The sequence below is a fragment of the Kitasatospora sp. NPDC049285 genome (assembly GCF_040678815.1).
Taxonomy (GTDB): domain Bacteria; phylum Actinomycetota; class Actinomycetes; order Streptomycetales; family Streptomycetaceae; genus Kitasatospora.
This window is the reverse complement of the sequence record NZ_JBFAQR010000037.1, coordinates 1-57671: the sequence shown is the minus strand read 5'-3', so window position 1 is coordinate 57671 and position 57671 is coordinate 1. Positions and strand designations below refer to the sequence as shown.

At 73.3% G+C, this 57671-nt stretch carries 44 protein-coding genes and 1 rRNA gene (1 of these 45 running past the window's edge); 14 read left to right on the top strand and 31 right to left on the bottom strand.

What is annotated here, in order from left to right; all coding sequences use genetic code 11:
* The 4 genes from AB0K51_RS22600 to AB0K51_RS22585 all read right to left on the bottom strand — a co-directional run.
* Positions 1–151: the start of an IucA/IucC family siderophore biosynthesis protein gene (locus AB0K51_RS22600; protein WP_363458389.1), read on the bottom strand. 1544 nt of this gene lie to the left of the window's left edge; only the first 151 of its 1695 coding nucleotides appear in the window; the start codon lies at positions 149–151; the stop codon falls past the left edge of the window.
* Between the two features lie 61 nt (positions 152–212).
* Positions 213–1616, bottom strand: a complete 1404-nt coding sequence (locus tag AB0K51_RS22595; protein WP_363458367.1) for a SidA/IucD/PvdA family monooxygenase — start codon at positions 1614–1616, stop codon at positions 213–215.
* A 6-nt stretch (positions 1617–1622) separates the two neighbouring features.
* Positions 1623–2276 (bottom strand): GNAT family N-acetyltransferase, encoded by a 654-nt coding sequence (locus tag AB0K51_RS22590; protein WP_363458387.1) that lies wholly within the window; start codon positions 2274–2276, stop codon positions 1623–1625.
* Complete coding sequence (locus tag AB0K51_RS22585; RefSeq protein WP_363458365.1) at positions 2168–3928, bottom strand: IucA/IucC family protein; 1761 nt, start codon at positions 3926–3928, stop codon at positions 2168–2170. The genes AB0K51_RS22590 and AB0K51_RS22585 overlap by 109 nt, the downstream gene beginning before the upstream one ends.
* A gap of 256 nt (positions 3929–4184) precedes the next feature.
* Between AB0K51_RS22585 and AB0K51_RS22580 the strand changes: the two genes are divergently transcribed.
* Both AB0K51_RS22580 and AB0K51_RS22575 read left to right on the top strand, forming a co-directional pair.
* Positions 4185–5279 carry a hypothetical protein gene (locus AB0K51_RS22580; RefSeq protein WP_363458363.1) on the top strand — a complete coding sequence of 365 codons (1095 nt, stop codon included), beginning with the start codon at positions 4185–4187 and terminating at the stop codon, positions 5277–5279.
* A gap of 55 nt (positions 5280–5334) precedes the next feature.
* Positions 5335–6495: a hypothetical protein gene (locus AB0K51_RS22575; RefSeq protein WP_363458361.1), complete on the top strand. Its 1161-nt coding sequence runs from the start codon at positions 5335–5337 to the stop codon at positions 6493–6495.
* Between the two features lie 66 nt (positions 6496–6561).
* Here AB0K51_RS22575 and hflX read toward each other — a convergent pair whose 3' ends face one another.
* The 5 genes from hflX to miaA form a co-directional block, all read right to left on the bottom strand.
* On the bottom strand, positions 6562–8064 hold the full coding sequence (hflX, locus tag AB0K51_RS22570; RefSeq protein ID WP_363458359.1) for a GTPase HflX: 1503 nt from the start codon (positions 8062–8064) through the stop codon (positions 6562–6564).
* A gap of 7 nt (positions 8065–8071) precedes the next feature.
* Positions 8072–10336: an HD domain-containing protein gene (locus tag AB0K51_RS22565; RefSeq protein WP_363458357.1), complete on the bottom strand. Its 2265-nt coding sequence runs from the start codon at positions 10334–10336 to the stop codon at positions 8072–8074.
* Between the two features lie 188 nt (positions 10337–10524).
* Positions 10525–11412 carry a diaminopimelate epimerase gene (gene dapF / locus AB0K51_RS22560; RefSeq protein WP_363458355.1) on the bottom strand — a complete coding sequence of 296 codons (888 nt, stop codon included), beginning with the start codon at positions 11410–11412 and terminating at the stop codon, positions 10525–10527.
* A gap of 62 nt (positions 11413–11474) precedes the next feature.
* The gene (locus tag AB0K51_RS22555) at positions 11475–11912 is read right to left on the bottom strand and encodes a hypothetical protein (RefSeq protein WP_363458353.1); all 438 of its coding nucleotides are present in this window, start codon (positions 11910–11912) and stop codon (positions 11475–11477) included.
* Positions 11913–12253: 341 nt separating this feature from the next.
* The gene (gene miaA, locus AB0K51_RS22550; RefSeq protein ID WP_363458352.1) at positions 12254–13210 is read right to left on the bottom strand and encodes a tRNA (adenosine(37)-N6)-dimethylallyltransferase MiaA; all 957 of its coding nucleotides are present in this window, start codon (positions 13208–13210) and stop codon (positions 12254–12256) included.
* Between the two features lie 119 nt (positions 13211–13329).
* Between miaA and AB0K51_RS22545 the strand changes: the two genes are divergently transcribed.
* The gene (locus AB0K51_RS22545; protein WP_363458350.1) at positions 13330–13554 is read left to right on the top strand and encodes an antitoxin; all 225 of its coding nucleotides are present in this window, start codon (positions 13330–13332) and stop codon (positions 13552–13554) included.
* A gap of 19 nt (positions 13555–13573) precedes the next feature.
* Here the strand turns inward: AB0K51_RS22545 and AB0K51_RS22540 are convergent, their stop codons facing one another.
* Both AB0K51_RS22540 and miaB read right to left on the bottom strand, forming a co-directional pair.
* Positions 13574–14269, bottom strand: coding sequence for a hypothetical protein (locus AB0K51_RS22540; RefSeq protein WP_363458348.1), 696 nt, complete (start codon positions 14267–14269; stop codon positions 13574–13576).
* 211 nt (positions 14270–14480) lie between these two features.
* On the bottom strand, positions 14481–15968 hold the full coding sequence (gene miaB, locus AB0K51_RS22535; protein WP_363458385.1) for a tRNA (N6-isopentenyl adenosine(37)-C2)-methylthiotransferase MiaB: 1488 nt from the start codon (positions 15966–15968) through the stop codon (positions 14481–14483).
* Positions 15969–16040: 72 nt separating this feature from the next.
* On the opposite strand from miaB, the gene AB0K51_RS22530 reads away from it, so the two are divergent.
* The gene (locus AB0K51_RS22530) at positions 16041–17066 is read left to right on the top strand and encodes a TAXI family TRAP transporter solute-binding subunit (protein ID WP_363458346.1); all 1026 of its coding nucleotides are present in this window, start codon (positions 16041–16043) and stop codon (positions 17064–17066) included.
* Positions 17067–17084: 18 nt separating this feature from the next.
* Here the strand turns inward: AB0K51_RS22530 and AB0K51_RS22525 are convergent, their stop codons facing one another.
* Both AB0K51_RS22525 and AB0K51_RS22520 read right to left on the bottom strand, forming a co-directional pair.
* Complete coding sequence (locus AB0K51_RS22525; protein ID WP_363458344.1) at positions 17085–18515, bottom strand: HAMP domain-containing sensor histidine kinase; 1431 nt, start codon at positions 18513–18515, stop codon at positions 17085–17087.
* Positions 18516–18521: 6 nt separating this feature from the next.
* Positions 18522–19241, bottom strand: coding sequence for a response regulator transcription factor (locus tag AB0K51_RS22520; RefSeq protein WP_363458342.1), 720 nt, complete (start codon positions 19239–19241; stop codon positions 18522–18524).
* Positions 19242–19637: 396 nt separating this feature from the next.
* On the opposite strand from AB0K51_RS22520, the gene AB0K51_RS22515 reads away from it, so the two are divergent.
* The 5 genes from AB0K51_RS22515 to AB0K51_RS22495 all read left to right on the top strand — a co-directional run bounded on the left by AB0K51_RS22515 (position 19638) and on the right by AB0K51_RS22495 (position 24694).
* Positions 19638–20366, top strand: a complete 729-nt coding sequence (locus AB0K51_RS22515; RefSeq protein WP_363458384.1) for an amino acid ABC transporter ATP-binding protein — start codon at positions 19638–19640, stop codon at positions 20364–20366.
* A gap of 95 nt (positions 20367–20461) precedes the next feature.
* The gene (locus AB0K51_RS22510; protein ID WP_363458340.1) at positions 20462–21364 is read left to right on the top strand and encodes a glutamate ABC transporter substrate-binding protein; all 903 of its coding nucleotides are present in this window, start codon (positions 20462–20464) and stop codon (positions 21362–21364) included.
* Positions 21365–21417: 53 nt separating this feature from the next.
* Entirely contained in the window at positions 21418–22068 is a 651-nt protein-coding gene (locus AB0K51_RS22505) for an amino acid ABC transporter permease (RefSeq protein WP_363458338.1), read from the top strand.
* On the top strand, positions 22065–22898 hold the full coding sequence (locus AB0K51_RS22500) for an amino acid ABC transporter permease (RefSeq protein ID WP_363458336.1): 834 nt from the start codon (positions 22065–22067) through the stop codon (positions 22896–22898). The genes AB0K51_RS22505 and AB0K51_RS22500 overlap by 4 nt, the downstream gene beginning before the upstream one ends.
* 89 nt (positions 22899–22987) lie before the next feature.
* Positions 22988–24694: an FAD-dependent monooxygenase gene (locus tag AB0K51_RS22495; RefSeq protein WP_363458334.1), complete on the top strand. Its 1707-nt coding sequence runs from the start codon at positions 22988–22990 to the stop codon at positions 24692–24694.
* A 73-nt stretch (positions 24695–24767) separates the two neighbouring features.
* Here AB0K51_RS22495 and rny read toward each other — a convergent pair whose 3' ends face one another.
* The 4 genes from rny to AB0K51_RS22475 all read right to left on the bottom strand — a co-directional run bounded on the left by rny (position 24768) and on the right by AB0K51_RS22475 (position 29487).
* Positions 24768–26168 carry a ribonuclease Y gene (gene rny, locus AB0K51_RS22490; protein ID WP_363458332.1) on the bottom strand — a complete coding sequence of 467 codons (1401 nt, stop codon included), beginning with the start codon at positions 26166–26168 and terminating at the stop codon, positions 24768–24770.
* Positions 26169–26305: 137 nt separating this feature from the next.
* Entirely contained in the window at positions 26306–27121 is an 816-nt protein-coding gene (locus tag AB0K51_RS22485) for a regulatory protein RecX (RefSeq protein ID WP_363458330.1), read from the bottom strand.
* A gap of 124 nt (positions 27122–27245) precedes the next feature.
* Positions 27246–28349: a recombinase RecA gene (gene recA / locus AB0K51_RS22480; protein WP_363458328.1), complete on the bottom strand. Its 1104-nt coding sequence runs from the start codon at positions 28347–28349 to the stop codon at positions 27246–27248.
* A gap of 154 nt (positions 28350–28503) precedes the next feature.
* Complete coding sequence (locus tag AB0K51_RS22475) at positions 28504–29487, bottom strand: hypothetical protein (protein WP_363458326.1); 984 nt, start codon at positions 29485–29487, stop codon at positions 28504–28506.
* A gap of 127 nt (positions 29488–29614) precedes the next feature.
* On the opposite strand from AB0K51_RS22475, the gene AB0K51_RS22470 reads away from it, so the two are divergent.
* Positions 29615–30958 carry a cytochrome P450 gene (locus tag AB0K51_RS22470; RefSeq protein ID WP_363458324.1) on the top strand — a complete coding sequence of 448 codons (1344 nt, stop codon included), beginning with the start codon at positions 29615–29617 and terminating at the stop codon, positions 30956–30958.
* A gap of 13 nt (positions 30959–30971) precedes the next feature.
* Here the strand turns inward: AB0K51_RS22470 and AB0K51_RS22465 are convergent, their stop codons facing one another.
* From AB0K51_RS22465 to AB0K51_RS22455, 3 genes are all read right to left on the bottom strand, one after another.
* Positions 30972–32177 carry an AI-2E family transporter gene (locus tag AB0K51_RS22465; protein ID WP_363458382.1) on the bottom strand — a complete coding sequence of 402 codons (1206 nt, stop codon included), beginning with the start codon at positions 32175–32177 and terminating at the stop codon, positions 30972–30974.
* A gap of 133 nt (positions 32178–32310) precedes the next feature.
* Complete coding sequence (locus AB0K51_RS22460; RefSeq protein ID WP_363458322.1) at positions 32311–32505, bottom strand: DUF3046 domain-containing protein; 195 nt, start codon at positions 32503–32505, stop codon at positions 32311–32313.
* Positions 32506–32560: 55 nt separating this feature from the next.
* Positions 32561–34108: a S8 family serine peptidase gene (locus AB0K51_RS22455; protein ID WP_363458320.1), complete on the bottom strand. Its 1548-nt coding sequence runs from the start codon at positions 34106–34108 to the stop codon at positions 32561–32563.
* Between the two features lie 151 nt (positions 34109–34259).
* Here AB0K51_RS22455 and AB0K51_RS22450 point away from each other — a divergent pair, with 151 nt between their 5' ends.
* Positions 34260–38912 (top strand): ATP-dependent helicase, encoded by a 4653-nt coding sequence (locus AB0K51_RS22450; RefSeq protein WP_363458317.1) that lies wholly within the window; start codon positions 34260–34262, stop codon positions 38910–38912.
* An 18-nt stretch (positions 38913–38930) separates the two neighbouring features.
* Here the strand turns inward: AB0K51_RS22450 and AB0K51_RS22445 are convergent, their stop codons facing one another.
* From AB0K51_RS22445 to AB0K51_RS22405, 9 genes are all read right to left on the bottom strand, one after another.
* Positions 38931–39137, bottom strand: a complete 207-nt coding sequence (locus AB0K51_RS22445; protein WP_363458314.1) for a hypothetical protein — start codon at positions 39135–39137, stop codon at positions 38931–38933.
* A gap of 55 nt (positions 39138–39192) precedes the next feature.
* The gene (locus AB0K51_RS22440; protein WP_030457965.1) at positions 39193–39561 is read right to left on the bottom strand and encodes a helix-turn-helix transcriptional regulator; all 369 of its coding nucleotides are present in this window, start codon (positions 39559–39561) and stop codon (positions 39193–39195) included.
* 280 nt (positions 39562–39841) lie between these two features.
* On the bottom strand, positions 39842–40336 hold the full coding sequence (locus AB0K51_RS22435; protein ID WP_363458309.1) for a nicotinamide-nucleotide amidohydrolase family protein: 495 nt from the start codon (positions 40334–40336) through the stop codon (positions 39842–39844).
* Positions 40329–40961 carry a CDP-diacylglycerol--glycerol-3-phosphate 3-phosphatidyltransferase gene (pgsA, locus tag AB0K51_RS22430; RefSeq protein WP_363458306.1) on the bottom strand — a complete coding sequence of 211 codons (633 nt, stop codon included), beginning with the start codon at positions 40959–40961 and terminating at the stop codon, positions 40329–40331. Before pgsA ends, AB0K51_RS22435 begins: the two co-directional genes overlap by 8 nt.
* Positions 40958–42412 (bottom strand): 30S ribosomal protein S12 methylthiotransferase RimO, encoded by a 1455-nt coding sequence (gene rimO, locus AB0K51_RS22425; RefSeq protein WP_363458303.1) that lies wholly within the window; start codon positions 42410–42412, stop codon positions 40958–40960. The genes pgsA and rimO overlap by 4 nt, the downstream gene beginning before the upstream one ends.
* 73 nt (positions 42413–42485) lie before the next feature.
* Positions 42486–43343: a helix-turn-helix domain-containing protein gene (locus tag AB0K51_RS22420; protein WP_363458300.1), complete on the bottom strand. Its 858-nt coding sequence runs from the start codon at positions 43341–43343 to the stop codon at positions 42486–42488.
* Positions 43344–43503: 160 nt separating this feature from the next.
* On the bottom strand, positions 43504–46161 hold the full coding sequence (locus tag AB0K51_RS22415) for a DNA translocase FtsK (RefSeq protein ID WP_363458297.1): 2658 nt from the start codon (positions 46159–46161) through the stop codon (positions 43504–43506).
* 122 nt (positions 46162–46283) lie between these two features.
* Positions 46284–46919 (bottom strand): response regulator, encoded by a 636-nt coding sequence (locus tag AB0K51_RS22410; RefSeq protein WP_363458380.1) that lies wholly within the window; start codon positions 46917–46919, stop codon positions 46284–46286.
* Positions 46920–47120: 201 nt separating this feature from the next.
* Entirely contained in the window at positions 47121–51596 is a 4476-nt protein-coding gene (locus AB0K51_RS22405; RefSeq protein WP_363458378.1) for a HAMP domain-containing protein, read from the bottom strand.
* 489 nt (positions 51597–52085) lie between these two features.
* On the opposite strand from AB0K51_RS22405, the gene AB0K51_RS22400 reads away from it, so the two are divergent.
* The 3 genes from AB0K51_RS22400 (at position 52086) to AB0K51_RS22390 (ending at position 56590) form a co-directional block, all read left to right on the top strand.
* A complete protein-coding gene (locus AB0K51_RS22400) occupies positions 52086–54638 on the top strand; it encodes a SpoIIE family protein phosphatase (RefSeq protein WP_363458294.1) in 2553 nt (850 codons plus the stop codon).
* A gap of 260 nt (positions 54639–54898) precedes the next feature.
* The gene (locus tag AB0K51_RS22395) at positions 54899–55453 is read left to right on the top strand and encodes a GPR1/FUN34/YaaH family transporter (protein ID WP_363458291.1); all 555 of its coding nucleotides are present in this window, start codon (positions 54899–54901) and stop codon (positions 55451–55453) included.
* A gap of 324 nt (positions 55454–55777) precedes the next feature.
* Positions 55778–56590, top strand: coding sequence for a winged helix-turn-helix domain-containing protein (locus AB0K51_RS22390; RefSeq protein ID WP_363458288.1), 813 nt, complete (start codon positions 55778–55780; stop codon positions 56588–56590).
* A gap of 22 nt (positions 56591–56612) precedes the next feature.
* Here the strand turns inward: AB0K51_RS22390 and AB0K51_RS22385 are convergent, their stop codons facing one another.
* Together AB0K51_RS22385 and rrf are read right to left on the bottom strand one after the other, a co-directional pair.
* On the bottom strand, positions 56613–57500 hold the full coding sequence (locus tag AB0K51_RS22385; RefSeq protein ID WP_363458285.1) for a phosphatase PAP2 family protein: 888 nt from the start codon (positions 57498–57500) through the stop codon (positions 56613–56615).
* Positions 57501–57580: 80 nt separating this feature from the next.
* Positions 57581–57671 (bottom strand): 5S ribosomal RNA (gene rrf / locus AB0K51_RS22380); the annotation flags it as partial.

Sequence of the window (57671 nt, the reverse complement as noted above, 5' to 3'; positions counted from 1 at the left end):
ACGCCGGGTCGACCCGCCAGCTTCCGTAGGCGCCCCGGCGGGCGGTGAACCGGTAGGCGGCGGCGGGCAGTTCGATGAGGTACCGGTCGCCGTCGGGTCGCGGGGCGAGCAGTTCCTCGTAGGCGAACTCGGCGAACAGCTTGGCGAGCATCGCCCGGCCGGCGGCCTGCCAGTGCTCGGGGGTGAGCTGTGGCGGCAGGTGGAGTTCGGTCTCAACGGGCGGCTGCGGCACGCTCGTTCCCTTCCTGGGGGCGCGGGAGCACGACGGTGGCGGGAGGTGCGGAGGTCGGGGCGGTGGGCGGGAGGAAGGTGGTCCAGGCGGTGCGCGGGGGCAGCGGGTGGAGGGTCTTGCCGGCGATGGCGTTGAGGATCACGGCGGCCCGGTGGGCGCCGAGTCCGAGGTCCGGGGTGCCGACACCGTGAGTGTGCAGCTCGGCGTTCTGGACGTACAGACCGCCGGTGAGTTCGGGTGCGACGGCGACCCGGTGGTCCAGGTCGACGCGGTAGCGGCCCTGCCCGTCCCACTCGATCAGGTCGGCGATCGGGTCGAGCGCGGGCGGCCGGACCGCGCGGTAGCCGGTGGCGAGCACCACGGCGTCGGTGCGGACCAGGTGGCGCAGCCCGGAGTCGCCGTGCCGGCAGTGCAGTTCGAGTCCGCCGCAGGGTCCCTGGGCGGCCTCGGTGACGGCGGTGCCGGGGAGGATCTCCACCGGGTCGGCGTCGATCGGGCGGCCCACGGTGCGCTCGTACAGGTGGTCGTGGATCTCGCCGAGGGTCTCCGCGCTGGCGGCCTTGTGCAGCTGCCACTGGGCGGGGACCAGCGCGTCGCGGACCGGCTCGGGCAGGCCGTGGAAGTAGCGGGTGTAGTCGGGGGTGAACTGCTCCAGGCCGAGCTTGGAGTACTCCATCGGGGCGAGCGCCCGGCTGCGGGTGAGCCAGCGCAGCCGGGTGCCGTCGCCGGCCCGGCGGCGCAGCAGGTCGAGGAAGACCTCGGCACCGGACTGGCCGGAGCCGACGACGGTGATGTCCCGGGCCGCCGCGTCGAGCCGGTGGCGCTCCGTCAGGTAGTCGGCGGAGTGCAGCACGGCGGGGTGGTGGCGCAGCGCGGCGAACGCCTCGGGGCGGGCGGGTTCGGTGCCGGTGCCGAGCACCAGGTTGCGGGCGCGGTGCAGCCGGCCGGCGGCGTGCACCAGGTAGAGCCGCTGCTCGGCGTCCCAGTGGACGGCGGTGACGGGGCTGTCGAAGCGGCAGTTGGGGAGCCGGTCCGCGGCCCAGCGGCAGTAGTGCTCGTACTCGCGGCGGGGCAGGTGGAAGCGCTCGCTGAAGTAGAACGGGAACAGCCGCTGCTGCTCGCGCAGGTAGTTGAGGAAGGACCAGGGGTTGGTCGGGTCGACCAGCGAGACCAGGTCGGCGAGGAACGGGACCTGCATCCGGGCGCCGTCGACGAGCATGCCGGGGTGCCAGCGGAACTCGGGCCGGGCGTCGAGGAAGAGCGCGCTGACCGCGTCGGACCGGTCGGCGAGCGCCGCCAGCGAGAGGTTGAACGGGCCGATGCCGACGCCGATCAGGTCGTACGGCTCGGACTGGCGGCCGGTCGTGTCGTCGTGGGGTGTCATGTCGTCCTAGGATTCGACGCGCTGACGGACCATCAGGGCAGCGCGTTTGTCGGGCAGGTCGAGCTCGGCGGCGCGGGTGAACCCGGCGGCGGCGAACGCCCGGACGGACGGCGTGTTGCGGACGTCCGGTTCGGCGAGCACCCGGGTGCAGGCCCGGTGGCGCTCCAGCAGCCGGGTGGCGATCGCGTCGAGCAGCAGGGCGCCGAGTCCGCGGCCGCGGGCGGCCGGGGGGCCGAGCAGCAGGTGCAGGCCGGTGTCGTACGGGCGGGCCGGGTAGTGCGCGGCGAGCGGGTCGAGGTCGGCGCGGTACAGCTCGAAGTAGCCGGTGGGCGCGCCGTCGAGCAGTGCGATCCGGGGCTGGCTGCGGCCGTCGCCGGCGAGCTGCGGGGCGAGGTGCGCGGCGGTGGTGGCGGGCGGGCCGGCCAGCTCCCACCAGGCGGCCACCGCCGGGTCGTTCATCCAGCCGGTGAGCAGGTCGAGGTCGTCGGGGAGCCGGACCGGCCGGAGCACGAGTTCTCCGGCCGGGGTGGGCATCGGGCCGAGGTCGGGTGTCACGCCCGGGCCACCGGGTTGTCGATCTCCACGTACACCGACTGGGTCTCCACCGGGCCGACCAGTTCGTCCAGGCCGTGCAGCCGGGTCAGCAGGTTGGCCTTGCAGCGCAGGGTCGGCGCGTCCAGCAGGTGGGCGGGCAGCGTCGAGCCGGTGGCCCGGGCGGCCTCGCCGGACAGGAAGCGGCGCAGCGCGGCGAGCAGCACCTGTTCGTCGGCGAGCCGCTGGGAGCCGAAGGCGCCGATCAGGCCGAGCACGTGGTTGATGCCGAGGTAGTAGGCGAAGCGTTCGTCGGCGACCGCGTCGGGGACGAAGGTGTCGCTGCGGGCGCCGAGTTCGGGCAGCCGGGCGTGCAGCCGGTCGGTGTGCGAGGCGCGGAAGTAGTAGCCCTGGTTGTCGCGGTAGCGGCCGCCGGTCGGCCAGCCCTCGGCGTCCAGCAGCACCAGGCTGTTCTGCTGGTGGGCTTCGAGGGCGATGCCGGCCTGGCCGTCCAGCCAGAGGATCGGCAGCACCACGGCGTCCAGGTACCGCAGGAACCACTCGGTGGCGACGGTCGGCCCCGGCCGTCCGGTGCGGGCCGCCAACTCTCCCAGGATGTTCGCGAGTTGCGAGGTGAGCCGGCCGATCGGCTGTTCGGCGACCAGCCCGGCGACGCACAGCGCCCGGTCGGCGGGCGTGAACGGCTGCTGCCGCAGCACGGTGTCCAGGCCGTTCGGGTCGCCGAGGGCCGGGTGGTCGACGCCGATCCAGGCCGGGTCGCGGACGATGTCGAAGCCCGGGTGGGCGGCGTGCCAGCGCTTGGCGAGCCCGGCGGTCAGCAGCCGGTGCACCTCGGCGCCGCGGTGCAGCTCCTTGCGCAGGTTCTCCCGGCGGGAGTTGGTGATCCGCAGGCCCAGCGACAGCTTGAGCATCCACGGGGTGCCGGGCCGGCAGACGGTGCGCACCGAGCTGGTCGGGTGCCAGGGCTCGCCGTGCTGGCCGAGGTCGCGCAGCAGGCCCGCGTCGAGCAGCTCGGCGACGGCCGGGCGCAGCGCCAACTCCCGGGCCTGCCACGGGTGCAGCGGCAGGACGGCGGTGCCCGCGGGCACCGCGCGGCCGTACAGCTCGGCGGTGAGCTGCTCGGCGGGCGTGCCGGTGGCGGAGTCGGCCGCCAGCAGCGAGCGGTCCACGGCCCACCAGTGCAGCTTGAACGAGCCGTGCAGTTCGGGCGAGTACGCGGCGGACTGGGCCGGGCCGAGGCCGTCGCGGCTCTTCGGGGTGGGGTGCAGCGGGTGGCCGAGCAGCAGCGACTGCTCGGCGCGCAGGAACGGGTCGGCGGGGGCGGTGGAGATCGACCGGCGGTGGGCGAGGATCTCCGCGGTGCGGCCCACCGAGTCGGCCACCCGGGCCGTCAGGTCGGCGAGTTGGCCCGGCTCGGGGCGTCCGGTGGCGCCCGCCACCAGGGCGGCGACGGTGACGGCGTCCACCGGGTGCTCGTCGGCGCCGGTGGAGACGGTGGCCGGGCCGAAGCGGTGCCAGCCGCACGCGGACCAGTGCGCCACCGGCGCGGACAGCTGCGCGGCGCCGCCGAGCACCGGGATGCGCAGCACCCCGCCGTCCGGGCGCGGGGCCGCGGTCTCCCGGGCCCAGCAGCGCAACAGGCTCTCGGTGGCGGCGTGTTCGGCGGCGACGGCCGGATCGGGGTCGAGCAGCGGGTCCGGGACGGGGTGCCCGGCGGCCGGCCGGGCAGCCGGGAGGACTCCGGTGAGGGTGGTGGCCAAATCCGCTCCTTGAGCCGCGCGATTGCCTTCAGGTAAGGGCTACCTATCCCGCGCGTCCCGGCACAAGATCAGCTCACTCGTTCCAGTGACTTTCCGACGATCACTCACCCGTCCGTGTGAGAGCTGCGACCCTGACGCGCCGTCACGGTCACGTTTCGGTGACCGGACGTCAACAGGAGCGCACCGCCCGCGAGGCCGTCGGGGACGGATGGAAGACTGTCCCTCGGGGAGACGGACTGCCACAGGGGGATGGACGATGGCGATCGGGCGTCGGGCCGTGGCCGCACTGACCGCGGCGGCCGTGCTGTGCGGGGTCGCCGCGTGCACCTCGGGCGGCGGCGACGGGGGCGAAGGGCCGCACGGCTTCGCCGAGTTGAAGCACTGGGGCTTCGCCGACTGGGACCGCTGGGCGCAGCGGCACGGCTTCCGCAACCCGGCGGTGCCGGGCCTGTGGAGCGCCGAGCGGATGGACCAGGCGCCGCCGCAGCAGCCCGCCGCCGTCCCCGAGCCGTCGCCCGCCTCGCCCGCGCCGTCCTCGGCCGCGCCGTCGGCTTCCGCCTCGGCCCCGGCCGCGCCGCCCGCCGTGCAGGCCCAGCCGGTGCCGCGGCCCTACACCGGGTACCCGGCCTCCGGGAAGGTGTTCATGACCGCGCCGAACGGCGGCACCGGCCAGTGCTCGGCCACCGTGGTCGCCTACCCGCAGCACCCCGGCAAGTCCGACCTGGTGTGGACCGCCGCGCACTGCGTCCACGAGGGCAAGGGCGGCGACTGGTACAAGAACCTGGTCTTCGTGCCCGCCTACAACTCCTCCGGCGCGGCCAGCGACCACCACAAGGCGGCCCTCGCCGAGATCGCCCCGCTGGGCCAGTGGTGGGCCGACCAGGTGATCACCTCGCCGCTGTGGACCACCGAGGGCACCCGGGGCGGCGACGCCGCCAACCAGTACGACTTCGCCGTGATGAAGGTGCACGGACCCGAGGGCGAGCAGCGCTCGCTGGAGGAGGTGATCGGTACCGCCGTGCCGGTCTGGTTCGACGCCCCGCGCGAGCAACTCGCCATCCAGGCCTGGGGATACCCGGCCACCCCGCCCTTCGACGGCCAGGAGCTGCAGCGCTGCGACTCCGGCCGCCCGGGCTCCCGCAGCTTCGACGCGAACCGCCCGGCGATGCTGGTGATCGGCTGCACGATGACCGGCGGCGCCTCCGGCGGCGGCTGGTTCGCCGACGGCCCGGACGGCCGCCAGCGGCTGGTCAGCAACACCTCGATCGGCACCCAGGCGCACACCGCGCTGAACGGCCCCTACCTGGAGGGCGTCGCCCGCCAGGCACTCGACTACATCTCCCGGAAGTGACCCCGCGTCACCTCCACCCGACAGTCCGACCGCCAGACGAACACGGGGATCGCCCATGACCACCACCACGCACCGCACGCCGCGCCGCGGCCGGGCCGCCGCCGCGGCGGCCCTGGTGACCGTCCTCGCCCTGACCGCCACCGCCTGCCAGAACGACGACCCGAAGCCGGGCGTCGCCGCGAGCGGCACCGCCTCCAAGCCGAGCATCGACCTGAAGGACATCCAGGACGCCCTCGCCAAGGTCGCCAGCTGGACCGCCGACGACTGGGCGGACTGGGCCTCCAAGCACGGCTTCAAGCCCGAGGACGTCGCGGCCCTCAAGGACTTCTGGGACCAGGGCAAGCTGAACTCGGCCAAGGGCGTCAAGCCCAAGGAGGCCAACGTCGCGCAGGCCAAGACGCCGACCCGGGCCGAGGTGGTCTTCCCGAACGCGATCCCCGCCAAGGCCCAGCCGCACCCCTACAACCCGGACACCGCGGTGGTCGGCAAGATCTTCATGCAGATCGCCGCCGACAGCTACGCCGAGTGCTCCGGCACCGTGGTCGCCGACCCGCAGCACCCCGGCAAGTCCAACCTGGTGTGGACCGCCGCGCACTGCGTCCACGAGGGCAAGGGCGGCGACTACTTCAAGAAGATCAGCTTCGTGCCCGCCTACAACAAGGCCGGCGCGGCCAGCAACGGCAGGAAGGGCACCTTCGAGCAGGTCGCCCCGCTCGGCGTGTGGGCGGCCCGGAACATCTACGTGATGCCGCAGTGGGGCGCCGAGGGCGGCGAGAAGGGCGGCCCGGCCAGCCAGTTCGACTTCGCGGTGATCCGGGTGGTCAACCAGAACGGCGGCAGCAAGTCGCTGGAGGAGACGGTCGGCGGCGCCGTCCCGATCTGGTTCGGCGCCCAGCCCGACCAGATCACCACGCCCTCCGCCTACGGCTACCCCGCCGACGACCCGTTCGACGGCCAGGAGCTCGAGCACTGCGACTCCGCGGCCAAGCCGACCCCGTACGTCTACGACGCCTCCCGGCCGCCGATGCTCTCCATCGGCTGCACCATGACCGGCGGCTCCAGCGGCGGCGGCTGGTTCACCCGGCACGACGGCAAGCTCGCCCTGTTCTCCAACACCTCGGTCGGCAACACCCCCACCAGCATGCTGGCCGGCCCCAACCTGGGCCAGGACGCGAAGCGGATGTTCGACGCGTTCCTGCAGTCCAAGCAGCAGTAGGCGGCAACGCGAAGGGGTGCGGGGAACGGCCTGCGCCGTTCCCCGCACCCCTTCGGTGCGACGTGCCTACGCGGTGACGACCGCGAAGCGCTCCAGCTCGCTCGCCAGCGTCGCCGCCACCTTGGCGTGCAGCAGGGTGCCCTCCGCGGTGTGCTCGGTGGCGAGCAGCTCGCCCTCCGCGTGCACCCGGGAGACCAGGTCGCCGCGGGTGTAGGGCACCACGACCCGGACCTCGACGGCCGGGCGCGGCAGCTCCTGGTCGATCAGCGCCAGCAGCTCCTCGATGCCCTGCCCGGTGCGGGCCGAGACCACGATGGCGTGCGGCTCGCGGCGCAGCAGCCGCTGCAGGACCGTCGGGTCCGCGGCGTCCGCCTTGTTGATCACCACGATCTCCGGCACGCCCTGCGCCTCGACCGACACGATGACCTCGCGGACCGCGGCCAGCTGGGTCTCCGGCTCGGGGTGCGAGCCGTCGACGACGTGCAGGATCAGGTCGGCGTCGCCGACCTCCTCCATGGTGGAGCGGAACGCCTCGACCAGGTGGTGCGGCAGGTGCCGGACGAAGCCGACGGTGTCGGCCAGCGTGTACACCCGGCCGCTCGGGGTCTGCGCCCGGCGGACGGTCGGGTCCAGGGTGGCGAACAGCGCGTTCTCCACCAGGACGCCGGCCCCGGTGAGCCGGTTGAGCAGCGAGGACTTGCCAGCGTTGGTGTACCCGGCGATGGCCACCGAGGGCACCTGGTGGCGCCGCCGCTCCTGCCTCTTGGTGTCGCGGCCCTTCTTCATCTCGGCGATCTCCTTGCGGAGCTTCGCCATCTTCTCGCGGATCCGCCGCCGGTCGGTCTCGATCTTGGTCTCACCGGGACCACGGGTGGCCATGCCGCCGCCCGAGGAGCCGGAGCCACCGCCACCCATCTGCCGGGACAGCGACTGACCCCAACCGCGCAGCCGCGGCAGCATGTACTGCATCTGCGCCAGCGAGACCTGCGCCTTGCCCTCCCGGGACTTGGCGTGCTGGGCGAAGATGTCCAGGATCAGCGCGGTGCGGTCGACCACCTTGACCTTGACCACGTCTTCGAGGTGGATCAGCTGACCGGGCGTCAGCTCACCGTCGCAGACCACGGTGTCGGCACCGGTGGAGGCGACGATGTCGCGCAGCTGCTGGGCCTTGCCGGAGCCGATGTAGGTGGCGGCGTCGGGCTTGTCGCGGCGCTGGATCACGCCGTCCAGGACCTCGGAACCGGCGGTCTCGGCGAGGGCGGCGAGCTCGGCCATCGAGTTCTCCGCCTCCTCCAGCGTGCCGTCCGTCCACACGCCGACGAGCACCACGCGCTCCAGGCGGAGCTGGCGGTACTCGACTTCGGTGACGTCCTGCAGTTCGGTGGAGAGCCCGGCGACACGGCGAAGTGCGGCGCGCTCGGAGCGGTCGTACTGCTCTCCGTCGTAGGTGTTGCCGAGGTCCTCGTCGATCGCCGCGAGGTCCTCGTCCATCAGGGCTTCCGCCTTGAGGTCGGCGAGTCGGCTGGCGGACTCGCTCGATCGGGTGCGGCTGTCGAACGTGGAGGTCATTGCATCCTTAGGTTGATCTGATCGTGCTCTCGGACAACACGGCGGAGTCGCCGTGAATTCCCCACGATGGTCGCACGCCCGCTGTGCCCGAGTCATCCCCATTACCGGCCGCCGCGCCGCCGCGGCCGGGCGGGACGCCGGGTGCCTCCTCCAGCCCGCCGGGCCGGTAGACGTCGTAGACGCCGGAGACCCGCAGCATCGCCCGCATCACCGCGGGCAGCGCCGCGGCGTCCGGCAGCTCGACGGTGTAGGTGTGCCGGACCCGCAGCTGGCGGGGCGGTTCGACGTCGGCGGAGAAGATCGACACGTCCTCGCCGGAGATCGCCGCGGTCAGGTCGGCCAGCAGCCGGGGGCGGTTCAGCGCCTCGGCGTACAGGGTGGCGCGGTAGCCCCAGCGCGGGGCGCCGCCGGGCAGCCAGGCCACCTCCAGCGGGCGGCGGCCGGTGCGCAGCATCCGCTCGCCGGTGGCGCAGTCGGACCTGTGCACGGCGACCGCGCCGCCGCGGATCAGGAAGCCGGTCACCCGGTCGGGCGGCACGGGGGTGCAGCAGCGGGCCAACCGGACGGCGGCGCCCGGCAGTTCGGGCACCTCGGCGGGGGCGGCCGCGGGCGCGGCGGGCAGCGCGGCGGGCAGCGGCGCACCGGTGGTGGGGGCCTGCTCCTCGGCGGGGGCGGGCGGCGGGCGCTGGGCGAGCCGGCGCTCGATCGCGAGCCGGGCGGCGGGGGTGCGGACGAACTCGGGCCACTGCGGGTCGGGGCCGCTCTCCTCACCCGCCGGGGCGGTGATCACGCCGAGCACGTCGCCGTCGCGCAGTTCGGTGGAGAGCGCGGTGAGCCGGCCGTTGACCCGGGCGCCGATACATCGGTGGCCGATCTCCTCGCCGAGCAGGTAGGCGGCGTCCAGGCAGCTCGCCGCGGCGGGCAGGTGCAGGGTGACGCCGTCCTCGGTGACGGCGGTGATCTCCCGGTCGTCGGAGAGGTCGGCGGTCAGCGCCGTCCAGAAGGCGTCCGGGTCGGGGATGTCCTGCTGCCACTCCAGCAGCCGGGCCAGCCAGCCGGGGCGGGCCGGGTCGGTGCGGTCATCGCCGTCCTCCTCGGCGCCCGGCGCGGCCGGCCCGCCGTGCGGGTCGCCGAGCGCGACCACGCCGGTCTCGGCGATCTCGTGCATCCGGCGGGTGCGCACCAGCACCTCGATCACCTCGCCGCCGGGCAGCGCCACGGCGGTGTGCAGCGACTGGTACAGGTTGAACTTGGGCGCCGCCACGAAGTCCTTGAACTCGCCGGGCAGCGGCGTCCAGCAGGTGTGCAGCTCGCCGAGGACGGCGTAGCAGTCGGCGTTCTCGTCGACCACCACCAGCAGCCGGCCGAAGTCGCCGGGGCGCAGGCCGGCCCCGTCGGCGGCGGCGCCGCGCCCCAGCAGCACCCGGTGCAGCGAGACCCGGTGCCGGGGGCGGACGGTGACGGTGGCGGCGATCCCGGCCTCGGCGAGCTGGCGGCCGAGCTCGGCGGCGAACGGGGTGAGCACGGCGTCGCCCTCCGCGGCGCGGGCGACGGCGATCGCCCCGGCCCGCTCGTACTCCTCGGGGTGCAGGGTGGCGAACACGATGTCCTCGAGCTCGGCCTTGACCACCTGGATGCCCAGCCGCTCGGCGAGCGGGATCAGCACGTCCCGGGTCACCTTGGCGATCCGGACCTGGCTGGCCGGCTTCATGTGCCGGATGGTGCGCATGTTGTGCAGCCGGTCGGCGAGCTTGATCACCATCACCCGGACGTCGTCGCCGGTGGCGACCAGCATCTTGCGGAAGGTCTCGGGTTCGGCGGCGGCCCCGAAGTCGACCTTCTCCAGCTTGGTGACGCCGTCGACCAGGTAGGCCACCTCGGGGCCGAAGTCCTCGGCGACCTGAGCCAGCGTCACCTCGGTGTCCTCGACCGTGTCGTGCAGCAGCGAGGCGACCAGTGTGGTGGTGTCCGCGCCGAGCTGGGCGAGGATCATGGTCACCGCGAGCGGGTGGGTGATGAACGGCTCGCCGCTCTTGCGGGTCTGGCCGCGGTGGCTCTCCTCGGCGAGCCGGTAGGCCCGGCCGAGCAGCGCCAGGTCGGCGTTGGGTCGGTGCACCCGGTGGGCCTGGACGATCGGCTCGATCGCGTCCGGGAAGGGGGTCCGCCCGGTGGCCAGCAGGGCCGCCCGGCCCGCCCGGCCCAGCGCGGCGCGGCTGAACCGGCCCGCCTGCTGCTTGGACGGCGAGTCCGCCGACTCGGAGCGGATGGTCATCTGCACCTCCGGCAGCAACACCGGAGCGACGGCCGACCCGGTGGTCCATGCTACCGAGCAGACCACGTTCCGCGAGCCCCCGCTTCCCCTCCGTCACCCGGATCACCCGAACGGGGGGATTAACCCGATCCCGGGCTGGGAAGCGGGGCCTGACGCCGCATCGGGCCCGCGACCGGCGCGGGCTGACGCTACTTCAGCACGCCCTCGGCGACGATCACCGCGGGGCCGGTCATCTCGATCCGGCCGTCCGGGAACTCCTCGATCACCAGCCGCCCGCCGGGCACGTCCACGGTGTAGCTGACGGGCCGTCCGGTGACGGCCGGGTCGTTGCCGTCGCGCCGGGCCGCGGCCACCGCGACCGCGCAGGCGCCGGTGCCGCAGGAGCGGGTCTCGCCGGAGCCGCGCTCGTGCACCCGCATCGCCACGTGCCGCTCGCCGCGGTCGACCACGAACTCCACGTTGACGCCCTGCGGGTAGACCCCGTCGGGCGCGGTGGCCGGCGCCTCGTAGAGGTTCCCGGCGTCGGCGAGGTCGGCGACGAAGGCCACCGCGTGCGGGTTGCCCATGTTGACGTTGAGCGCGGGCCAGCTGTGCGCGCCCACGGTGACGGTGATCCCGTCCGGGCCGGGCAGCCGGGCGCTGCCCATGTCCACGGTGACCTGGCCCGGGGCGCCGTCCGCGGCGTCCTCGGCGATCCGCACCCGGCGCACGCCGGCCCGGGTGGCGACCGCCAGCGGGCCCGGCTTCGCGTGGCCGGCGTGCACCAGGTAGCGGGCGAAGACCCGCACGCCGTTGCCGCACATCTCGGCGATGGAGCCGTCGGCGTTGCGGTAGTCCATGAACCACTCGGCCTCGTCGGCCATCGCCGCCGCGGCCGGGTCGGCCGCCGAGCGGACCACCCGGAGCACGCCGTCGGCGCCGATGCCCGCCCGGCGGTCGCAGAGTGCGGCGACCGTCTCGGCGGGCAGTTCCAGCGCGCCGTCCGGGTCGGGGATGATCACGAAGTCGTTCTGGGTGCCGTGCCCCTTGAGGAAGGCCGTCCCGCTGATCCGCTCGATGCCGCTGCGCTCGCTCACACCATCGATCGTAGCCGTCCGCCGCGCTCGGGCCCGAAGCCGTCCGGGCAGCGGACGGGCCGTCAGCCGCGCAGCTGCACGACCCGCCACAGGGCCAGCGCCAGGGCGGCGCACACCAGCAGGGTGTAGACCACGATCGCCTTCCACCCGGCCCGCTCGGCACTGCCGCGGCGCGGCACCCCCGGCCACTTGTAGCCGGCCCGGCGGGCGGCCATCGCGCCCCAGCCGACCGAGGCGGCGGTGATCAGCAGGCCCAGCATCCCGATCATCGCGGTGGCGCCGTCGCTGCCGAAGGCCAGCGGGAAGGCGAACATCAGCGAGCCGATCATCGCGGTGCCGGCGATCGGCAGGATCTGCCACCAGCGCAGTCGGCGGCGCGGGCGGATGTCCCGCTCGTGCACCACGCCGGCCACGCCGAGGTCGTCGATCGCCGGGAGGGCGACCGCGTACGAGGTGGTGGGAACGGCGAGTTCGGGAAGAGTCTCCGAACCGTCGGACATACCGCCGATCAGCTCATCGGTTTCGGGGCCGGTACCCGTTGACACGCGGCCTCCCCTGACGGCTCGACACGAGCTCACAGGCTCGCGGGCGGTGAGGCCGGCCCGCGTGCCGGGCCTCGGTGCTACCGATGATGGCATGTGCAAGCAGTCGGACAGGGCGTCCCACGGCTTGATCGGGTGATCCGATGCCAGGACGTGATCCCGCCGTGACCGCCGGTTCCTTCTGCACCTGCGCCTGCCGGTGCAGCTGCCCGAGCAGCTGGCCGGATCGGGTCGGTTCGCAGCCGAAACCCGCCGGTCAGCCGGATTGCGCCGCTGGTCGGCGGGCTACCCGGCACCGGTCAGGACGCGCCGTCCCGGTCGATCAGTTCCAGCGAGCGGCCCAGCAACTCCACCGGGTCGGCGCCCTCGGGTCGTTCCAGCCAGTGGATCCGCTCGTCCCGGCGGAACCAGGACTCCTGCCGCCGGGCGAACCGGCGGGTCGCCCGCACCGTCTCCGCGCGCGCCTCGTCCTCGGTGCACTCGCCCGCGAAGTACGCCAGCACCTGCTGGTAGCCGAGCGCCCGACTCGCCGTCAGCCCCTCCCGCAGGCCGGCCTTCTCCAACTCCCGCACCTCGTCCAGCAGCCCGGCCTGCCACATCCGGTCCACCCGCAACTCGATCCGGGCGTCCAGCTCCGGCCGCGGCACCTGGACGCCGATCTGCACCGCCCGGTAGACCTCCCGCTGGACCGGCAGGTTCGCGGTGAACGGCTTCCCGGTGATCTCGATGACCTCCAGCGCCCGGACGATCCGCCGCCCGTTGCTCGGCAGGATCGCCTCCGCCGCCGCCGGGTCCAGCTCCGCCAGCCTGCGGTACAGCGCCCCCGGGCCGACCGCGGCCAGCTCCTCCTCCAGCCGGGCCCGCACCGCGGCGTCCGTACCCGGGAACTCCATCTCGTCGACCGCCGCCCGCACGTACAGCCCCGAGCCGCCGACCAGCACCGGGATCCGCCCGGCCGCCAGCAGCCGGTCCATCTCGGCCCTGGCGAGGCGCTGGTACTCCGCCACCGACGCGGTCTCGGTCACGTCCCAGACGTCCAGCAGGTGGTGCGGGATGCCGCCGCGCTCCTCGACGGTCAGCTTCGCCGTGCCGATGTCCATCCCCCGGTACAGCTGCATCGAGTCGGTGTTCACCACCTCCCCGCCCAGCTCGCGGGCGATCGCCACCGCCAGGTCGGACTTGCCGGCGGCGGTCGAACCGACCACCGAGACGACCCGGCGGGGGGAAGCGGACGAGGAGGAGGGGGAGCTGCTCACCCCTCCAGTCTCGCAAAAGCCACGTGGTGTCCGTGTCACGGGCACCACCGAGGGGGATGATCCGTTGTGTCTGGGACGGATCCGACCCGATGAGCCCCGATAAGCGAGGAATGCGCGCAATGAGCCTGATGGACAACCTCAAGGGCAAGGCCGAGGAGCTCAAGGAGAAGGCCAGCGAGCTGGCCGGGAAGCACGGCGAGAAGATCGACACCATGGTCGACAAGGCCGGTGACACCATCGACCGCGCCACCAAGCACAAGTACAGCGAGAAGATCGAGAGCGGCACCGCCAAGGCCAAGCACGCCCGCGACGACTTCGCCAGCAAGCCCAAGGACGGCGACTGACCGGCCGGGAGCGGCGCGCTCAGCGCCAGGAGGCCACCAGGTAGCCGACGCCGTACGGCGCTGCGTCGTACCGCAACTCGCCGGTCAGCCCGGCGCCGGTCGCGGCGCCCGCGAGCACCTGCCACGGGGCCCGGCCCTCGGCCGCCAGCTCGGCCGCCAGCTGCGGGTCGAGGGCGGCCAGCGCCACCGGGTCGGCCGCAGCGAGGGCCTCGGCGATCGCCGCGTCGTACGGTTCGGCGCGCTCGTCCAGGTAGCCCGGCGCCTTGACGGAGCGCCGGGCGCTGCCGTCGCCGAGCACCAACAGGCCGACGCGGTCGGCGAGTTCGGCCAGACCCTGGCCTAGGCCGAGGAGCCGCTCCGGGGCGGTGTCCGGGCGCACCGCGACCGCGTGCGTCGGCACCCGCGCCCCGGCCTCCTCCAGCAGCCACGCCCCGACGGTCAGCGACGGCGGCAGCTCCGGCCCGTCGACCCCGCCGAGCGGCAGCCGCACCGCCTTCGCCACCCCGTACCGGTGGAACGACCCGGCCCCGCCCTCGGTCCAGACCCCGCCCCGCTCGCCGACCCCCACCGCCACGACCAGCTCGACCGCCCCGGCCAACTCCCTGACGGCCTCCAGGCAGGCGGCCCGCAACTCGGCGGCCTCCGCCGCAGCCCCCGCCGCGACCTCAGGCACGAGCAGCGGCGGGCAGGGGCACACGGCGGCGGCAACAAGCATGACGATCACTCTACGCTGGCGCGAAACAGGGGCGCTGGGGGCACCTCCCGGCCCCCCTCGGGGCTGGGGGCGGAACTGCGCGAGCAACCGGCAGCCCACCGCAAGGTCGCGCCGCGAGTGCAAGTGACTGCCGACGGCGCGACCTGGCTGGTGGGTGCCTTCCGCTGCGCGCAGTTCCCCGCGCCCCTGACGGTGCGACCTGCCGAAGGCATCAGTCGCAGCCGCAGCCCGGGGCCGCGTCGACCGCCGCCGGCTTGGGGGCGCCGATGCCGGGGAGGCCCAGCATGACGCCGGCGGGCTTCGCGGGGGCGGCCTGGCGCTTCTCCCAGGCGTCGCCCGCGCGGGTGCGGCGGACGTCGAGGACCGGGCCCTCGGCGAGCAGGTGGTGCGGGGCGGCGTAGGTGATCTCGACGGTCACCATGTCGCCGGGGCGCACCCCGCCCTCGGGCCGGCTGAAGTGGACCAGCCGGTTGTCGGGGGCGCGGCCGGAGAGCCGGTCGGTGCGGTCGTCCTTCTTGCCCTCGCCCTCGGCGACCAGGATCTCGAGCTTGCGGCCGACCTGCTTCCTGTTCTCCTCCCAGGAGATCTCCTCCTGGAGGGCGATCAGCCGGTCGTAGCGCTCCTGCACCACGGCCTTGGGGATCTGGTTCTCCATCTCGGCGGCGGGCGTGCCGGGCCGCTTGGAGTACTGGAAGGTGAAGGCGTTGGCGAACCGGGCCTCGCGGACGGTGTGCAGGGTCTGCTCGAAGTCCTCGTCGGTCTCGCCGGGGAAGCCGACGATGATGTCGGTGGAGATCGCGGCGTCCGGCATCGCCTCGCGCACCTTCGCGATGATGCCGAGGAAGCGTTCCTGCCGGTAGGAGCGTCGCATCGCGCGCAGCACGGTGTCGGAGCCGGACTGCAGCGGCATGTGCAGCTGGTGCATCACGTTCGGCGTCTCGGCCATCGCGGCGATCACGTCGTCGGTGAAGTCGCGCGGGTGCGGCGAGGTGAAGCGGACCCGCTCCAGCCCCTCGATCTCGCCGCAGGCGCGCAGCAGCTTGCTGAACGCCTCGCGGTCGCCGAGGTCGGACCCGTAGGCGTTGACGTTCTGGCCGAGCAGGGTGACCTCGACGACGCCCTCGGCGACCAGCGCCTCGACCTCGGCGAGGATGTCGCCGGGCCGGCGGTCCTCCTCCTTGCCGCGCAGCGCGGGGACGATGCAGAAGGTGCAGGTGTTGTTGCAGCCGACCGAGATGGCGACCCAGGCGGCGTACGCGGACTCCCGCCGGGTGGGCAGCGTGGAGGGGAAGGTCTCCAGCGACTCGAGGATCTCGACCTGGGCCTTCTGCTCGACCGCGGCGCGCTCCAGCAGGGCGGGCAGGTGGCCGATGTTGTGGGTGCCGAAGACCACGTCGACCCAGGGGGCCTTGCGGACGATGGTCTCGCGGTCCTTCTGGGCGAGGCAGCCGCCGACGGCGATCTGCATTCCGCGGTTGGACTGCTTGGCGGGGGCGAGCCGGCCGAGGTTGCCGTACAGCTTGTTGTCGGCGTTCTCGCGGACCGCGCAGGTGTTGAAGACCACCAGGTCCGGGTCGCCGTCGCCGGCGGCCTTGGTGTACCCGGCCTCCTCCAGCAGGCCGGACAGCCGCTCGGAGTCGTGGACGTTCATCTGGCAGCCGTAAGTGACGACCTTGTAAGTTCGCAAGCTCTCCTCCATACCCACAGAGCAAGGGTACGGGCAGCGGGAAGGGCCTCCCGCCGGGCGGCCCCGGCTGGCACTATCCCTGTCATGGCCGATACGAACGAACCGACCCGGCTGGGTGCAGCGCTGCGGTCCGCCGCCCGCAGCCGGCTGTGCCGGGCGGCGGCGGTGCTGCTGCTGATGGCGGGCGGTCTGGGTGGCTGGTGGTTCTCGTCGGCGGAGCGGGCGGCGTCGCCGCACGGGGAGGTGGCGTTCGCCACCGGGGTCCCGCGCGGGGTGTACGACCGGTACGGGACGCTGCTGAAGCAGCACATGGGCCGGGACATGCCCGGGGTGAAGGTCCGGCTGGACAACTCCGAGGGCTCGCTGGACAACCTGGAGCGGGTGGTCTCCGGCCGGGACGACTTCGCGATGGCCACGGCGGACGCGGTGGCGAGCTTCGACAACCCGGCCAAGCCGAAGCTGCGGGCCATCGCCCGGCTGTACGACGACTACATGCAGCTGGTGGTGCCGGCCGACTCCAAGGTCCGCACCGCCGCGGACCTGCGCGGCCTGCGGGTGGGCGTGGGGCAGCCCAAGTCGGGCGTGAACCTGGTGACCCGGCGGCTGCTGCAGGCGGCCGGGCTGAACCCCGACAAGGACGTCCTGCCGGCGCCGCTCGGGGTCGGCGACGCGGCGGACAAGCTGCGCGCCGGGCAGCTGGACGCGTTCTTCTGGTCCGGCGGCCTGCCCACCGCGGCGCTGACCGACCTGTCCGAGCAGACCAGGATCCGGATCGTCCCGCTGGGCGACCTCTCCGACCGGCTGCACCAGTTGGAGGGCGGCGGGGTGGACGCCTACCGGGCCGCGACCATCCCGGCGGACTCCTACCCGCACATGCAGTCGGCGGACACCGCCGTCCCGACGGTGGCGGTGCCCAACCTGCTGGTGACCCGGGCGGACGTGGACCCGGCGCTGGTGGAGCGGCTGACCCGGGTGGTGATCGACAGCCGGGACGGCATCGGCCTCCAGGTGCACGCCGCGCAGCTGGTGGACCTGCGCACCGCGGTGTACACCGACCCGCTGCCGCTGCACGAGGGCGCGCGGCGCTACTACGTCTCGGTCAAGCCCTGACGGCCGCCTGAGGGGCCGTCACCTCCGGTTGTGGCGGGGGACGGTGAGCAGCACCCGCAGGCCGCTGGGTTCGGCGGGCGCGAAGTCCAGCGAGCCGCCGCCGGCCAGCAGCAGGGTGCGGGCGATGGACAGGCCGAGGCCGGAGCCGTCGACGTTCTGGTGGCGGGAGGAGCGCCAGAACCGGTCGCCGATCCGGGCGAGCTCCTCCTCGGTGAGGCCGGGTCCGGCGTCGGCGACGGTGACGGTGACCTCGTCCTTGCTGATCACCAGGCCGACCTGGACGGCGCTGCCGGGCGGGGTGAACTTCAGCGCGTTGTCGACGACCGCGTCCAGGGCGCTGCCGAAGCCGATCGGGTCCGCCCAGGCGTGTGCCAGCGGGGGTCCCTGCCAGCGCAGTTCGACGCCGCGCTGGTCGGCGAGCGGGCGCCAGGCGTCGATCCGGGCGCGGACCAGCGAGGCCAGGTCGACCGGTTCGGGCTCGGGGCGGGCGCCCTCGGCGGTGGCCAGGCCGAGCAGGTCGTCGAGGACCCGGGCGAGCCGGGCGCCCTCCTCGCGGACCGCGGCGATCTCCACCTCGTGCCCCTCGGGCAGTTCCAGGCCGATCAGCTCGACCCGCAGCAGCAGCGCGGCCAGCGGGTTGCGCAGCTGGTGGGAGGCGTCCGCGACGAAGGCCCGCTGCTGGTCCATGGCGAGCACCACGTGGTCCGCCATGTCGTTGAACGAGATGGCCAGGCGCCGCAGTTCGGGCGGTCCGCCGCTGGGGGCGACCCGGGCGTTCATCCGGCCGGTGGCGATGTCGTGGGTGGCTCGGTCGAGGGTGCGCACCGGGCGCAGCACCCAGCCGGTGAGCCGGACGGCGAGCAGGATGGCGACGATCATGGCGAGCGCCTCGCCGCCCGCGACGACCAGCCAGCGGTGCAGGATGCGCGAGCGCAGCGGCCCGGTGGGCGACTCGGTGAGTACCACGGCGACCACGTCGCCGTCGCGGACCACCGGCAGCGCGACGGTGAGGGTGCGCTCCTCGGTCCACGGCCAGACCTGCGGCGGGTTGTGGCTGCGCCGGCCGGCCAGCGCCTCCCGGTAGGCCTGGTCGCCTGGGCCTGTGTGCGGGACCTGCCAGTCGGCCGGGCCGACCGCGACGGCGCTGCCGTCGCGGCGGAAGACGCCGATCCGGCTGCCGTACAGCTCGTGGTAGCGGGTGACCTCGGCGGTGAGGGCGTGCAGGCGGCCGGCGTCGCCGGGGCCGGGGTCCGGCTCGCCCTTGACGGCGGTGGCGCTGGCCCAGCCCTGGACCGGCAGGTCCTGGGCGAAGCGGGCGCCGTCGTCGATCCGGTCGACCACCACGGCGGACTGCTCGGAGGCCGCGACCAGGTACGCCAGTGGCACCCCGAGCGCGGCCAGCACGCAGGCCATCAGGGCGATCAGGATGCCGAGCAGGCGGTTGCGCACGGGAGGTCAGTGCTCCGGCTCTCCGGCGTCGGGCTGATCGGGGATCAGCCGGTAGCCGACGCCGCGGACCGCCTCGACCAGCCCGGGCAGGCCGAGCTTGGTGCGCAGCGAGCCGATGTGGACCTCCAGGGTGCGGCCGTTGCCCTCCCAGCCGGAGCGCCAGACCTCGCTGAAGATCTGCTCGCGCCGGTAGACCACGCCGGGGCTCTGGGCGAGCAGCGCCAGCAGGTCGAACTCCTTGCGGGTGAGCGGCACGTCGCGGCCGTGCACGGAGACCCGGCGGCGTTCGCGGTCGATCTCGACGCCGCGGGAGGCGAGCGGCCCGCTCCCGGCGGCGGCCGCGTCCTCGGCGGGCTGCGGGGTGCCGCGGCGGGCCACCGCGTGGATCCGGGCGAGCAGTTCGCCCATGTCGTAGGGCTTGACCACGTAGTCGTCGGCGCCGAGGTTGAGGCCGTGGATCCGGGAGCGGATGTCGGCCCGCGCGGTCACCATGATCACCGGCACGCCGCTGCCGGCCCGGATCCGGCTGCACACCTCGAAGCCGTCGCGGTCGGGCAGGCCGAGGTCGAGCAGCACCACCCGGTACGGGTCGCTGCCGTCCGGGACCAGCGCGTCGAGCGCCTCGTGGCCGCTGCGGGCGTGCCGGACCTGGAATCCGTGCCGGCTGAGCACCGCGACCAGGGCGGCCGCGACACGGTCGTCGTCCTCGACCAGGAGCAGGCGCATCCGGTCCCTCTCTGCGGTGTGGTTCGGGTGCGGCCGGGCCGCTTGTCATGGCGGGGCCCTACGGTGGATCGGGCCATCCTGGCATCCATCCCCATCCGGCGTCACCCGGTCAACCCGCTCCGGCAGTCCGTTACTGAGCCGGTATCCGCAACCCCCCGACTACCGGGCGTAGCCGAACCGTGATGCTCAAGTTCCCCTCAGATCGGCTGACGGAGCGTCGTGCACCTGCCTAAAGTCACCCCCGACCGGGGGCTGCGGGCTCCGCCGGCTCCGGCCCCCGGCATCAGACGGACGATCACCGGCTCTGCGGTCCAAGCGAGTTGGCCCCGGGATCCGAGGACGAGGAAGCGAGCCGCGATGACCGAGAACAGCGCCGTGCCGGCCGAGGCGACCCCGCTGGTGGTGCTGAGCGGGGTGAACAAGCACTTCGGCGCGCTGCACGTGCTGCAGGACATCGACCTGGAGATCGCCCGCGGCGAGGTCGTGGTGCTGATCGGCCCGTCCGGCTCCGGCAAGTCCACGCTGTGCCGCACCATCAACCGCCTGGAGACCATCGACTCCGGCAGCATCACCGTGGACGGCCGCCCGCTGCCCGCCGAGGGCCGCGAACTGGCCCGGCTGCGCGCCGAGGTCGGCATGGTCTTCCAGTCGTTCAACCTGTTCGCGCACAAGACCGTGCTGGAGAACGTGGTCCTCGCCCAGGTCAAGGTCCGCAAGGTCCCGAAGGCCGAGGCCGAGGCGACCGCCCGCGAGCTGCTCGACCGGGTCGGGGTGGGCGCGCAGGCCGACAAGTACCCCGCGATGCTCTCCGGAGGCCAGCAGCAGCGCGTGGCCATCGCCCGCGCGCTGGCGATGCGCCCCAAGGTGATGCTGTTCGACGAGCCCACCAGCGCCCTGGACCCGGAGATGGTCAACGAGGTGCTGGAGGTCATGCGTTCGCTCGCCGCCGACGGCATGACGATGGTCGTCGTCACCCACGAGATGGGCTTCGCCCGCTCCGCCGCCAACCGCGTGCTGTTCATGGCCGACGGCCGGATCGTCGAGGAGAACACCCCCGAGGCGTTCTTCACCGCTCCGCGCAGCGACCGCGCCAAGGACTTCCTCTCGAAGATCCTGCAGCACTGAAGCCGAAGTTGATCCAGCATCAGTCCGTTCGATATCTGTTCTTTCGATTGAGCCCGGCGCCGGCCGTGGCCACTACCGAGGAGAAGAACGCCCGCATGAAGGCCCGTCGTACCGCCGCAGTCGCCCTGTCCGTGCTCGCGCTGACCGCGGTCGCCGCCTGCGGCAAGGACGGCTCGCCGAGCGCGTCGTCGAACGACTCCGCGGCTCCGCAGCTGCCCACCTACACCGTCAAGACCGACGTCAAGCTCGACGCCTCGCCGGTCTGGACGGAGGCGAAGAAGCGCGGCAAGCTCCGCATCGGCGCCAAGTCCGACCAGCCGTTCCTCGGCTTCGAGGACCTGCAGACCAACAAGCGCAACGGCTTCGACATCGAGATCGCCAAGATGATCGCCGCCGACCTGGGCTTCTCCGCGGACCAGATCGAGTTCACCACCGTCGTCTCCGCCAACCGCGAGACCTCCATCGGCGGCGGCCAGATCGACTACTACGTCGGCACCTACTCGATCAACGACAACCGCAAGAAGTCGGTCTCCTTCGCCGGCCCGTACTACATCGCCGGCCAGGACCTGCTGGTCAACAAGGACAACACCGACATCACCGGCCCCGAGGCCACCAAGGGCAAGTCGGTCTGCACCGTCACCGGCTCGACCTCGATCGACAAGATCAAGACCTACGGCGCCAACGTCACCGCGTACGACACCTACACCCAGTGCGTGGAGAAGCTGCTGACCAAGGAGGTCGACGCGGTCACCACCGACGACGCCATCCTCAAGGGCTACGCCGCCAAGAACGCCGGCAAGCTCAAGGTCGTCGGCAAGACCTTCTCCACCGAGAAGTACGGCGTCGGCCTGAAGCTCGACGACGCGGCCCTGCGCGGCGCGATCAGCGACGCCCTCAAGGCCCACGAGGACAACGGCGACTGGAAGAAGGCCTACGACGCGACCCTGGGCCTGTCCGGCTCCGCCGCGCCGGCCGTCCCCGCCCTCGAGCGCTACTGACCCGCCCCCGGTCCCCGCGACCGGAATTGAACTGAGAAAGGAGGGCCGCCGGCATGGGCATACTGTTCGAGGACGGCAACTTCCCGCTATTCGTCCACGGGTTCCTGAAGACGCTCGAACTGAGCGCGCTCAGCGCCCTGTTCGCACTCGTGCTGGGCACCGTGCTGGCGGCCTTCCGGGTCTCCCCCGTACCCGTCCTGCGCACCTTCGGCACCGCCTGGGTGACCGTCTTCCGCAACACCCCGCTGACCATGCTGTTCTTCGCGGTCACCTTCGTGCTGCCGCCGCTGGACGTGCACTTCGACAGCTTCACGCTCGCGGTGATCGCCCTCAGCGTCTACACCGGCAGCTTCGTCTGCGAGGTGCTGCGCGCCGGCATCAACACCGTGCCGCTCGGCCAGGCCGAGGCCGCCCGCAGCCTGGGCATGGGCTTCGGCCAGACCCTCTCGCTGGTGGTCCTGCCGCAGGCGGCGCGCACCGTGCTCGCCCCGATGGGCTCGGTGTTCATCGCCCTGCCGCGCAACTCCGCCATCGCCGGCGGATTCAACGTCGCCGAGCTGTTCAGCGTCCAGAAGACCCTGACCGAGAAGGGCTACGCCATCGTCGCCATCTTCGTCTGGCTGGCACTCGCCTACCTGGTGATCAGCTTCGCGATCAACGCCGTGTTCTCCACCCTGGAGCGTCGCCTGGCGGTGGCCCGATGAGCACCACCCGCGCCGCCGCCTCGGTCCTCTACGACGTCCCCGGCCCCAAGGCCCGCCTCCGCTACCGCCTGTTCGGCGCGCTCGGCGCACTCGGCATCGCCGCGCTGCTCTGGTACGCCGTCAGCAGCCTCGCCGACGCCGGCCAGTTCGACGCCGACCTGTGGTCGATCTTCCAGTACACCACCGTCCAGCAGCGCATCCTCGACGGCGTGCTGGCCACCCTGGAGGCCTTCGCGCTGTCCGCGGTGGGCTCGCTGGTGCTCGGCGCGCTGCTCGCCGTCGGCCGGCTCTCCGACCACCGCCCCATCCGCGCCGTGGCCACCGCCGTGGTCCAGTTCTTCCGCGCGATGCCGCTGCTGATCATGATCTTCGCGCTGTACCAGGCCGCGTTCGGCGCCCACCCGCTGTGGGCCCTGGTCATCGGCCTGACGCTCTACAACGGCGCCGTCCAGGCCGAGGTCATCCGCACCGGCATCAACGCCGTCCCGCGCGGCCAGGCCGAGGCCGCCTACGCCCTCGGCCTGCGCAAGACCCAGGTGATGGCCATCGTCCTGATCCCCCAGGCGGTGCGCTCGATGCTCCCCGCGATCATCGGCCAGCTGGTCGTCACGCTCAAGGACACCTCGCTCGGCTACATCATCACCTACCCCGAGCTGCTGTGGGAGATGAAGATCATCGCCACCAACTCGGACGGCTACCCGTACATCCCGGTCGTCCTGGTCGGCACCCCGATCTACATCCTGCTGTGCCTCGCCCTCACCGGCCTGGCCCAATGGATCGAGGCCCGCGGCCGCCGCGGCGCGAACCGGCGCACCACAGCCGCTGCTTGACGGACACCCAGGTGATCTGTTGCATTGCTCTTCGTGACACCACCTGGGACCTCCCACCCGGCATATGACGCACCGGCAGCGCGCCCCGCATGCCCGAAGGCCCCGACATGGATCCGGTGATCATCGTCGGGGCCGGACCGGTCGGTCTGGCCCTGGCTCTCGCGCTGGCCCGCAACGAGGTGCCCAGCATCGTCCTGGACGAGGGCACCGGCGTCTGCCCGGAGAGCCCGCGCACCGTGGTGCTCGGCGCCGAGAGCGCCGCCTCCCTGGCCCGGATCGGCTACACCCGGGTCGCCTCCGACGCCGCCCGCTGGGACGCCTTCACCATCTGGCGCCGCCGCAGCGAGGTGCTGCGCCTGCCGCTCGACCAGGAGCCCGTCCTCCACCTCGCCCAGCACCGCCTCCAGCGCGGCCTGCGCGACGCCGCCAGCGCCACCCCGCTGATCCGGCTGCACCCGCTGCACCGGGTCGCCGAGCTCTCCCAGGACCGCGACGGCGTGACCGTCCGCACCACCTCCCAGGACGGCGACACGTGGTGGCGCGGCAGCCACCTGGTCGGCTGCGACGGCGCCCGCTCCACGGTCCGCAAGCTGCTCAGGATCCGCTTCCCGGGACGCCCCGCCGTCGACCGGCACGCGGTCGCCACCGTCCGGGTCGACCTGCCCTTCCCCGGCGAGGCCCGCCTGCACCGCGAACCCCCGTGGCGCGGCGACCGCGAGGCCTCCGCCCGCCCGCTCCCGGACGGCCTCTGGCGGCTCGACTGGCGGCTGCCCCCCGGCCGCCCGCAGTCCACCGAACCGGTCGATCCGCACGCCACCTGGCCCGGCATCGTCACCGGCGACACCCTGCTCACCCGGGTCAAGTCCGCCCTCACCGGCTGGTGCGGCGAACTGCCGCCCCATCAACTCCTCGCCGCCGCCGACCACACCTACCAGCAGCGCCTCGCCGCCCGCTTCCGGACCGGCCGCTGCTTCCTGGCCGGCGACGCCGCCCACCTGCACGGCGCCCTCGGCATGCAGAACCTCGCCGACGGCCTGCGCGACGCCGACAACCTCGCCTGGCGGCTCGCCCTCGCCTGGCACCTGCCCCCCGGCGCCGCCACCGCCGACAGCGCCCTGCTCGACGGCTACGAGTCCGAACGCCGCAGCGCGGTCGGCGCCCGGCTGCGCGCCGTCGACCAGACCATGCCGCTGCTGCGACCGCTGCGCGGCTGGGCCGAGACCCGCCGCTCGCTGCTCTCCGGCTCCTTCCGCAAGCACGCCCCGCTGCTCGCCGACGGCCAACTCGGCACCGGCCGCTTCGGCGGCGCCCCCGCCTACCCCGCCGCCCCCTCCGGCGTCCCCGCCCGGGTCCCGGTCCAGCGCGGCGCCGGACGCAGCACCTCACTCAGCGAGCAGCTCCCCGCCACCGCCCCCGGCGTGCTGGTCCCGGACCTGCCCGTGGTCACCGCCGACGGCACCCTCGACACCCTCCGGGCCCGCCTCGGCACCGCGTTCCTGCTCGTCCTGGTCGCCCCCGGCACCACCGTCTGGTCCGCCGAACACTGGCTCGGCGCCGGCCTCATGCCCCGCCTCGCCGACCTCGCCGACGCGCTCCCCGTCCCCACCGAGGTCCTCGTCACCGACACCTACCCCGGCGCGACCCCCCACACCGTCCTGCTCATCCGCCCCGACGGCCACCTCCTCGGCTCCACCCCGGGCCTCCACCCCGAAACCCTCCACACCCTGGCCGCGCCGCTGAACGCCAGCCACGAGGGGCGCGGGGAACTGCGCGAATCGGAAGGCACACGTCCGTGAGGTCGCGCCGAGGAGATCCAGCTGCACGTGGACGCGGCCCGGCGGTGCCAGAACGGTCGCCCGCGCGGGTTCGTCAGCGCGCGACCTCGGTCGCCCGCGACTCCCGCACCACGGTGATCCGGATCTGCCCCGGGTAGGTCAGCTCCTCCCGCACCTGCCGGGCCACCTCCCGGGCGATCTCCTGCGCCCGCGTGTCGTCCACGAGCTCCGGCTGCACCATCACCCGGACCTCGCGCCCGGCCTGCATCGCGAAGACCTTCGTCACGCCGTCGTGCGCCCGCGCGATCTCCTCCAGCCGCTCCAGCCGTCGCACGTACGCCTCGACCGACTCCTTGCGCGCGCCCGGCCGGCCGGCCGAACAGGCGTCGGCGGCCTGGGTGAGCACGGCCTCCACGGTCTTGGGCTCGACCTCGCCGTGGTGCGCCTCTATCGCGTGGACGACCTCCGCCACCTCGCCGTGCCGCCGGGCGAACTCCGCGCCGATCGCGGCGTGGCTGCCCGGCACCCGGTGGCTGAGCGCCTTGCCGATGTCGTGCAGCAGCGCGGCCCGCCGCACCGGCTCCGGGTCGACCCCCAGCTCGGCGGCCATCATCCCGGCCAGGTGCGCGGACTCCACCAGGTGCCCGAGCACGTTCTGCCCGTACGACGTCCGGTACCGCAGGGTGCCGAGGGTGCGCACCAGTTCCGGCGACATCTCGCCGCCGCCGACCGACACCGACAGCAGGGCGTCCTCGCCGGCCCGCACGCACAGCCGCTCGACCTCGCCCCGGCTGCGCTCGTGCGCCTCCTCGATCCGGGCCGGGTGGATCCGCCCGTCGGTGAGCAGCGACTCCAGGGTCAGCCGGGCGGCCTCCCGGCGGACCGGGTCGAAGCTGGAGAGCTGGACCAGTCCGGGGGTGTCGTCGACGATCAGGTTGACGCCGGTGACCGCCTCGAAGGCCCGGATGTTGCGGCCCTCACGGCCGATCACCCGGCCCTTCATGTCCTCGCTGGGCAGCCGCAGGGTGGTCAGCACGGAGTCCGAGGTGTGCTCGACGGCGAGGCGCTGGATCGAGGCGGCGATGATCTCCCGGGCCCGGCCCTCGCCCTCGTCGACGGCCCGCCGCTCGATCTCCCGGACGGTCAGCGCGGCCTCCCGGCGGGCCTCCGACTCGGCGGCGCGGACGAGTTCGCCGCGGGCCTGCTCGGCGGTGAGCCCGGCGGTGCGCTCCAGCTGCCGGACGCTCTCGGCGGTCCGGCCGGCGAGCTCGTCGCGCACCCGCTCGGCGTCGAGGGCGCGGGCGGCCAGCTCGTCCTCGTGCAGGTGCAGCCGGGCGAGTTCGGCGGTCAGGCGCTGCTCACGGCGGTCGAGCTCGGCGCGGCGCTGGCGGAGCATCAGGAATCCGGCGGCCAGCACCAGCACCAGCGCCCCGATCAGGACGAGTGCCGCCAGCAGCAGGGAGGAACCCGATCCGGCGCTCTGAGCGATCCCCATCCGGCCACTCCCCGTCCTGCGCATGCTGCCGCTGAGGCGACCTCCGCGATCGTCCTACCACTGACTGTGAGGCTAGGCGGAGGTTACGAAACGGTCAAGATGCGATCGAGATCTGGCTCCGATGATCTGATCAACTGTCACCAGGGATCGCTTTCTTCCCCCACTGACGAGTCGTCAACCCCCTCCGCGTCCAGGGCCTCCCGCACCACCCGGTAGGCCAGACCCTCCGCGTAGCCGCGCCGGGCCAGCACCCCGACCAGCCGCCGGATCCGCACCTCGCGGTCGAGGCCGGCGGTGGAGCGCAGCTTGCGGGCCGCCAGCGCCCGGGCGGCCGCGGACTCGTCCTCCTCGTCCACCTGCGCCAGGGCCCGCTCCGCGGTGTCGCCGCTGACGCCCTTGGTCCGCAGCTCCTGGGCGAGCGCCCGCCGGGACAGCCCGCGCACCGCGTGCCGGGACTCCACCCAGGCCTCGGCGAAGGCCGCGTCGTCGATCAGCCCGACCTCCTCCAGCCGGGACAGCACCTCCTCGGCCACCTCGTCCGGGATCTCCCGCCGCTTCAGCGCATCGGCCAGCTGCTTGCGGGACTTCGCCGCCCCGGTCAGCAACCGCAGGCAGATGTCCCGGGCCCGCTCGGCCGGATCGCCCTGCGCCTCGGCCTTCGCGCCGGACTCGGCCTTCGTGCTGGACTCGGTCCCGGCCTCGGACCCGGCCTTCCGCCGCGCACGCCGCTCCCGCGGCAGCTCCTCGTCCTGCGCGCCGCGCGCCGGACCGACCGGCAGCTCCCCCAGCGCACTGCGCCGGCGCCGCCGCCCCCCGGCCAGCTCGGACGCCCGCACCAGCCCGGGCAACTCCCCGGCCGCCGGCTCCCCGAGTTCGGGCTCCTCGGCCGCCGCGGCGAACCACTCGGGCGGCCCGACCTCGTCCGGCCCGACCTCGTCCGGCTCCTCAGCCACGGCCGCGAACCAGTCCGGCGGCCCGACCGGGGCGGGGCTTTCCTGCTCCCATACGCCCGCACCGGGCTCGTCCTCGGACGGGCCCGGTGCCGGGTGCTCACTGCTGTGATGGTGCGTCAACGGCTCAACCCTTGGCAGCGGCCGCCGTCTTCTTCGCCGCGGCCTTGGCGGGCGCGGCGGCGGCGGGGATCTCCACCGCGGGGGCGGCCTCGCCCTCGGCGGCGGCCGGGGGCTTCGGGCCGATGCCGAGCTTGCCCTTGATCTTGACCTCGATCTCGTCGGCCAGCTGCGGGTTGTCGCGCAGGAAGTTGCGGGCGTTCTCCTTGCCCTGGCCGAGCTGGTCGCCCTCGTAGGTGTACCAGGCGCCGGACTTGCGGATGAAGCCGTGCTCCACGCCCATGTCGATCAGGCCGCCCTCGCGGCTGATGCCCACGCCGTAGAGGATGTCGAACTCGGCCTGCTTGAACGGCGCGGCGACCTTGTTCTTGACCACCTTGACGCGGGTGCGGTTGCCGACCGCCTCGGTGCCGTCCTTCAGGGTCTCGATGCGGCGGATGTCCAGACGCACCGAGGCGTAGAACTTCAGCGCCCGGCCACCGGTGGTGGTCTCGGGGGAGCCGAACATCACGCCGATCTTCTCGCGCAGCTGGTTGATGAAGATCGCGGTGGTGTTGGACTGGTTCAGTGCACCGGCGATCTTGCGCAGCGCCTGGCTCATCAGGCGGGCCTGCAGGCCGACGTGCGAGTCGCCCATCTCGCCCTCGATCTCGGCGCGCGGCACCAGCGCGGCCACCGAGTCGATGATCACCAGGTCGATCGCGCCGGAGCGGATCAGCATGTCGGTGATCTCCAGCGCCTGCTCGCCGGTGTCCGGCTGGCTGACCAGCAGGGCGTCGGTGTCCACGCCGAGCTTCTTGGCGTACTCGGGGTCGAGCGCGTGCTCCGCGTCGACGAAGGCGACCGTGCCGCCGGCCTTCTGCGCGTTGGCGGCCAGGTGCAGGGTCAGCGTGGTCTTGCCGGAGGACTCGGGTCCGTAGATCTCGATCACCCGGCCGCGCGGGATACCGCCGACGCCCAGCGCCACGTCGAGGGCGGTGGACCCGGTGGAGATCACCTCGACCGGCTCGTTCGCCTTCTCCCCGAGACGCATCACCGAGCCCTTGCCGAACTGCCGCTCGATCTGGGCGAGCGCGGCCTCCAGGGCCTTCTCGCGGTCCGTTCCTGCCATGGCTTCCACCCTCGGGTTCTGTGCTGTGCGCTTCATCGTCACCGACGCTAGCGCGTCCCACCGACAATCGGCCCCGATCGGGCTCAGCCTGTGGAAAACTCCTCGCCGAAGAGTACAAAGAACATGCGTTCGATTCCAACCCTACGGGAGCGACTCAGGCCGAGGCGTAGCGCCCGGTCTCCAGCAGCCAGTCGTGGTACCCCCGGACGCTGCTACAGCTCGCAGCCATCCAGGAGACCGCCGCCGCCCGTTCGTCCCCCGGCGGGAGCTGCTCCGCCAGGTCCCGTGCCAGCTCGCCGAGTTCCGCCACCCACTGCCGTACGCTGTGCGCGACCTCCGCCGTCGCCTGCGACTCGCTCAGCCCGCGGTGGTGCATCAGCGAGATCACCAGGTTGTGGTTGTCCCCGCAGGCCCGTTCCCGCTCCAGGGACGCGATGTCGTTGATCGCGCCCTTGATGTCGGCGGTCAGCTGGACCAGCGGATCGAGCAGCACCCGTACCGGCGAGGAGAGCTCACCGGTGCCCACGCGCTGGAGCAGTTCGAGCGAGAGCGGGTCCGCCATGCATCTCCGCTTGAGGGCGATGAGTTCGTCCGGGGCCAAGACCAGCCCGTCCCTGCGGTGGACGGTCTCCTCCGGATAGCTGCGCATCCACACGTCGATCTCGCTGAGCAGTCGCCCCCGCCACTCCGGACCGGCTCCCCGGGAGGTCCAGGACACCAGATCGGCGAAGGCCCGCGCGAAGGGATCGGTGGGCGCAGGCGACGGGCGGCCGCTCCGCAGCGCCTCGTTGGTCTCCAGGTAGTGGTCGACGACGGCCTTGGCGGCGTCGGCGTCCGACGACAGCGGCGCGGCGTCGAACCGGTCGTCGAACAGGTGCAGCCAGGTCATCCACGCGCAGTAGAGCCGGGTGTCGTCGCGCGACCGGCAGATCGGGCTGTAGTACGCGGTGAACAGGGGCATGCGGATCGCTGCGATCGCTTGCCAGCCCGTCGGCGAGGCGACCAGACCGTGGGCGGCGAGCCACTCCCGTAGCCACTCGCTCAGGACGTCCTCGTGCTCGAACGCCTCCGACGCCGGGATCCGCGGGATCCCGGCGCACAGTTCCTCGTGGACCATCCGGGAAGGGGACACGGACACCTCGTCTTCTCTCGTCGACCTCTCCACGTGACACGCGTACCGAACGGCCCGGGTTCAACGGCCGTCGCGTGAACCGCACCCGTGCCGCGCCCGTGTTCCCGAGTAGCGTCCAGCGAAGGGATCCGCCGTGGGCACCGCCACCACCGCCAGCTTCACCACGAGTCAGGCCACCGGAGGGCTCCCGGTCATCGGTCACGCACTGTCCTGGCTACGGGATCCGCAGGGCTTCGTACGGAGCCTGACCTCGCAGGGCGACCTGGTGCGGGTCAAGATCGGCCCGATCAGCGCGGTCGTGGTGTGCCACCCCGAGCTGGTCCACGAGTTGCTGCTCAACGACCGGATCTTCGACAAGGGCGGCCCGTTCTACGACCGGGCTCGCGAGTTCGCCGGAAACGGCCTGGTCACCTGCCCGTACGGCGATCACCGGCGGCAGCGGCGGATGATGCAGCCCATGTTCCAGCGGTCGAGGATCCCCGGCTACGCCGCGATGATGACCGCCCAGATCGCCGAGGTCGTCAGTGAGTGGCGCGAGCACGACGTCGTCGACGTCTCCCTCGCGACGCACGAGCTGGCGGCCAGGATCGCCGGTGCCACCATGTTCGGCTCGGCGGACGGGAAGGCGAACCGGCTCGAACTCTGCACCACCATCCAGCGGGTGTTGAAGGGCATGTACCAGCGGATGCTGACGCCGGCCCCGCTGGACCGGCTGCCCACACCGGGCAGGCTGCAGTACGACCGGGCGAACGCCCGGCTCCGCCGAATCGCGGGCGAGCACATCGCCGCCTACCAGCGCAGCGGCGTCGATCACGGCGACCTGCTCTCGCTGCTGCTGGCCGCGCGGGACGACGACGCCCAGCCGCTGAGCGAGGCCGAGGCCTACGACCAGATCGTCAACATCATGGTCGCCTCGATCGAGACCATGGGCTCACTGCTGGCCTCCGTCATGTACGTCCTGACGGCTCACCCCGAGGTGGAGCGCCGACTGCACCAGGAGGTGGACACCGTCCTGGCGGGCCGCGCGGCGACCTGGGAGGACATTCCCGACCTGGACTACACGCGGCGCGTGGTCACCGAGACGCTCCGGCGGTACACACCGGCCTGGTTCTTCACCCGGACGACCACCCGGGACGCCGTGCTCGGAGGACATGCGCTCGCCGCCGGCACCACGCTGATCTACAGCTCCCTCCAGCTGCACCTGAACCCGGACCTCTACCCCGATGCGGAGGTGTTCGACCCGGACCGCTGGCCGAACGATCGCGGCAGGTCGCCGCGGGGTGAGTTCATCCCGTTCGCCGAGGGCGCCCGGAAGTGCATCGGCGACACCTTCGCCATGACCCAGGCCGTGCTGGCGGTCGCCTCGATCGCCGCCCGCTGGCGCATGGCACCCGCCGACGGCCGTCCGGTCGCCTGGACGCGGGGGGCGACACTCGCGCCGCGCCGTCTGCGCGTGCGGCTGAGCGCCCGGGGGTGAAGCCGGAGCGCGGTCAGTCCCCGGGCCGTTCCCCGGAGCCACCCCGCTCCTGCTGGCCCGGGCCGCCCGACACCATCCGCCGCAGCCGCCGCACGGTCTGCCGGCGGCGCTCCCGCCGCTCCTCGCCGCGGTCGATCCGCGGGTCGTCCTCCACCTCGTATCGGCGCACGTACGTCCCCACGAAGCCCTGCAGGGTGGCGGCCACCGGGATGGCGATCAGCGCACCGACCGCGCCCAGCAGCGCCGCCCCCGCGATCACCGCGCCGAAGGCCACCGCCGGGTGCACGTCGACGGTCTTCGCGGTGATCCGCGGGTGCAGCAGGTAGTTCTCGATCTGCTGGTAGACGATCACGAAGCCGAGCACCCACAGCGCGTCCACCGGCCGCACGGTGAGCGCCACCAGCACCGGCAGCGCGCCCGCCAGGTAGGTGCCGATGGTCGGCACGAACTGCGACATCACGCCGACCCAGACGCTCAGCGCCGCCGCGTACGGAAGCCCGATGATCGCGAAGAACGCCCAGTGCCCGAGCGTGGAGACCAGTGCCAGCAGCGCCCGGGAGTACAGGTAGCCGCCGGTCTTGGCGAGCGCGATCTCCCAGGCCCGCAGCACCTCGCCCTGCTTGGACGGCGGCAGCAGCGAGCAGACGGTGCGCCGCACCCGCGGGCCCTCGGCGGTGAAGTAGAAGGTGAACAGCCCGACCGTGAAGGCTTGGAACAGTCCGCCGATGACGGTGCCGGTGACGCCCCAGACGTTGTCGGCGGCCTGCTGGGCGTACTTCTCGATGGTGCCGGAGTCCTTGAGCACCTGGTGCTGGAGCTGGTCGAGCGACAGGGTGGCGTGGAAGGTGTGGTTGATCCAGTCGATCAGGTCCTGCAGCAGCTGGGGCAGCCGGGTGGCGACCTGGCTGACCTGGTCGACCAGCAGGGTGCCGAGCGCGGTGAGGAAGCCGGCCACCGCGACGCCGAGGCCGATGAAGACCAGGAAGGTGCCCAGGCCCCGGCGCACCCCGCGGGCGGCCATCCGGTCCACCGCGGGCTCCATCGCCAGCGACAGGAAGAACGCCACCAGCAGCATCACGAACAGGTCGATCAGCTGGTGGAAGGCCCAGTCCGCGAGCTGGAAGAGGCCGACGCCGAGCAGCGCCAGCAGGATCGCCTTGGGCAGCCAGCGCGGCATCGCCCCGCCGCCGAGCTCGGCCCGGCGGAGCACCCGCGCCAGGGCGGGCGCGTCCGGCTCGCCCGGCTCGCCGCTTGGCGCGGCGCCCACGGCGGTCTGGTCGTCGGAGAATCGGTCCGGAGTCTCAGCGCTGCTCACCACCGGGCCAGTCTCGCCCACCTCCGGCCGAAACCGGTCAACGCAGCTGCGCCGACACCCCCTGCGTGAGGCAGACCACCCGCCAGACGTCCTTGGCCTCCCAGCCCGCGTCCAGCGCCTGCCGCACGGTGCGCCCGCCGAGTTCGGCCATCACGTGGTCCGAGGCGAACGACTCCGCGTACGCCTCGCCGAAGTGCAGGTACATCCGTCGCCAGAACTCGGTCAGCCTCATGCGCCCCAGTATCCAACGCCGCCCGCGGTGTCCCGTGTCGCCCGCGGGCGCCCGGTCAGCGCGGCAGGTCGAGCACGCCCGCGCCGTAGAACTCGCGGTCCTGGCAGCCGACCGGCAGCAACTGTCCGCAGCCGGCCGCGGCGGCCTGGGCGAGCGCCGTGGTGATCCTGTCGGGGCCCCAGTCGGGGTGCTCCGCGGCGACCACCGCGACCGCGCCGGTGACGTGCGCGGCGGACATCGAGGTGCCGGCCAGCGCGGCGTACTGCCCGCCCGGCCAGTCGGAGACGATCGCGCTCGCGGGGCCGCCGTCGGGGTCGCCGCCGGGCGCCGCGATGGAGATCTTGCCGCGCCCGTAGTTGCTGTACGAGGTGGGCAGGCCGCGCCGGTCGACCGCGCTGACCGTGACCACGCCGGGCAGCTCGCCGGGCAGCCGGATGCACTCGGTGCCCAGGTCGCGGTCCTGCGGAGGTCCGGAGGCGCGGTCGTTGGGGCTGCGGTGGTCGGCGCGCCCGGCGGTCAGGTCCTGCCCGTCGTTGCCGGCCGAGGCGACCACCACGGCGCCCTTGTGCTGGGCGTAGGCGACGGCCCGGCCGACGGCGGCGATCAGCGCGGCCTGGTCGGCGTTCTCCGGGCAGTTGTACTTCCACGGGTCGGCGAAGTAGCTGTCGTTGATCGCCTTGGCGCCGTGGTCGGCGGCCCAGATCATCCCGCAGACGATGTTCTCGGCGTAGTACTGGCCGAGCGGGCCGAGCAGCCGGACGGCGGCGATCCGCACGCCGGCGGCGACGCCGGTGACGCCGTGGCCGTCCCGGGCGGCGCCGACGATGCCCGCGACGTGGGTGCCGTGGCCGCTCTCGGTGACCCCGGGGTCGGGCCGCCAGGCGCCGCTGCGGGAGTCGGGGCGGCCGTCGGCGCAGGAGGCGGAGGCGGTCGGGTCTACGGCGGCCCGCAGGTCGGGGTGGGTGTCGTCGACGCCGGAGTCGAGCACCGCGACGGTGACCTTGGCCAGTTGCTGCGGGCCGGGCAGCGCGCCGGGGCGGGCCGCGGTGTGGACGGAGCTCTGGTCGACCACCGGGGCGCGGAGCAACGCGGAGTAGCCGGTGGCCCGGTCGGTGGCGCCGATCATGGCCAGGTTCCAGTCGCTCTGCTCGGCGGGGTCGGGGAGGGTGGCGGTGCTGTCGTCGGCGGCGTCGGCCGCCTTCGCGGCGGCGCTGACCACCCCGTGTCCGAAGGCGGCGCCGGCCAGCGGCCGCGGCGGGGAGGGCACGGCGGCGGTGCGGGTGGCGCCGACGGCGGCTATGCCGGGGCGCTCGCGCAGCTTGTCGGCGAAGGAGCCGCTGGCGTAGGCCAGCACCGCGCCGATCTGCGGGTAGTCCTGCACGACCTGGCCGCCGAGCGCCCGGGCCTCGTCGGCGGCGTGCCGGGCGCCGTCGGCGTCGGTGCGCTGGTCGAGCACCAGGTAGCTGAGGTAGCTGCCGCTCGCGCCGGTCACGTACGGCACGGCGCCGCCGAGTACCAGGGCGGTGAGCAGCGCCGCGCCGAGCACGCGGATGCTGCGGCGACGCCGGGGGGTGCTGCCGCGGGCCTGGCTCACCTGCTCCATCGCACGGTCTCCGCTCGTCAGGCAGGGCCGGACTCCGGAGGATCGAGTCCGAATCTTCACCATATGAGCGATTTGTACGATTTATCCTGTCGAAATGCGTCAGACGGTGGCCTCCCCGTGACCTGTCAGCGTGTCGCGGCACCATGGGGGCATGGCCTCCTCCGCCCCTGACCCGCTCGACGCCCCGCCCCCGGCCGACGCCGCGGACCCGCTGGACGGCTTCGCCCCGGCCACCCGGGCCTGGTTCACCGGGGCGTTCGCCGCGCCCACCGGCGCGCAGGCGCAGGCCTGGGCGGCGATCCGGCGGGACACCGACGTCCTGGTGGTCGCCCCGACCGGCTCCGGCAAGACCCTCGCGGCCTTCCTGTCCGCCCTGGACCGGCTCAGCGCCACCCCGCCGCCCGCCGACCCCAAGCGCCGCTGCCGGGTGCTCTACATCTCCCCGCTGAAGGCCCTCGCGGTGGACGTCGAGCGCAACCTGCGCGCCCCGCTGGCCGGCCTGCGGCAGGCCGCCGTCCGGCTCGGCCTGCCGGAGCCCGAGGTGCAGGTGGCGATCCGCTCCGGCGACACCCCGGCCGCCGACCGCCGCCGCTTCGCCACCCACCCGCCGGACATCCTGATCACCACCCCCGAGTCGCTCTTCCTGCTGCTCACCTCCGCCTCCCGGGAGGCGCTGCGCGGCATCGACACGGTGATCCTGGACGAGGTGCACGCGGTGGCCGGCACCAAGCGCGGCGCGCACCTGGCACTCAGCCTGGAGCGCCTGGACGAGCTGCTGGACCGCCCGGCCCGCCGGATCGGCCTGTCCGCCACCGTCCGCCCGGTCGAGGAGGTGGCCCGCTACCTGAGCCCGCAGCGCGGCGCGGCGATCGTCCAGCCCGGCGCCGACAAGCGCTTCGACCTCTCCGTCGTGGTGCCCGTCCCGGACCTCGCCGACCTGCCCGCCACGCCCGCCGACGAGAGCGACCCGCAGAAGCAGTCCTCAATCTGGCCGCACGTCGAGGAGCGGATCGTCGACCTCGTCCAGGCGCACCGCTCGACCATCGTCTTCGCCAACTCCCGGCGCCTCGCCGAGCGCCTGTGCAACCGGCTCAACGAGATCGCCTACGAGCGGGCCACCGGCGCGCCGCTGCCCGAGGCGCACTCCCCCGCCGACCTGATGGGCGGCTCCGGCGCGGCCGCGGGCGCCCCGCCGGTGCTGGCCCGGGCCCACCACGGCTCGGTCTCCAAGGAGCAGCGCGCCCTGGTCGAGGAGGAGTTGAAGGCCGGCCGGCTGCCCGCGGTGGTGGCCACCTCCAGCCTGGAGCTGGGCATCGACATGGGCGCCGTCGACCTGGTCGTGCAGGTCGAGTCGCCGCCCTCGGTCGCCTCCGGACTGCAGCGCGTCGGCCGCGCCGGGCACCAGGTCGGCGCGGTCTCCACCGGCGTGGTCTTCCCCAAGTACCGCGGCGACCTGGTGCAGTCCGCCGTGGTCACCGAACGGATGCGCGCCGGCCGGATCGAGGCGCTGCGCATCCCCCGCAACCCGCTGGACGTCCTCGCCCAGCAACTCGTCGCGATGACCGCCCTGGACACCTGGGACGTCGACGAGCTGCTCGCCGTCTGCCGCCGCGCCGCGCCGTTCGCCACCCTCCCGCAGTCCGCCTTCGACGGCGTGCTCGACATGCTGGCCGGCCGCTACCCCTCCGACGCCTTCGCGGAGCTGCGCCCCCGCCTGGTCTGGGACCGCGTCGCCGCCACCGTCACCGGCCGCCCCGGCGCCCAGCGCCTCGCCGTCACCTCCGGCGGCACCATCCCCGACCGCGGCCTGTTCGGCGTCTTCATCGCCGGCGCCGACCCCAAGAAGGGCGGCGGCCGGGTCGGCGAGCTCGACGAGGAGATGGTCTACGAGTCGCGCGTCGGCGACGTCTTCACCCTCGGCACCACGTCCTGGCGGATCGAGGACATCACCCACGACAAGGTCCTCGTCACCCCCGCCCCCGGCGTCCCCGGCCGGCTCCCGTTCTGGAAGGGCGACACCCTCGGCCGCCCGCTCGAACTCGGCCGCGCGGTCGGCGCGTTCGTCCGCGAACTCGGCGCGATGGCCCCCGAACCGGCGACCGCCCGGCTGCGCGAGGCCGGCCTCGACGAGTGGGCGTCCGGCAACCTGCTCGCCTACCTCGCCGAACAGCGCGCCGCCTGCGGCCACCTGCCCGACGACCGCACCATCGTGGTCGAGCGCTTCCGCGACGAGCTCGGCGACTGGCGGATCGTCATCCACTCCCCGTTCGGCGCCCAGGTGCACGCCCCGTGGGCACTGGCCATCGGCGCCCGGCTGCGCGAGAAGCACGGCCTGGACCCGCAGGTGATGCACGCCGACGACGGCATCGTGCTGCGGCTGCCCGACGCCGACCTGCTCGCCGACTTCCCGTCAGCCACCACTACCTCGTACGGCAGTAGCGCCCCGCCCGCCGACGACGCCCCGGTCGGCGCGGACGCCGCGGTCTTCGAGTCCGGCGAGATCGAACGGCTCGTCACCGACCAGGTCGGCGGCTCCGCCCTGTTCGCCGCCCGGTTCCGCGAGTGCGCCGGCCGCGCCCTGCTGCTGCCCCGCCGCAACCCCGGCAAGCGCACCCCGCTCTGGCAGCAGCGCCAGCGCGCCTCCCAACTCCTCGAGGTCGCGGCCGAGTACGGCTCCTTCCCGATCGTCCTGGAGGCCGTCCGCGAATGCCTGCAGGACGTCTTCGACGTCCCCGGCCTGGTCGAGCTGATGGGCGATCTGGAGTCCCGCGCGGTACGCCTGGTGGAGGTCACCACCCCCGAACCCTCGCCGTTCGCCCGCTCCCTGCTGTTCGGCTACGTCGCCCAGTTCCTCTACGAGGGCGACTCCCCGATCGCCGAACGCCGCGCCGCCGCCCTGTCGTTGGACTCCCGGCTGCTCTCCGAACTGCTCGGCCAGGCCGAACTGCGCGAACTCCTCGACCCCCAGGTGCTCGCCGACCTGGAGGCCGAACTCCAGCGCCGCACCCCCGAACGCCGGATCAAGGACGCCGAGGGCGTCGCCGACGCACTGCGCCTGCTCGGCCCGCTCAGCGAGGCCGAACTCACCGAACGCGGCGCCGAACCGCTCTGGGCCCTGGAGCTGGAGTCCGCCCGCCGCGCCATCCAGGTCCGGATCGGCGGCATCCTGCGCTGGGCCGCCGTCGAGGACGCCGGACGCCTGCGCGACGCCCTCGGCACCCCGCTGCCCGTCGGCGTCCCCGAGGCCTTCACCGAGCCCGTCAAGGACCCGCTCGGCGACCTGCTGGCCCGCTACGCCCGCACCCACGGCCCGTTCACCGCCCAGCAGGCCGCCGACCGCTTCGGCCTCGGCAGCGCCGTCGTCACCGGCACCCTGCACCGCCTCACCGCCGCCGGCCGCCTGGTCCAGGGCGAGTTCCGGCCCGACTCCACGGCCGTGGCCCCCGAATGGTGCGACGCCGACGTCCTGCGCCGCCTGCGCCGCCGCTCCCTGGCCGCGCTGCGCCACGAGGTCGAGGCCGTCCCGCCGAGGGCCCTGGCCGCCTTCCTCCCGCAGTGGCAGCACCTCGCCGGGCACCGCCTGCGCGGCGCCGACGGCCTCTACCGGGTGGTCGAACAGCTCCAGGGCACCGCCCTGCCCGCCTCCGCGCTGGAGAAGCTCGTCCTGCCCGCCCGGCTCGCCGACTACTCCCCCGGCCTGCTGGACGAGCTGATGGCCGCCGGCGAGATCGGCTGGTCCGGCGCGGGCGCCCTGCCGGGCAAGGACGGCTGGATCAGCCTCCACCTGCCCGAGAACGCCCACCTGCTGCGCCCCGAGCCGCTGCCGCTCACCCCCGGCCCGGTCCACACCGCCCTGCTGGAGGCCCTCACCGGCGGCTACGGCGCGTTCTTCCGCCAGCTCGCCGAACGGGTCCCCGACACCCCCGACGCCGAGATCGTCGAAGCCCTCTGGGACCTGGTCTGGGCCGGGTACGTCACCAACGACACCCTCGCCCCGCTGCGCGGCCTGCTCGGCTCCGGCCGCACCGCCGGCTCCACCGCGCACCGCGCACCGCGCTCCACCCCGCGCGGCCGCTACAGCGGCGCCGCACGCGGCCTGTCCCGCCCGGCCTCCCGCTCCGGCCCGCCGACGGCCGCGGGCCGCTGGTCCCTGCTGCCGTCCTTCGGCGGCGACCCGACCGTCCGCGCCGCCGCCCAGGCCCAGGCGCTGCTCGACCGGCACGGCATCCTCACCCGCGGCACCGTCGCCGCCGAACGCGTCACCGGCGGCTTCGCCGGCGTCTACCGGGTGCTCGCCGCGTTCGAGGAACGCGGCAAGGCCCGCCGCGGCTACTTCGTCGAGGGCCTCGGCGGCGCCCAGTTCGCCATGGACGGCGCCGCGGACCGCCTGCGCTCCGTCAACTCCCGACTGGAGCGCGCCACCGGCGACTGGTCCTCCACCGCCCCCGCGGAGGCCCCGCAGGCCCTCGTGCTGGCCGCCGCCGACCCCGCCAACGCCTACGGGGCCGCGCTGTCCTGGCCCGAACCCCCCGCCGACACCACCGCCGCCCACCGCCCCGCCCGCAAGGCCGGCTCCCTGGTCGCCCTGGTCGACGGCGAGCTGGTCCTCTACCTGGAGCGCGGCGGCAAGTCCCTGCTCGCCTGGACCACCGACGAGGCCCCGCTCACCGCCGCCCTCGCCGCGCTCGTCCCGCCCCTCACCATCGAACGCGTCAACGGCCACCCGGCCCTCACCAGCCCGCTCGGCCCCCACCTCGAAGCCGCCGGCTTCCACGCCACCCCGAAGGGCTACCGCAAACGCTGACGCGCAGCGCGGGACGCGTCATTCGTCCGCTTCGCGATCCTGCCGACGGGTGACCGGGGGCTCGGGCTGTTGCCGGGCGTGCACCGGGATCAGCCCCATCCCCCACCAGCCCGCGGCGAGCATGCCGAGGGCGGCACCGCCGTGAATCGCGGTGCCGCCCGTCAGCAGCAGTATCAAGCCCAGGCCGGCCAGTGCCGACGTACCGAGCAGCAGTGCACTTCGCATCGCGGACCCTCCTTCACCCGGCGCCCCGCGTCGTGGCGGGGCGGTCGAGGTCCGGTCAGGCCGCCACCACGTCCATCGCCGCCTTGGGCGAGATGGATCCGGACCGGTCGACGCCGGGGGCCGGCAGCGGAACCGGTTCGAGCACCGGCCTCAGCAGATCACCCTCGGAGAGGGTGGCCATCGCCGCAAGTTCGGCGAGCGACAGTTCGTCGCTGACCTCGCGCATGACCTCCGACATCCGCACGTCCAGCGCGTCGCAGATGGCGGAGAGCAGCTCGGAGGACGCCTCCTTCTGACCCCGCTCGACCTCGGAGAGGTACCCGAGCGAGACTCTGGCAGCTGCCGACACCTCGCGGAGTGTGCGGCCCTGGCGCTGGCGCTGCCGACGCAGCACATCGCCCAGCAGGCGACGGAGCAGAATCATCGGTGCCTCCCTCCTCGGACTGCGGATCGAGATGTCACGACCCCACCGTACCGCCTTGTCTGCATCCCGTGCGGGGACCGGGGTCGTGTTCACTCTGGGCTGCAAGGCGTCCCCTCCCCTGTTCTTCCCCATCCTGGCCGCCGAACCACCCGTGACGGGCAGATGTCCGGCACCGGTCGGGATTCCGACGGGATGTCGTCCTGCTGTTCCTGCCAGCCGGAGCATCCGGTGTAACACGATCCTCCGCTTGATGCCGCGCCTTCGCGGTTTTCCGCAAAGCTCAGCGCGGCCGGGCCTCGGGCGCTAGCCGTTCCAGCAGCAGCTCCAGAGCGGCGGCCACCGACCCCTGTCGGATGGTGGCACGCCCCCCCGACAACCGGAGCGGCCTGGCTTCTGTTCCCGCCGGGCCGGCCAGCGCGACGTGGACGGTGCCGACGGGCTGCCCGTCCTGCGGGTCGGGGCCGGCCACGCCGGTGGTGGCGAGGGCGTAGTCCGCGCCGAGCAGCCGCCGCGCGCCCTCGGCCATCTGCCGGGCCACCACGGGGTGGACCGGCCCGTGCACGGCCAGCAGGCCTTCGTCGACGCCGAGCAGCGAGGCCTTCAGCTCGGTGGCGTACGCGGTGACCGAGCCGCGGAAGACCGCGGAGGCGCCGGGCACGTCGACCAGCGTGGCGGCCAGCAGCCCGCCGGTGAGCGACTCGGCGACCGCCAGCGTCGCGCCCTCCGCCTTGAGGGCGTCGAGCGCCAGCGCCGCCAGGCCCGCCGGTTCACTCACCGGCGCGCTCCCGGGCCAGGCCCTCGCGGCGCAGCCGGACCGCCTGGACGACGTAGTCCAGGCCGGTGGCGAGGGTGAGCACGACCGCGACGCCCATCACGACGGCGCGGGCGGTGGCCAGCGGGCCGGTGAGCACCAGGACGTACATGCCGACCGCGATGCCCTGGGTGAGGGTCTTCAGCTTGCCGCCGCGGCTGGCCGGGATGACGGCGTAGCGGATCACCCAGAACCGCATCAGCGTGATGCCGAGTTCGCGGGCGAGGATCACGGCGGTGACCCACCAGGGCAGGTCGCCGAGGATCGACAGGCCGACCAGGCCGGCGCCCATGATCGCCTTGTCGGCGATCGGGTCGGCGATCTTCCCGAAGTCCGTGATCAGGCCCTTGCGGCGGGCCAGTTCGCCGTCGAAGACGTCGGTGATCATCGCGATGGCGAAGGCCGCCCAGGCGAAGGCCCGCCACTTGGGGTCGTGCCCGCCGCCGGCGAAGAGCAGCGCGACGAAGACCGGGACCAGCAGCAGCCGGAACATGGTCAGCACGTTGGCGATGTTCCACACGCCGGGCGGCGGGGGTGCGGCGGCCGGGGTCGGCCGGGTGGCGGCCGGGGCCCCCGGCCCCTTGGTCATACGTCCGCTCCGGTGGCCTGCAGCGCCTCGGCGACCAGGTCGACGCCCTCGGTGCCGATGACCTCGGCGCGGTAGAACCGGCCGACGACCGGGTTCTCGACGCCGAGCAGCGTGGTCAGGCCGTCGGTCTCGGGGGCCTGGTGGGCGGCGCGGCCCTCGACCACGCCGTCCTCGACGGACTCCACGAGCACGGTGACCTCGCTGCCGATGCGGGCCTCCGCGCGCTGCGCGGTGAGCTCCTCGGCGAGCCGGGAGAGCCGGGCGACGCGCTGGTCGACGACGTCCTGGTCGATCTTGCCGTCGTAGCCGGCGGCCTCGGTGCCGTCCTCGTCCGAGTAGCCGAAGACGCCGATGGCGTCCAGGCCGGCGTGGGTGATGAACCGTTCCAGCTCCGCGTAGTCCTCCTCGGTCTCCCCGGGGAAGCCGACGATGAAGTTGGAGCGGGCGCCGGCCTCGGGGGCCTTGGCGCGGATCGACTCCAGCAGGCCGAGGAACTGCTCGGTGCTGCCGAAGCGGCGCATCCGGCGCAGCACCGCGGGCGCGGAGTGCTGGAAGGAGAGGTCGAAGTACGGCACCACCTTGTCGGTGCCGGTCATCGCGTCGATCAGGCCCGGTCGCATCTCGGCGGGCTGCAGGTAGCTGACCCGGACCCGCTCGATGCCGTCGACGGCGGCGATCTCGGTGAGCAGGGTCTCCAGCAGGCGGATGTCGCCGAGGTCCTTGCCGTACGAGGTGTTGTTCTCGGAGACCAGGACGACCTCGCGGACGCCCTCGCCGGCCAGCCACACGGCCTCGTTCAGCACGTCGCTGGGGCGGCGGGAGATGAACGAGCCGCGGAAGGCCGGGATGGCGCAGAACGAGCAGCGGCGGTCGCAGCCGGAGGCGAGCTTGATCGAGGCGACCGGGGAGGCGTCCAGGCGCTTGCGCAGGGTGCGCGGGCCGGAGGCGGGGGCCACGCCCTCGGGGAGGTCCTCGGGGGCGCCGTGGCCGGGCAGCGCGACCGCCGCGGCGGCGGCCTGCCGCTCGACCGGGGTGAGCGGCAGCAGCTTGCGGCGGTCGCGCGGCGTGTGGGCCTCGACGTGGCCGCCGGACAGGATGGTGTTCAGGCGGGTGGAGATGTCGGCGTAGTCGTCGAAGCCGAGCACGCCGTCGGCTTCGGGGAGGGCGTCGGCGAGCTCCTTGCCGTAGCGCTCGGCCATGCAGCCGACCGCGACCACGGCCTGGGTGCGGCCGTGGCCCTTGAGGTCGTTGGCCTCGAGCAGGGCGTCGACGGAGTCCTTCTTCGCGGCCTCGACGAACCCGCAGGTGTTGACGACGGCGACGTCGGCTTCGCTGGCGTCGTCCACCAGCCGCCAGCCGTCGGCCTCCAGTCGCCCGGCGAGTTCCTCGGAGTCCACCTCGTTGCGGGCGCATCCGAGCGTGACCAGGGCGACAGTGCGGGGTTCAGGCATGACGCCAAGATTAACGCGCGCCCCCCGGTGGCGTTCCCCCCGGAGGGCGCGAGCCTCGATCAGGAGGCCCGGATCAGCCCGCCTGCGGGTCGCCGGGGGTGTATGTGAGGTGCACGACCTGCCCGTCCTGACCGGCCGGTCCGAGGTCCTTGCCGTTGACGAACAGGTGGACGGCGCCGGCGTTCCCGATCACCAGGGTGATCTTCTTCGGGTCGGTGAACGTCTGGTCCTGGCCGGCTTCGAGGTTGTTGGAGTACAGCGACTTGCCGCTGCCGTCCTTGGCCGTGACCCAGCTCTTGTCCTTGTCGGCGACCAGCTTCACGGTGACCTTGTCGGCCGGGGCGGCGGCGATCGCGGCGACGCTGGGGGCCGGGGCGGGCGGCTGCGCGGAGGCGGACAGGGTGGCCGCGGCGGAGGCGCCGGAGGGCAGCGGGGCGCTGGCGCTGCCGGGCTGGTTGCCGCCGGAGGACGAGGAGCCGACCAGGTTGTAGCCGATCAGTCCGACCACGGCGACGATCGCCGCGACCATCGCGGCGGTCCAGTTCGGCCGGCGGTGGTCGGTGACCTTGATCGGGCCGGCGTCCAGCAGCTGGCTGGCCTTCGGCGCGGAGCCGTGGCCGTACTCGCCGTCGTAGCGGGCGACCAGGGCCTCGCCGTCGACGCCGACGGCGCGGGCGATCAGCCGCAGGTGGCCGCGGGCGTAGAACGCGCCGCCGCAGCGCTCGAAGTCGTCGGACTCGATGGCGTGCACGATCGGCACCCGGATCCGGGTCTGGGTACTGACCTGGTCGACCGTCAGTCCGGCGTCGATCCGGGCGGTGGCGAGCACCCGTCCGATGCTCGGCCCGTCCTCGCCGGTGCGTTCCGGGGCACCGGAGGCGGGCACGGCGGAGCCGGGAGCTGCACGACGGGGGGTCTTGCCGATGGTCACTGGGCGCGCCTTTCGAGCGTGAGGCCACCTGCTGAGAGACCAGTCTAGGGGTGGTGGCGTAACGTTTCTCAACCGGAGGGGGCCCGAACGAGCCACAGTCGTCGGCCGGAGTTGACGGGTGGTCACCCGGCCGACGCGAGCGTGCTGCACCACCCGTCGGTTACCCGCGCAGAGTAATCAGTACACCGTCGAGTTCGTCGGGTTTGATCAGCACGTCGCGGGCCTTGGAGCCCTCGCTGGGACCCACGATCCCGCGGGATTCCATCAGGTCCATGAGACGGCCGGCTTTCGCGAAACCGACCCGGAGCTTGCGCTGGAGCATCGAGGTCGAGCCGAACTGGGTGCTGACGACCAGTTCGGCGGCCTGGATCAGCAGGTCCAGGTCGTCGCCGATCTCCTCGTCGATCTCCTTCTTCGGCCCGCCGCCGACCACCACGTCCTCGCGGTAGCGGGCGGCCAGCTGGTCCTTGCAGTGCTGGACCACCTTGGCGATCTCCGCCTCGGTGACGAAGGCGCCCTGCATGCGGACCGGCTTGGAGGCGCCCATCGGCAGGAAGAGCGCGTCGCCCTTGCCGATCAGCTTCTCCGCGCCGGGCTGGTCCAGGATGACCCGGGAGTCGGCCATCGCCGAGGTGGCGAAGGCCAGCCGGGACGGCACGTTGGCCTTGATCAGGCCGGTGACCACGTCGACCGAGGGCCGCTGGGTGGCCAGCACCAGGTGGATGCCCGCGGCGCGGGCGAGCTGGGTGATCCGGACCACCGAGTCCTCGACGTCGCGCGGGGCGACCATCATCAGGTCGGCCAGCTCGTCGACGATCACCAGCAGGTACGGATAGGGCGTCAGTTCCCGTTCGCTGCCGAGCGGGGGCTGCACGGTGCCGGCCCGCACCGCCGCGTTGAAGTCGTCGACGTGCCGGAAGCCGAAGGCGGCCAGGTCGTCGTAGCGCATGTCCATCTCGCGCACCACCCACTGGAGGGCCTCGGCGGCCTTCTTCGGGTTGGTGATGATCGGCGTGATCAGGTGCGGGATGCCCTCGTAGGCGGTCAGTTCGACCCGCTTGGGGTCGACCAGGACCATCCGGACCTCGTCGGGGGTGGCGCGGATCAGCACCGAGGTGATCAGGCAGTTGATGCAGGACGACTTGCCGGCGCCGGTCGCGCCGGCCACCAGCACGTGCGGCATCTTCGCCAGGTTGGCCATCACGGTGTGGCCCTCGACGTCCTTGCCCATGCCGACCACCATCGGGTGCTGGTCGTCGGCGGCGGCGCGCGAGCGCAGCAGGTCGCCGAGGGTGACCATCTCCCGGTCGCGGTTGGGGATCTCCACGCCGACCGCGGACTTGCCGGGGATCGGCGAGATGATCCGGACGTCCGGGGTGGCCACCGCGTAGGCGATGTTCTTCGCCAGCGCGGTGATCCGCTCGACCTTCACGGCCGGGCCGAGCTCCACCTCGTAGCGGGTGACCGTCGGGCCGCGGGTGAAGCCGGTGACCCGGGCGTCCACCTTGAACTCGGAGAACACGCCGGTGAGCTGGGCCTTCACGTCGTCGTTGAGCTGGGTGCGGACCTTGGCGGGGGCGCCGCGCTCCAGCAGGTCGAGCGGGGGCAGCGAGTAACCGACGCCGCCCGACAGCTGGAGCTGTTCCATCCGGGCGGGGGCGTCGCCGTGGCCGTCGGGGGCGTCCGAGGCGCGCGCGGCGGGCACCTCCGGCGTCCACGACTCCTCGGGCGGTGCGCCCGTGGTCGAATCCGGCACAGCGTCCTTGACCTGGCCGAGCATGCTGGCCACCGCGGGCGAGCCGGGCACCCCGTACAGCAGGGCGCCGTCCAGGTCGGCGGCGACGCCGGCGGCCAGGTCGCGGGTGGCGTACGGGTCCTTGTCGAAGGAGACCGGCGCGGCGGCCGACTCGGCCGGATCCGACTTGCGGCGGCGGCGCCGGCGGCGGGCGGAGAGCTCGTCGTCGTCGATGGTGATCGGCAGCGCGTCCGGGTCGGCGTCCTCCGGCGGGGCGGTGGAGTAGGCGCGGCCGCCGGAGGACACCGCGCCGTCGGGCAGCGGCTCGACCACGCCGAGCCGCACGCCGACCTGGCGCAGCCGGTCGGGAATCCGGTTGACCGGGGTGGCGGTGACCACCAGCAGGCCGAAGAAGGCGAGCAGCAGCAGCAGCGGGACGGCCAGCGGCGGGCCGGCCGCGGCCATCATCGGGGTGGACGCGGCCCAGCCGAGGATGCCGCCGGCCTGCCGGATCCGGGTCGCGCCGGTGCCCATCGCGGGCGCCCCGCAGCCGATGTGGACCAGGCCGAGCACGCCGACCACCAGGGTGGTCAGGCCGATCGCGATCCGGCCGTTGGCCTCCGGCCCCTCGGGGTGGCGCATCAGCCGCACCGCGACCGCGAGGAGCAGGAACGGCACCAGCACGTCGAGGCGGCCGAACAGGCCGGAGACGACGTTGGTGGCGGCCTCGCCGAGCCAGCCCTGCGGGCTGAACCAGGTGCCGGCCGCGGTGACCAGGCCGAGCGCCAGCAGCAGCAGCGCGACGCCGTCCTTGCGGTGGTCGGGGTGCAGGTTGCGGGCGCCGTGGCCGAAGCCGCGGAAGACCGCGCCGACCGAGTGCGCCACCCCGAGCCAGACCGCGCGCACGGCGCGGAAGAGTATCGGCCGGGGCGGGGGCGGCGGCGGGGCGGCGGTCTTCTTCGCGGCCGCCTTCTTCGCCGGCGCCTTCTTGGCGGGCGCGGCGACCTTCTTCGCCGGTGCCTTCTTGGCCGGCCCGGACTTGGCGGTGCGTGCGGCGGCGCTTCCGGGCGATCGTGTGGCCATGGGACAGCAGCCTACCGGCGCACCCCTGCGCCGGACATGCGCGGGCGCACTTCGGCGGGTTGTGTCGCCGACGCGCCGTCAGGCTGCGCGATATCACCCGGACGGGCGGAGCCGACGACCCGTCAGCTACTGCCGGGACGCAGCGCCTCCAGCGCCCGGCGCAGGCCGGCCAGCTTGCGCTCCAGGTGGGCCGCGGTGGCCGCGGCGCCGCTGTCGGCGGCGGCGTCCAGCTGCTTGGTCAGCGCCTCGGCCTGCTCCTCGACGGCGGCCAGCCGGGCGGACAGCTCGCCGAGCAGCGCCCCGCCGATCGCCGGGCCCTCACCGGCCTCCAGCTCCAGCCGCAGCAGCGCCGCCTGCTCCTTGAGCTGGCAGTTCTTCATGTAGAGGTCGACGAAGACCGAGACCTTGGCGCGCAGCACCCACGGGTCGAAGGGCTTGGAGATGTAGTCGACCGCGCCCGCCGCGTAGCCGCGGAAGGTGTGGTGCGGGCCGTGGTTGATCGCCGTGAGGAAGATGATCGGGATGTCCCGGGTCCGCTCGCGGCGCTTGATGTGCGCGGCCGTCTCGAAGCCGTCCATGCCGGGCATCTGCACGTCCAGCAGGATCACCGCGAAGTCGTCGGTGAGCAGCGCCTTGAGCGCCTCCTCGCCGGACGCGGCGCGCACCAGGGTCTGGTCGAGCGCGGAGAGGATCGCCTCGAGTGCGAGCAGGTTCTCCGGCCGGTCGTCGACCAGGAGGATCTTCGCCTTCTGCACCAGGACCCGCCCTCCTGCCGGTTGTTTCCCGAGGGCGGACACCAGTGCGTCGCCCCTCACTACCCCGGTCATGCTAGCCGTACCCCCTTGCCTGCCACAGGCCCGGTGCCGGCCGTCACCGTCCGGTCACTGTTGGCAACGACGGGTGACCCTACCGGGTTCCCGGCCGGGGCCGCCAGCGAGGGCGCCCCGGGCGGGCGGCGGTTACCCGACGGGGAGGTGCTGGCGCATCACCGCCAGCAGGTGGTCGGTCTCCACCGGTTTGGTGATGTGGTCGGTGGCGCCGGCCTGCAGGCTCTTCTCCCGGTCGCCCTTCATCGCCTTGGCGGTCAGCGCGATGATCGGCAGCCCGGAGAACCGCGGCATCCGGCGGATCTGCTCGGTGGTCGCGTAGCCGTCCAGCTCCGGCATCATGATGTCCATCAGCACCAGGGCGACGTCCTCGTGCTGCTCCAGCATCTCGATGCCCTCGCGGCCGTTCTCCGCGTACAGCACGGTCAGGCCGTACTGCTCCAGCACGCTGGTCAGCGCGAACACGTTGCGGATGTCGTCGTCGACGATCAGCACCCGCTCGCCGTCGAAGCGCGGCGGGACGCCGGGCGCCGGGCGGGCGTCGCCCTGCCGCGGGACGGTCTCCTCGGCCTGGCGCGGGGCGTCCTCGGGGCGGGTGGCGCGGCGGCGTTCGGCGGTGCCGCGGCGGCGCTCCTCGACCAGCTCGCGGGCCTCCTGGGTCCACTGCTCGGCGGGGGTGCGCTGGGGCTCGGCGGCGGCGCGCGGGGCGCCCGCGCGCTCCAGGGTGACCGGCTCGGGGCCCTCGCTGCGCAGCGGCAGGTAGAGCGTGAAGGTCGAGCCGACGCCGAGCTCGCTGCCGACGTGGATCTCGCCGCCGAGCAGCCTGGCGATCTCCCGGCTGATCGACAGGCCCAGGCCGGTTCCGCCGTACTTGCGGCTGGTGCCGCCGTCGGCCTGCTTGAACGCCTCGAAGATCTCCCGCAGCTTGTTGCCGGGGATGCCGATCCCGGTGTCGGCGACCGAGAAGGCGATCAGCAGCTCGTCCGGGTCGTCCATGGTGCCGGACTCCAGCAGTTGCTCGCGCACGTGCTGCGGGACCTCGTCGCCGCCCACCGGACGGATCATCAGCTCGACCGCGCCGGCGTCGGTGAACTTCACCGCGTTGGACAGCAGGTTGCGCAGCACCTGCTGCAGGCGCTGCTCGTCGGTGTGCAGGGTGACCGGCAGGTCCGGGGAGACCCGGACCGCGAAGTCCAGGTTCTTCTCCACGGTCAGCGGGCGGAACGCCGCCTCCACGTAGTCGACCAGCTGCACCAGGGCGATCTTGGCCGGGCGGACGTCCATCTTGCCGGCCTCCACCTTGGACAGGTCGAGGATGTCGTTGATCAGCTGCAGCAGGTCGGAGCCCGCGCCGTGGATGGTCTCGGCGAACTCGACCTGCTTGGCGGACAGGTTGCCCTCGTTGTTGTCGGAGAGCAGCTTGGCCAGGATCAGCAGCGAGTTGAGCGGGGTGCGCAGCTCGTGCGACATGTTGGCGAGGAACTCGCTCTTGTACCGGGAGGCCAGCGCGAGCTGCTCGGCGCGCTCCTCCAGGATCTGCCGGGCCTCCTCGATCTCGCTGTTCTTGATCTCGATGTCGCGGTTCTGCTGGGCGAGTTGCTCGGCCTTCTCCTGCAACTCCTCGTTGGTGCGCTCCAGCTCCTCCTGGCGGGCCTCCAACTCGGCCGATCGCATGGAGAGTTCGGCGGTCAGGCGCTGGGACTCGAGGAGCAGGCCCTCGGTCTTGGTGTTGACCGAGATGGTGTTGACGGTGACGCCGATCTGGTCGGCGATCTGGTTCAGGAAGTCCAGCGCGACCGCGGTGAAGCTGGAGAAGGTGGCCAGTTCGATCACGCCGAGCAGCCGGCCCTCGAACAGCACCGGCAGCACCACCACGTGCGCCGGGGAGGACTCGCCGAGGCCGGAGGAGATCTTCAGGTAGCCGGGCGGGGTCTCCTTCAGCACGATCGGCCGCTTCTCCACCGCGGCCTGGCCGATCAGGCCCTCGCCGAGCCGGAAGGTGGTCGGCATGGTGCGCCGGTGGTAGCCGTACGAGCCGATCAGCCGCAGCACGATGTCGTTCTCGTCGTCGTCCTCGGTGACCAGTTCGGCGGTGCGGCCGGCGGGCTGGGCGAGGAAGAACGCGCCGTGCTGGGCGGAGACCACCGGGGTGAGCTCGCTCATGATCAGCGAGGCGACCGCGGACAGGTCGCGGCGGCCCTGCAGCAGACCGGACATCCGGGCCAGGTTGGTCTTCAGCCAGTCCTGTTCCTTGTTGGTCCGGGTGGTCTCGCGCAGGTTGGCGATCATCTGGTTGATGTTGTCCTTGAGCTCGTCGAGCTCTCCGGACGCGTCCACGGTGATGCGGGGCGACAGGTCGCCGCGGGTCACCGCGGTGGCGACCTGGGCGATCGCGCGGACCTGGCGGGTCAGGTTGTTGGCGAGTTCGTTCACCGACTCGGTCAGGTCCTGCCAGGTGCCGGCCACGCCGGGGACGCGGGCCTGGCCGCCGAGCCGCCCGTCGGTGCCCACCTCGCGGGCGACGCGGGTGACCTCGTCGGCGAAGGCGGAGAGCTGGTCGACCATCGTGTTGATGCTGGTCTTGAGCTCCAGGATCTCGCCGCGGGCGTCGACGTCGATCTTCTGCGAGAGGTCGCCGCGCGCGACCGCGGTGATGACGAGCGCGATGTTGCGGACCTGGCCGGTGAGGTTGTTGGCCATCAGGTTGACGTTCTCGGTCAGGTCCTTCCAGATGCCGGCCACGCCCGGCACGCCCGCCTGACCGCCCAGGATGCCGTCGGTACCGACCTGGCGGGCCACCCTGGTCACCTCGACCGCGAAGGCCGACAGCTGGTCGACCATCGTGTTCAGCGTGTCGGCCAGCGCCGCGACCTCGCCGGCCGCGTCGATGGCGATCTTCTTCGACAGGTCGCCGCGGGCCACCGCGGAGGCGACCTCGGCGATGTTGCGCACCTGCGAGGTCAGGTTGGACGCCATCAGGTTGACGTTGTCGGTCAGGTCGCGCCAGATGCCCGAGACGCCGGAGACCCGCGCCTGACCGCCCAGGATGCCGTCGGTGCCGACCTCGCGGGCCACGCGGGTCACCTCGTCGGCGAACGCCGACAGCTGCTCCACCATGGTGTTGACGGTGGTGACCAGCTCGCGGATCTCGCCCTTGGCGTCGACGGTGATCTTCTTGGAGACGTCGCCGCGGGCCACCGCGGTGGTCACCTCGGCGATCGAACGCACCTGGCTGGTCAGGTTGTTGGCCATCAGGTTGACGCTGTTGGTGAGGTCCTTCCAGGTACCGGAGACCCCCGGCACACTGGCCTGGCCGCCGAGGATGCCCTCGGTGCCGACGTCCCGGGCCACCCGGGTCACCTCGTCGGCGAACGCGCCGAGCTGGTCGACCATCGTGTTGATGGTGTTCTTCAGCTCCAGGATCTCGCCGCGCGCGTCGACCTGGATCTTCTGCGACAGGTCGCCCTTGGCGACCGCGGTGGTCACCTGGGCGATGTTGCGGACCTGGGACGTCAGGTTGTTCGCCATCGAGTTGACGTTCTCGGTGAGGTCCTTCCAGACGCCCGCCACGCCCGGCACCTGCGCCTGGCCGCCCAGGATGCCCTCGGTACCGACCGCGCGCGCCACCCGGGTCACCTGCTCGGCGAAGCCCGACAGCTGGTCGACCATCGTGTTGATGGTGTTCTTCAGTTCGAGGATCTCGCCGCGCGCGTCGACCTCGATCTTGCGCGACAGGTCGCCCTTGGCGACCGCGGTGGTCACCTCGGCGATGTTGCGGACCTGCGCGGTCAGGTTCGCCGCCATGAAGTTCACCGAGTCGGTCAGGTCGCGCCACACGCCCGCGACGCCCGACACCTGCGCCTGACCGCCCAGCCGACCCTCGGTGCCCACGTCGCGGGCCACCGTGGTGACCTGCGCGGCGAAGGAGTTGAGCTGGTCCACCATGGTGTTCACGGTGTTCTTCAGCTCCAGCATCTCGCCGTCCACGTCGACGGTGACCTTGCGGGAGAGGTCGCCGCGGGCCACCGCGGTGGTCACCTCGGCGATGTTGCGGACCTGCGCGGTCAGCCGGCCCGCCATCGTGTTGACCGAGTCCGACAGGTCCTTCCACGAACCGGAGACGCTGCGCACCCGGGCCTGCCCGCCGAGCTTGCCCTCGGTGCCGACCTCGATCGCCACCCGGGTCACCTCGTCGGTGAACTCGCTGAGCTGGTCGACCAGTCCGTTCACGGTCCGGCCGACCTTCAGGAACTCGCCGCGCAGCGGGTAGCTCGCGCCGGTCGTGTGCACCGAGCGCAGCTCCATGCTCTGCGTCAGGTCGCCCTCGGCGATCGACGACAGCACCCGGCCGACCTCCGCCATCGGCCGCGCCAGGTCGTCGATCAGCGCGTTGCAGTTGTCGACCGCCGCCATCCAGGCGCCCTCGCCGACCCCGGTCTCCAGCCGCTCGGACAGCCGGCCCTCCCGGCCCACCGCCCGCCGCACCCTGGCCAGTTCACCCGTCAGGTGCTGGTTGCGCTCGGCCACCTCGTTGAAGACCGCGGCGATCTCCGCCAGCAGGCCGTCGCCGGGAAAGGTCAGCCGGCGGCGGAAGTTGCCGTCCCGCATCGCGGTCAGCGCGGCCAGCAGCTTGCGCAGCTCCGCGGGCTCCGCGCCGCGGCCCGGACCCGAGCGGCGCCCGCCGGCCCGCGACGGCGGCGCCGACCGGCTGCCGCGCGCCGCAGGCGTCGTCGTCGTACCGGAAACGTCCTTGGTCGCCGAACTCAACGGGGCCCTCCCAGCTCATCACTGTTCACCGCCGCGGAAGGACCGGCGACCGGCCCGCCGCTCCCGCGCCGCGTACCCGGCCACCCGGAGGCGGCCCACGGCACACGGACCCCCCAGTGTGACAGCACCTGCACCCGGTGACGGGCCGGTTGCCCAGGGTTTTCCAGGTCGGCGACGAAAGTGGTGAACGAAATCACCCCCTGGGGCTTGTTTCAGGTCCCCGGGCCCACTGGGTACCAACCGGAAAGTAGGGTGGAGGGCCGCACCGGGCCCCAGCACGCCGCCCGGGGGACCAGACAGACACCGGACCAGAGCAGAGGAGACGTGGCCGTGGTCACCGCGCGCGCAGCCGCCACCTTCGAACCGGTCGACCGGTCGGCCGCCGCTGCCCGCGGCTTCGTCCGGGACGCCCTGCTCGGATGGGACCTGCCCGAGGTCGTCGACGACGCCGTCGTGCTGGTCAGCGAACTGGTCACCAACGCCGTGGTGCACGCCGGCACCGCCGCCGAGGTCGCCTGCCTGCGCGAGGACGAGACCGTCCGGATCGAGGTCACCGACCGCCACCCCGAACGCGGCCTGCCGTCCTTCGCCAACGTCACCCTCAACTCCGACCGGTACGCCGACCCCGACGGCGAGGGCGGCCGCGGCCTGCTCATGTGCTCCGCACTGTCCAGCAGTTGGGGCGTCGAGTACGCGGCCGGCCGGAAGACCGTGTGGTTCCGGCTCGCCCTGGCCGAGCAGCAGCCCGGCACCCGCTACGCGCTGCCCAGCCTCCCCGGCGGCGAACTCCCCGCCGCCGACGGCCCGGTCCGCGTCGCCGTCGTCCAACTCGACGAGCACGGCCGGGTCCGGCACTGGAACGCCGACGCCGAAGCGCTCTTCCAGCACCCCGCCGACGCCGTCTTCGGCCGTCCCTGGGCCGAGTTCGCGATCTGGCCGCAGACCCCCGGACTCGGCCTCGGCGACACCCTGCGCCTGGCCCGCTGGGAGGGCAGCTACACCGTCCGCACCACCGACGACGTGGTCCGCCCGGTCTACGGCGCGCACGTCCGGCTGCGCGACAGCGACGGCGTCCCCACCGTGCTGTGCCTGCTGGTCCGCGAGCAGGACCGCGCCGTCCTGCGCAGCCCCGGCACCAGCGTCGAGACCACCGCCACCGCCGTCGAACCGCTCGATCTGCTGGTCGGCCCGGTCTCCCCCGACGACCTCTCCAGCCTGCTCCAGCGCATCGTCGAGCGCGCCCGCGACCTGCTCGACGCCGACGCCTCCTACCTGCTGCTCACCAGCGAGGACGAGACCGAGTTCGAACTGCGCGCCGCCACCGGCCTGCCGGGCCCCACCCGCCGCTTCGCCCGGCTGCCGATCGACGCCATCGGCGCCGGCCGCTACGACTCCGCCCGGCTGCCCGCCGTCCACGAGGACCTCGCCGTCCGCCCGGGCAGCGCCCCGCTGCTGGCCGACACCGAACTGCGCTCGCTGATCACCGTCCCGCTCAAGGTCGAAGGCCGCCTCACCGGCTCCCTCGGCGTCGCCGCCGCCCAACCCGGCCGCTACGACAACGAGGACGCGCTGCGCCTCCAGTTCGCCGCCGACCGGATCGCCCTCGCCCTGGAGAGCGCCCGGCTCAGCGAACTCGAACGGCTGCGCCGCGGCTCGCTCTCCTTCCTGGTCGAAGCCTCCGACCTGCTGGCCGGCACCCTCGAACACGAGCAGACCCTCGCCCTGATGGCGCAGATGGCCGTTCCCACCCTCGCCTCCTGGTGCGCCGTGTACACCACCGCCGACACCGCCGGCGGCGCCGAACTCGCCTTCGTCCTGCACGAGGACGAGGACCGCATCGACCCGCTGCGCGCCCTGCTCGACAAGACCGCCGCACCCGACCCGGTCCGCAGCCCCGGCGCCCGCCCCTGGGCCGCCCCCGCCGAGACCGCCCGCGCGCTCGGCCTCGCCGACAGCCCCGAACTCGCCGGCCTGCTCGGCGAGACGGTCGTACTGCCGCTCTCCGCCCGCAACCGGGTCATCGGCCTGCTCGTCCTCGGCGCCCGGTACGGCGTCAGATTCCGCCAGGAGATCCTCGAACTCGGCGAGGACCTGTCCCGCCGCGCCGCGCTGGCCCTCGACAACTCCAGGCTCTACTCCGAGCGCACCGCCACCAGCCAGGCCTTCCAACGCGCCCTGCTGCCGCCCGAGTTGCCGAAGATCCCGGGCGTCGAGGTGGACGTCTTCTACCAGGCCGCCGGCGAGGGCAACGAGGTCGGCGGCGACTTCTACGACCTCTTCCCGATCCGCGAGGGCACCTACGGCTTCGCCATCGGCGACGTCTGCGGCACCGGCCCCGAAGCCGCCTCCGTCACCGGCCTGGCCCGCAACTCCCTGCGCCTGCTGGCCCGCGAGGGCCTGACCGCCCCGCAGGTCCTCACCCGGCTGAACGCCGCCATCCTCGACGAGGGCAGCCGCGCCCGCTTCCTCACCCTGCTCTACGGCGAACTCACCCCGCGCGAGGACGGCTCCACCACCCTCTCGCTGGTCTGCGCCGGCCACCCGCTGCCGCTGCGGCTGCGCACCGACGGCCAGGTCGACCAGGCCGCCTCGCCCCAGCCGCTGCTCGGCGTCATGGACGAACTCGACCTCACCGCCGAGGAGTTGGTCCTCGCCCCCGGCGAGGTCCTGCTCTGCGTCACCGACGGCGTCACCGAACGCCGGGAAGGCCGCCGGATGCTCGGCGACGAAGGCCTGATCGAGGTCCTCACCGGCTGCGCCGGACTCACCGCCGGCGCGGTCGCCGCCCGGGTCCACCGCGCCGTCGAGCGCTTCGCCCCCGAGCCGCCGTCCGACGACATGGCGATCCTGACGCTCCGTATTCCGACCCAGCGTCAGAACTAGTCACGGTTTGCTCACACTTGCTCATTCTGCGTGATTCACAAGGGTACATAGCGGCTGGGCTGGGTACACCGTAAGCACCGGGGGCTTCCACCCCGGAAGGGCACCGACCAGCGGCTGAGCCGCGAGGTCGCTCACTCCACCGCAGCCGCCGCACCCCCCCTTCTTCGGTGCGCCCACGGCCCGGTCGCGCGCAACTCTTCGCACACCCACCCTTCAGGGCTACCTCGCCATGCCCTGGCGCAGAGTGAAAGGAGCCTCCGGTGAGCAATGAAGCCTCCGGGGCGAACGCCCGATCCGCAGACGCGGGTCCGCTCGGTTACCTGGCCCTCGGTCTGACCCTGCTGGCCTACGGCCTGCTCGGCACCGGCATCCTCAGCGGCACCTCGGCCGGCGGCGCCGGCACGGTCGCCCACCTGGTCGGCGGCGTGACGCTGTTCATCGCCGGCCTCTGGCAGTTCCGCGGCGGCGACCGCTTCAGCGGCACCGCGTTCACCGCCCTCGGCGCGTTCTGGGCCGTCTGGTCCGGTGCCGGCGCCGCCAACAAGAACACCGCGGGCCTGTTCCTCCTCCTGTGGGCGCTCCTCGCGCTCACCCTCACCGCAGCCTCCTGGGGCTCCGGCCTCCTCGCCCGCGCCGTCTACGGCCTCCTGACGGTCTCCCTGGCGCTCAGCGCCATCGGCGTCCTCAGCGAGACCAGCGGCTGGGGCAAGGCCGGCTCCTGGGTCGCCGCGGTCTCCGGCCTGGCCGCCTGGTACTGGGCCACCGCCACCCTCACCGGCGGACGCTGGGGCCGGGTCGAACTCCCGGTCAAGTAAGCGCCCCACCCCCCGAGGCCCGGACGCCACCCCCACGGCGCCCGGGCCTCCGGGCGTCCCGCGACCGTCGAACACTCCCCACACCCCACTCCCGGGCCCCCAACCCTCCGCGTCCCCTGATCCACCCCCAGAACCCCCTCCCGCGATCGCCGCCCCCACACCCCGCCTCCCAACAATCCCCCCCTCCCCCTCCCCCTCCCGCGACTGCCGCCCCCACCCCAAGACCCCCACATCCCACCTCCCAACAATCCCCTCCCTCCCCCTCCCACGATTGCTACTGTCTCGTTCGGAGGCGACCGGAGGCGGCACATGGGGCACTGGCAGGTGAGCACGGAAACCCCCGCGGCGTGCCGCTTCGCACTCTCACCGCTGGTCGAGACCATCGCCACCGTCGGCATCCTCGCCGAGATCCGCCCCGAGCCGTGGCGTCGCGCCTGGCTCGCCGCCCACCAGCCCGCCTTCCTGGAGCGCCTCGACGCCCACCCCCCACTCGCGGACTGGCTCGCCACCCGCCAAGCCGCCACCTGGCCCGCCGAGTTGCCCCTCCCGCCCCCCGGCCCGGACGACGACGCGCGCGAACCCGACTTCACCCGGCTCCGAGCGACCCGCGGCTTCGCCGAACTCCTCGAGTGGACCTGGCAGCACGTCGTCCGCCCCGACTGGCCGCACCGACGGCACGCCTTCCGCGCCGACATCGCCGCCCGCACCCGGCACGCCGCCACCCACGGATGGCCCGCCGCGCTCCCGGACGTCGCCCTGCCCACCGGCCAACCCGCCGTCACCGAGCTGCTGTTCATCCCGTGCAGCGCCCGTCACGGCTGGCTCGTCCGGGACACCCACGCCCGCGTCACCGTGGTCTACCCGACCTCCGCCGGACCCGTCCCCACCCCGCGCACCCCGCCCGCCAGCCTCGGACGCCTGCTCGGCGCCGCCCGCGCCGAACTGCTGGCCGGCCTGGACCGTCCGCGCGACACCGCCCAGTTGGCCACCCTCACGGGCCTCAGCCCCGCGGCGATCGGCGACCACCTCAGCATCCTGCTCGACGCCCGCCTGGTCGCCCGCGCCCGCTCCGGCCCCGCCAGCCGGTACTACCGCACCGCACTCGCCGACGCCCTGCTCTCCGCCCAGCCGGTCTGAGCTCCACCCCCGGCCGTCGGCCTCAGTGCTTCACCGAGCGCCGCTCCGGCCTGGAGCCCTCCGTCGGCCACGCCACCACCGGCTCGGGCCGGACGTCGTCCTGCCGCCACCCCGAGGACGCGAACTGCACCAGGTACACCACCAGCAGGATCGCCAGCGCCACCAACCCGTCCGCCCAGAAGTGGTTGGCCGTCACCACGACCACCCACACCGTCGCCACCGGGTGCAGCACCACCAGCCAACGCCACGGCCCGCGCGCCACCGTGATCACGGCCACCGCCACGATCACGCACCACGCCACGTGCACCGACGGCATCGCCGACAGCTGGTCCGCCACCACCCCCGCCACCGCGGTCCCGTACACCGACTGCCCGTACTCCGCCGCCAGGTCCACGAACCCGTTCCCCGGCAGCATCCGCGGCGGCGCCACCGGGATGAACTGGACCAGCAGACACACCGCCGTCGTCAGCACCACCGTGGTCCGCACCCACCCGTACCGGTCCCGGTGCCGCAGGAACAGCCACAGCAGGACGACGAGCATCACGCCGAAGTGCATCGTCGCGTAGTAATAGTTCGCCGCCTTCACCACCCACGGGTACGGCATCACCGCCCGCTGCCACGACGCCTCGTCCGGGAACCCGAGCGACAACTCCGTCCGGTGGATCCACTCCCCCCGGTCCAACGCGTTGTCCGTCCCCACCAACGACAGGTGCCCCACCACCTGCCACAGCGCGAACAACGCCAGCAGCGTCCCCGCCTCCCGCAGCACATCCGCCGCGACCGCCGCCCGCCCCCGCCCCGCCTCCGCGCCGGCCCGCCGAGCACCCACCCGCCTGACCGCGAACGCCGCACCGTACAGCGCCACGGAGGCACCGGCCGAGGTCTGCCACGTCAGCGTCAGGTTCTGCATTGGCGAAGGGTATCCGGTGGCACCCGCACAACGCGAAGAAGCCCCCCGCCTGAAAGGCGGGGGGCTTCTTCTGAATGATTGTTCGGCGGCGTCCTACTCTCCCACAGGGTCCCCCCTGCAGTACCATCGGCGCTATGAGGCTTAGCTTCCGGGTTCGGAATGTAACCGGGC

Bases quoted from the DNA above. Each gene is read 5' to 3' on its own strand.
- AB0K51_RS22595 (WP_363458367.1), bottom strand. From the start codon at position 1,616: ATGACACCCCACGACGACACGACCGGCCGCCAGTCCGAGCCGTACGAC.
- AB0K51_RS22580 (WP_363458363.1), top strand. From the start codon at position 4,185: ATGGCGATCGGGCGTCGGGCCGTGGCCGCACTGACCGCGGCGGCCGTG.
- AB0K51_RS22575 (WP_363458361.1), top strand. From the start codon at position 5,335: ATGACCACCACCACGCACCGCACGCCGCGCCGCGGCCGGGCCGCCGCC.
- hflX (WP_363458359.1), bottom strand. From the start codon at position 8,064: ATGACCTCCACGTTCGACAGCCGCACCCGATCGAGCGAGTCCGCCAGC.
- AB0K51_RS22565 (WP_363458357.1), bottom strand. From the start codon at position 10,336: ATGACCATCCGCTCCGAGTCGGCGGACTCGCCGTCCAAGCAGCAGGCG.
- AB0K51_RS22555 (WP_363458353.1), bottom strand. From the start codon at position 11,912: ATGTCCGACGGTTCGGAGACTCTTCCCGAACTCGCCGTTCCCACCACC.
- AB0K51_RS22545 (WP_363458350.1), top strand. From the start codon at position 13,330: ATGAGCCTGATGGACAACCTCAAGGGCAAGGCCGAGGAGCTCAAGGAG.
- AB0K51_RS22540 (WP_363458348.1), bottom strand. From the start codon at position 14,269: ATGCTTGTTGCCGCCGCCGTGTGCCCCTGCCCGCCGCTGCTCGTGCCT.
- miaB (WP_363458385.1), bottom strand. From the start codon at position 15,968: ATGGAGGAGAGCTTGCGAACTTACAAGGTCGTCACTTACGGCTGCCAG.
- AB0K51_RS22530 (WP_363458346.1), top strand. From the start codon at position 16,041: ATGGCCGATACGAACGAACCGACCCGGCTGGGTGCAGCGCTGCGGTCC.
- AB0K51_RS22520 (WP_363458342.1), bottom strand. From the start codon at position 19,241: ATGCGCCTGCTCCTGGTCGAGGACGACGACCGTGTCGCGGCCGCCCTG.
- AB0K51_RS22510 (WP_363458340.1), top strand. From the start codon at position 20,462: ATGAAGGCCCGTCGTACCGCCGCAGTCGCCCTGTCCGTGCTCGCGCTG.
- AB0K51_RS22505 (WP_363458338.1), top strand. From the start codon at position 21,418: ATGGGCATACTGTTCGAGGACGGCAACTTCCCGCTATTCGTCCACGGG.
- AB0K51_RS22500 (WP_363458336.1), top strand. From the start codon at position 22,065: ATGAGCACCACCCGCGCCGCCGCCTCGGTCCTCTACGACGTCCCCGGC.
- AB0K51_RS22495 (WP_363458334.1), top strand. From the start codon at position 22,988: ATGCCCGAAGGCCCCGACATGGATCCGGTGATCATCGTCGGGGCCGGA.
- rny (WP_363458332.1), bottom strand. From the start codon at position 26,168: ATGGGGATCGCTCAGAGCGCCGGATCGGGTTCCTCCCTGCTGCTGGCG.
- recA (WP_363458328.1), bottom strand. From the start codon at position 28,349: ATGGCAGGAACGGACCGCGAGAAGGCCCTGGAGGCCGCGCTCGCCCAG.
- AB0K51_RS22460 (WP_363458322.1), bottom strand. From the start codon at position 32,505: ATGAGGCTGACCGAGTTCTGGCGACGGATGTACCTGCACTTCGGCGAG.
- AB0K51_RS22455 (WP_363458320.1), bottom strand. From the start codon at position 34,108: ATGGAGCAGGTGAGCCAGGCCCGCGGCAGCACCCCCCGGCGTCGCCGC.
- AB0K51_RS22450 (WP_363458317.1), top strand. From the start codon at position 34,260: ATGGCCTCCTCCGCCCCTGACCCGCTCGACGCCCCGCCCCCGGCCGAC.
- AB0K51_RS22445 (WP_363458314.1), bottom strand. From the start codon at position 39,137: ATGCGAAGTGCACTGCTGCTCGGTACGTCGGCACTGGCCGGCCTGGGC.
- AB0K51_RS22440 (WP_030457965.1), bottom strand. From the start codon at position 39,561: ATGATTCTGCTCCGTCGCCTGCTGGGCGATGTGCTGCGTCGGCAGCGC.
- pgsA (WP_363458306.1), bottom strand. From the start codon at position 40,961: ATGACCAAGGGGCCGGGGGCCCCGGCCGCCACCCGGCCGACCCCGGCC.
- rimO (WP_363458303.1), bottom strand. From the start codon at position 42,412: ATGCCTGAACCCCGCACTGTCGCCCTGGTCACGCTCGGATGCGCCCGC.
- AB0K51_RS22415 (WP_363458297.1), bottom strand. From the start codon at position 46,161: ATGGCCACACGATCGCCCGGAAGCGCCGCCGCACGCACCGCCAAGTCC.
- AB0K51_RS22405 (WP_363458378.1), bottom strand. From the start codon at position 51,596: ATGCGGGACGGCAACTTCCGCCGCCGGCTGACCTTTCCCGGCGACGGC.
- AB0K51_RS22385 (WP_363458285.1), bottom strand. From the start codon at position 57,500: ATGCAGAACCTGACGCTGACGTGGCAGACCTCGGCCGGTGCCTCCGTG.